Annotated in this window: 56 protein-coding genes, 3 tRNA genes and 1 riboswitch (1 of these 60 only partly in view); of the genes, 26 read left to right on the top strand and 33 right to left on the bottom strand. The window is 75.3% G+C overall.

Translation table 11 applies throughout. The features are described 5' to 3' along the window. Positions 1-190: 190 nt before the first annotated feature. The 3 genes from QSK03_RS14355 to QSK03_RS14345 all read right to left on the bottom strand — a co-directional run bounded on the left by QSK03_RS14355 (position 191) and on the right by QSK03_RS14345 (position 2,005). Positions 191-1,027: an anti-sigma factor domain-containing protein gene (locus QSK03_RS14355; protein ID WP_285653118.1), complete on the bottom strand. Its 837-nt coding sequence runs from the start codon at positions 1,025-1,027 to the stop codon at positions 191-193. After that, positions 1,024-1,686, bottom strand: coding sequence for an RNA polymerase sigma factor (locus QSK03_RS14350; protein ID WP_285653188.1), 663 nt, complete (start codon positions 1,684-1,686; stop codon positions 1,024-1,026). The genes QSK03_RS14355 and QSK03_RS14350 overlap by 4 nt, the downstream gene beginning before the upstream one ends. Before the next feature lie 91 nt (positions 1,687-1,777). Further along, the gene (locus QSK03_RS14345; protein ID WP_285653115.1) at positions 1,778-2,005 is read right to left on the bottom strand and encodes a hypothetical protein; all 228 of its coding nucleotides are present in this window, start codon (positions 2,003-2,005) and stop codon (positions 1,778-1,780) included. A gap of 148 nt (positions 2,006-2,153) precedes the next feature. Here QSK03_RS14345 and QSK03_RS14340 point away from each other — a divergent pair, with 148 nt between their 5' ends. Continuing rightward, complete coding sequence (locus QSK03_RS14340) at positions 2,154-3,236, top strand: LacI family DNA-binding transcriptional regulator (protein WP_285653113.1); 1,083 nt, start codon at positions 2,154-2,156, stop codon at positions 3,234-3,236. A gap of 102 nt (positions 3,237-3,338) precedes the next feature. Next, positions 3,339-4,517 (top strand): pre-mycofactocin synthase MftD, encoded by a 1,179-nt coding sequence (mftD, locus tag QSK03_RS14335; RefSeq protein ID WP_285653110.1) that lies wholly within the window; start codon positions 3,339-3,341, stop codon positions 4,515-4,517. A gap of 140 nt (positions 4,518-4,657) precedes the next feature. Here the strand turns inward: mftD and QSK03_RS14330 are convergent. From QSK03_RS14330 to QSK03_RS14320, 3 genes are all read right to left on the bottom strand, one after another. Then, positions 4,658-4,743: transfer RNA gene (locus tag QSK03_RS14330), tRNA-Ser, on the bottom strand. A 10-nt stretch (positions 4,744-4,753) separates the two neighbouring features. Beyond that, positions 4,754-5,215: a nucleoside deaminase gene (locus tag QSK03_RS14325; RefSeq protein WP_285653107.1), complete on the bottom strand. Its 462-nt coding sequence runs from the start codon at positions 5,213-5,215 to the stop codon at positions 4,754-4,756. A 10-nt stretch (positions 5,216-5,225) separates the two neighbouring features. Continuing rightward, positions 5,226-5,765 carry a tRNA adenosine deaminase-associated protein gene (locus QSK03_RS14320; RefSeq protein WP_285653104.1) on the bottom strand — a complete coding sequence of 180 codons (540 nt, stop codon included), beginning with the start codon at positions 5,763-5,765 and terminating at the stop codon, positions 5,226-5,228. 164 nt (positions 5,766-5,929) lie between these two features. Here QSK03_RS14320 and QSK03_RS14315 point away from each other — a divergent pair, with 164 nt between their 5' ends. Both QSK03_RS14315 and QSK03_RS14310 read left to right on the top strand, forming a co-directional pair. Beyond that, positions 5,930-7,183: a M20 metallopeptidase family protein gene (locus tag QSK03_RS14315; protein WP_502872170.1), complete on the top strand. Its 1,254-nt coding sequence runs from the start codon at positions 5,930-5,932 to the stop codon at positions 7,181-7,183. A gap of 68 nt (positions 7,184-7,251) precedes the next feature. Next, positions 7,252-8,292, top strand: coding sequence for a prephenate dehydrogenase (locus tag QSK03_RS14310; RefSeq protein WP_285653101.1), 1,041 nt, complete (start codon positions 7,252-7,254; stop codon positions 8,290-8,292). An 81-nt stretch (positions 8,293-8,373) separates the two neighbouring features. Here the strand turns inward: QSK03_RS14310 and QSK03_RS14305 are convergent, their stop codons facing one another. Beyond that, positions 8,374-9,303 carry an SDR family oxidoreductase gene (locus QSK03_RS14305; RefSeq protein ID WP_285653098.1) on the bottom strand — a complete coding sequence of 310 codons (930 nt, stop codon included), beginning with the start codon at positions 9,301-9,303 and terminating at the stop codon, positions 8,374-8,376. A 104-nt stretch (positions 9,304-9,407) separates the two neighbouring features. Between QSK03_RS14305 and QSK03_RS14300 the strand changes: the two genes are divergently transcribed. Both QSK03_RS14300 and QSK03_RS14295 read left to right on the top strand, forming a co-directional pair. After that, on the top strand, positions 9,408-10,067 hold the full coding sequence (locus tag QSK03_RS14300) for a TetR/AcrR family transcriptional regulator (RefSeq protein ID WP_285653095.1): 660 nt from the start codon (positions 9,408-9,410) through the stop codon (positions 10,065-10,067). A 56-nt stretch (positions 10,068-10,123) separates the two neighbouring features. Then, the gene (locus QSK03_RS14295) at positions 10,124-11,986 is read left to right on the top strand and encodes an HNH endonuclease signature motif containing protein (RefSeq protein ID WP_285653092.1); all 1,863 of its coding nucleotides are present in this window, start codon (positions 10,124-10,126) and stop codon (positions 11,984-11,986) included. Positions 11,987-12,062: 76 nt separating this feature from the next. Here the strand turns inward: QSK03_RS14295 and QSK03_RS14290 are convergent, their stop codons facing one another. Further along, the gene (locus tag QSK03_RS14290; RefSeq protein ID WP_285653182.1) at positions 12,063-12,857 is read right to left on the bottom strand and encodes an ATP-dependent DNA ligase; all 795 of its coding nucleotides are present in this window, start codon (positions 12,855-12,857) and stop codon (positions 12,063-12,065) included. Between the two features lie 158 nt (positions 12,858-13,015). Between QSK03_RS14290 and ku the strand changes: the two genes are divergently transcribed. Beyond that, on the top strand, positions 13,016-14,047 hold the full coding sequence (gene ku, locus QSK03_RS14285) for a non-homologous end joining protein Ku (protein WP_285653088.1): 1,032 nt from the start codon (positions 13,016-13,018) through the stop codon (positions 14,045-14,047). Between the two features lie 59 nt (positions 14,048-14,106). Here ku and QSK03_RS14280 read toward each other — a convergent pair whose 3' ends face one another. Then, a complete protein-coding gene (locus tag QSK03_RS14280; RefSeq protein ID WP_285653086.1) occupies positions 14,107-14,331 on the bottom strand; it encodes a copper ion binding protein in 225 nt (74 codons plus the stop codon). A 126-nt stretch (positions 14,332-14,457) separates the two neighbouring features. Here QSK03_RS14280 and QSK03_RS14275 point away from each other — a divergent pair, with 126 nt between their 5' ends. After that, positions 14,458-15,045, top strand: coding sequence for a type 1 glutamine amidotransferase domain-containing protein (locus tag QSK03_RS14275; RefSeq protein WP_285653085.1), 588 nt, complete (start codon positions 14,458-14,460; stop codon positions 15,043-15,045). Between the two features lie 88 nt (positions 15,046-15,133). Then, the gene (locus tag QSK03_RS14270) at positions 15,134-16,255 is read left to right on the top strand and encodes an NHL repeat-containing protein (protein WP_285653082.1); all 1,122 of its coding nucleotides are present in this window, start codon (positions 15,134-15,136) and stop codon (positions 16,253-16,255) included. 21 nt (positions 16,256-16,276) lie between these two features. Here the strand turns inward: QSK03_RS14270 and QSK03_RS14265 are convergent, their stop codons facing one another. Both QSK03_RS14265 and QSK03_RS14260 read right to left on the bottom strand, forming a co-directional pair. Then, on the bottom strand, positions 16,277-17,656 hold the full coding sequence (locus tag QSK03_RS14265) for an LCP family protein (RefSeq protein WP_285653080.1): 1,380 nt from the start codon (positions 17,654-17,656) through the stop codon (positions 16,277-16,279). 181 nt (positions 17,657-17,837) lie between these two features. Further along, the gene (locus QSK03_RS14260) at positions 17,838-18,512 is read right to left on the bottom strand and encodes a TetR/AcrR family transcriptional regulator (RefSeq protein WP_285653075.1); all 675 of its coding nucleotides are present in this window, start codon (positions 18,510-18,512) and stop codon (positions 17,838-17,840) included. Between the two features lie 115 nt (positions 18,513-18,627). On the opposite strand from QSK03_RS14260, the gene QSK03_RS14255 reads away from it, so the two are divergent. The 5 genes from QSK03_RS14255 (at position 18,628) to QSK03_RS14235 (ending at position 24,522) form a co-directional block, all read left to right on the top strand. Continuing rightward, positions 18,628-20,181, top strand: coding sequence for a flavin-containing monooxygenase (locus QSK03_RS14255; RefSeq protein ID WP_285653072.1), 1,554 nt, complete (start codon positions 18,628-18,630; stop codon positions 20,179-20,181). A gap of 43 nt (positions 20,182-20,224) precedes the next feature. Next, positions 20,225-21,121: an SDR family oxidoreductase gene (locus QSK03_RS14250; RefSeq protein WP_285653069.1), complete on the top strand. Its 897-nt coding sequence runs from the start codon at positions 20,225-20,227 to the stop codon at positions 21,119-21,121. Positions 21,122-21,210: 89 nt separating this feature from the next. Further along, entirely contained in the window at positions 21,211-22,428 is a 1,218-nt protein-coding gene (locus tag QSK03_RS14245) for a cytochrome P450 family protein (protein ID WP_285653067.1), read from the top strand. A 68-nt stretch (positions 22,429-22,496) separates the two neighbouring features. Next, positions 22,497-23,651, top strand: a complete 1,155-nt coding sequence (locus QSK03_RS14240; protein ID WP_285653064.1) for an Hsp70 family protein — start codon at positions 22,497-22,499, stop codon at positions 23,649-23,651. A 25-nt stretch (positions 23,652-23,676) separates the two neighbouring features. Then, the gene (locus tag QSK03_RS14235) at positions 23,677-24,522 is read left to right on the top strand and encodes a DNA-formamidopyrimidine glycosylase family protein (protein WP_285653061.1); all 846 of its coding nucleotides are present in this window, start codon (positions 23,677-23,679) and stop codon (positions 24,520-24,522) included. A gap of 26 nt (positions 24,523-24,548) precedes the next feature. On the opposite strand, the gene cobA is transcribed toward QSK03_RS14235, so the two are convergent. The 8 genes from cobA to QSK03_RS14195 all read right to left on the bottom strand — a co-directional run bounded on the left by cobA (position 24,549) and on the right by QSK03_RS14195 (position 33,083). Next, positions 24,549-25,757 carry a uroporphyrinogen-III C-methyltransferase gene (gene cobA / locus QSK03_RS14230; RefSeq protein ID WP_285653059.1) on the bottom strand — a complete coding sequence of 403 codons (1,209 nt, stop codon included), beginning with the start codon at positions 25,755-25,757 and terminating at the stop codon, positions 24,549-24,551. Continuing rightward, positions 25,754-27,502 carry a nicotinate-nucleotide--dimethylbenzimidazole phosphoribosyltransferase gene (gene cobT, locus QSK03_RS14225; protein WP_285653057.1) on the bottom strand — a complete coding sequence of 583 codons (1,749 nt, stop codon included), beginning with the start codon at positions 27,500-27,502 and terminating at the stop codon, positions 25,754-25,756. Before cobT ends, cobA begins: the two co-directional genes overlap by 4 nt. Continuing rightward, a complete protein-coding gene (cobC, locus tag QSK03_RS14220; RefSeq protein ID WP_285653054.1) occupies positions 27,499-28,539 on the bottom strand; it encodes an Rv2231c family histidinol phosphate aminotransferase CobC in 1,041 nt (346 codons plus the stop codon). Before cobC ends, cobT begins: the two co-directional genes overlap by 4 nt. Beyond that, on the bottom strand, positions 28,536-28,868 hold the full coding sequence (locus QSK03_RS14215; protein WP_285653052.1) for a hypothetical protein: 333 nt from the start codon (positions 28,866-28,868) through the stop codon (positions 28,536-28,538). The genes cobC and QSK03_RS14215 overlap by 4 nt, the downstream gene beginning before the upstream one ends. A gap of 58 nt (positions 28,869-28,926) precedes the next feature. Continuing rightward, positions 28,927-29,054, bottom strand: a riboswitch (cobalamin riboswitch). A gap of 150 nt (positions 29,055-29,204) precedes the next feature. Further along, positions 29,205-29,816: a response regulator transcription factor gene (locus QSK03_RS33140; protein WP_352232002.1), complete on the bottom strand. Its 612-nt coding sequence runs from the start codon at positions 29,814-29,816 to the stop codon at positions 29,205-29,207. Positions 29,817-29,846: 30 nt separating this feature from the next. After that, positions 29,847-30,788 (bottom strand): asparaginase, encoded by a 942-nt coding sequence (locus tag QSK03_RS14205; protein ID WP_285653049.1) that lies wholly within the window; start codon positions 30,786-30,788, stop codon positions 29,847-29,849. Further along, complete coding sequence (locus QSK03_RS14200; protein WP_285653047.1) at positions 30,785-31,324, bottom strand: cyclodeaminase/cyclohydrolase family protein; 540 nt, start codon at positions 31,322-31,324, stop codon at positions 30,785-30,787. The genes QSK03_RS14205 and QSK03_RS14200 overlap by 4 nt, the downstream gene beginning before the upstream one ends. A 61-nt stretch (positions 31,325-31,385) precedes the next feature. Continuing rightward, positions 31,386-33,083 carry a formate--tetrahydrofolate ligase gene (locus QSK03_RS14195; RefSeq protein WP_285653045.1) on the bottom strand — a complete coding sequence of 566 codons (1,698 nt, stop codon included), beginning with the start codon at positions 33,081-33,083 and terminating at the stop codon, positions 31,386-31,388. Positions 33,084-33,227: 144 nt separating this feature from the next. On the opposite strand from QSK03_RS14195, the gene QSK03_RS14190 reads away from it, so the two are divergent. Beyond that, entirely contained in the window at positions 33,228-34,061 is an 834-nt protein-coding gene (locus tag QSK03_RS14190; protein WP_285653042.1) for a cutinase family protein, read from the top strand. A 24-nt stretch (positions 34,062-34,085) separates the two neighbouring features. Here QSK03_RS14190 and QSK03_RS14185 read toward each other — a convergent pair whose 3' ends face one another. After that, positions 34,086-34,316, bottom strand: a complete 231-nt coding sequence (locus QSK03_RS14185) for a hypothetical protein (RefSeq protein WP_285653040.1) — start codon at positions 34,314-34,316, stop codon at positions 34,086-34,088. An 86-nt stretch (positions 34,317-34,402) separates the two neighbouring features. Between QSK03_RS14185 and QSK03_RS14180 the strand changes: the two genes are divergently transcribed. The 3 genes from QSK03_RS14180 to QSK03_RS14170 are packed head-to-tail and all read left to right on the top strand — an operon-like array spanning position 34,403 to position 35,940. Then, positions 34,403-35,050 carry an NTP transferase domain-containing protein gene (locus tag QSK03_RS14180; RefSeq protein ID WP_285653039.1) on the top strand — a complete coding sequence of 216 codons (648 nt, stop codon included), beginning with the start codon at positions 34,403-34,405 and terminating at the stop codon, positions 35,048-35,050. A gap of 24 nt (positions 35,051-35,074) precedes the next feature. Then, the gene (locus QSK03_RS14175; RefSeq protein WP_285653037.1) at positions 35,075-35,500 is read left to right on the top strand and encodes a PPOX class F420-dependent oxidoreductase; all 426 of its coding nucleotides are present in this window, start codon (positions 35,075-35,077) and stop codon (positions 35,498-35,500) included. Continuing rightward, a complete protein-coding gene (locus QSK03_RS14170) occupies positions 35,497-35,940 on the top strand; it encodes a cupin domain-containing protein (protein ID WP_285653034.1) in 444 nt (147 codons plus the stop codon). The genes QSK03_RS14175 and QSK03_RS14170 overlap by 4 nt, the downstream gene beginning before the upstream one ends. On the opposite strand, the gene QSK03_RS14165 is transcribed toward QSK03_RS14170, so the two are convergent. Further along, positions 35,937-38,564 carry a transglycosylase domain-containing protein gene (locus tag QSK03_RS14165; RefSeq protein ID WP_285653032.1) on the bottom strand — a complete coding sequence of 876 codons (2,628 nt, stop codon included), beginning with the start codon at positions 38,562-38,564 and terminating at the stop codon, positions 35,937-35,939. The two genes, QSK03_RS14170 and QSK03_RS14165, sit on opposite strands and share 4 nt — an antisense overlap. Before the next feature lie 913 nt (positions 38,565-39,477). Here QSK03_RS14165 and QSK03_RS14160 point away from each other — a divergent pair. Together QSK03_RS14160 and QSK03_RS14155 are read left to right on the top strand one after the other, a co-directional pair. Continuing rightward, positions 39,478-39,804: a hypothetical protein gene (locus tag QSK03_RS14160; RefSeq protein WP_285653030.1), complete on the top strand. Its 327-nt coding sequence runs from the start codon at positions 39,478-39,480 to the stop codon at positions 39,802-39,804. Positions 39,805-40,335: 531 nt separating this feature from the next. Then, positions 40,336-40,671: a hypothetical protein gene (locus tag QSK03_RS14155; RefSeq protein ID WP_285653028.1), complete on the top strand. Its 336-nt coding sequence runs from the start codon at positions 40,336-40,338 to the stop codon at positions 40,669-40,671. Here QSK03_RS14155 and QSK03_RS14150 read toward each other — a convergent pair. The 5 genes from QSK03_RS14150 to QSK03_RS14130 form a co-directional block, all read right to left on the bottom strand. Beyond that, positions 40,668-41,426 (bottom strand): SDR family NAD(P)-dependent oxidoreductase, encoded by a 759-nt coding sequence (locus QSK03_RS14150; RefSeq protein ID WP_285653025.1) that lies wholly within the window; start codon positions 41,424-41,426, stop codon positions 40,668-40,670. The two genes, QSK03_RS14155 and QSK03_RS14150, sit on opposite strands and share 4 nt — an antisense overlap. Positions 41,427-41,437: 11 nt before the next feature. Continuing rightward, positions 41,438-42,448, bottom strand: a complete 1,011-nt coding sequence (locus QSK03_RS14145; RefSeq protein WP_285653022.1) for an acetamidase/formamidase family protein — start codon at positions 42,446-42,448, stop codon at positions 41,438-41,440. Positions 42,449-42,463: 15 nt separating this feature from the next. Then, positions 42,464-42,853, bottom strand: coding sequence for a hypothetical protein (locus QSK03_RS14140; RefSeq protein WP_285653020.1), 390 nt, complete (start codon positions 42,851-42,853; stop codon positions 42,464-42,466). A 125-nt stretch (positions 42,854-42,978) separates the two neighbouring features. Next, positions 42,979-44,787 carry a serine/threonine-protein kinase gene (locus QSK03_RS14135; protein WP_285653017.1) on the bottom strand — a complete coding sequence of 603 codons (1,809 nt, stop codon included), beginning with the start codon at positions 44,785-44,787 and terminating at the stop codon, positions 42,979-42,981. A gap of 160 nt (positions 44,788-44,947) precedes the next feature. Beyond that, positions 44,948-45,571 carry a DUF1707 SHOCT-like domain-containing protein gene (locus QSK03_RS14130; RefSeq protein ID WP_285653014.1) on the bottom strand — a complete coding sequence of 208 codons (624 nt, stop codon included), beginning with the start codon at positions 45,569-45,571 and terminating at the stop codon, positions 44,948-44,950. Positions 45,572-45,629: 58 nt separating this feature from the next. Between QSK03_RS14130 and QSK03_RS14125 the strand changes: the two genes are divergently transcribed. Then, positions 45,630-46,583, top strand: coding sequence for a DUF3048 domain-containing protein (locus QSK03_RS14125; protein WP_285653012.1), 954 nt, complete (start codon positions 45,630-45,632; stop codon positions 46,581-46,583). Positions 46,584-46,613: 30 nt separating this feature from the next. Continuing rightward, on the top strand, positions 46,614-46,790 hold the full coding sequence (locus tag QSK03_RS14120; protein WP_285653008.1) for a CsbD family protein: 177 nt from the start codon (positions 46,614-46,616) through the stop codon (positions 46,788-46,790). Between the two features lie 46 nt (positions 46,791-46,836). Here the strand turns inward: QSK03_RS14120 and QSK03_RS14115 are convergent, their stop codons facing one another. Then, positions 46,837-47,082, bottom strand: coding sequence for a hypothetical protein (locus QSK03_RS14115; RefSeq protein ID WP_285653006.1), 246 nt, complete (start codon positions 47,080-47,082; stop codon positions 46,837-46,839). 296 nt (positions 47,083-47,378) lie between these two features. On the opposite strand from QSK03_RS14115, the gene QSK03_RS14110 reads away from it, so the two are divergent. Next, entirely contained in the window at positions 47,379-47,714 is a 336-nt protein-coding gene (locus QSK03_RS14110) for a hypothetical protein (RefSeq protein WP_285653003.1), read from the top strand. 3 nt (positions 47,715-47,717) lie between these two features. Here QSK03_RS14110 and QSK03_RS14105 read toward each other — a convergent pair whose 3' ends face one another. After that, entirely contained in the window at positions 47,718-48,068 is a 351-nt protein-coding gene (locus QSK03_RS14105) for a VOC family protein (protein WP_285653001.1), read from the bottom strand. A gap of 50 nt (positions 48,069-48,118) precedes the next feature. Further along, entirely contained in the window at positions 48,119-48,718 is a 600-nt protein-coding gene (locus QSK03_RS14100; protein ID WP_285652998.1) for a CGNR zinc finger domain-containing protein, read from the bottom strand. A 54-nt stretch (positions 48,719-48,772) separates the two neighbouring features. On the opposite strand from QSK03_RS14100, the gene QSK03_RS14095 reads away from it, so the two are divergent. Together QSK03_RS14095 and QSK03_RS14090 are read left to right on the top strand one after the other, a co-directional pair. Next, on the top strand, positions 48,773-49,663 hold the full coding sequence (locus QSK03_RS14095; RefSeq protein ID WP_285652995.1) for a pyridoxamine 5'-phosphate oxidase family protein: 891 nt from the start codon (positions 48,773-48,775) through the stop codon (positions 49,661-49,663). A gap of 14 nt (positions 49,664-49,677) precedes the next feature. After that, entirely contained in the window at positions 49,678-50,211 is a 534-nt protein-coding gene (locus tag QSK03_RS14090) for a hypothetical protein (RefSeq protein WP_285652992.1), read from the top strand. Positions 50,212-50,305: 94 nt separating this feature from the next. Here QSK03_RS14090 and QSK03_RS14085 read toward each other — a convergent pair. Both QSK03_RS14085 and QSK03_RS14080 read right to left on the bottom strand, forming a co-directional pair. Further along, a tRNA-Arg gene (locus QSK03_RS14085) sits at positions 50,306-50,378 on the bottom strand. Positions 50,379-50,421: 43 nt separating this feature from the next. Further along, positions 50,422-50,511, bottom strand: a tRNA-Ser gene (locus tag QSK03_RS14080). 155 nt (positions 50,512-50,666) lie between these two features. Between QSK03_RS14080 and QSK03_RS14075 the strand changes: the two genes are divergently transcribed. Then, on the top strand, positions 50,667-51,698 hold the full coding sequence (locus QSK03_RS14075) for a zinc-dependent alcohol dehydrogenase family protein (protein WP_285652989.1): 1,032 nt from the start codon (positions 50,667-50,669) through the stop codon (positions 51,696-51,698). A gap of 94 nt (positions 51,699-51,792) precedes the next feature. Here the strand turns inward: QSK03_RS14075 and QSK03_RS14070 are convergent, their stop codons facing one another. Then, positions 51,793-53,544 carry a phosphatidylglycerol lysyltransferase domain-containing protein gene (locus QSK03_RS14070; protein ID WP_285652988.1) on the bottom strand — a complete coding sequence of 584 codons (1,752 nt, stop codon included), beginning with the start codon at positions 53,542-53,544 and terminating at the stop codon, positions 51,793-51,795. A 47-nt stretch (positions 53,545-53,591) separates the two neighbouring features. Next, positions 53,592-53,993: the 3' portion of a dienelactone hydrolase family protein gene (locus QSK03_RS14065; RefSeq protein WP_285652985.1), read on the bottom strand. It continues 351 nt past the right edge of the window; only the last 402 of its 753 coding nucleotides appear in the window; the start codon falls outside the window, past its right edge; the stop codon is at positions 53,592-53,594.

Genomic DNA, 53,993 nt, shown 5'->3' with positions numbered 1-53,993 from the left:
GGCGCCACCTCCCGACCCGTTCGCGCCGCGGCCGGCGAGGTGATCGCCGGCACGTCCCACGGTATCCGCGCGCCCCGACGGCGGCACCGTCCTCGCGGACGCGACGCGCGCGGACTGCGACCGGGGACCAGTGAGCAGCGACGAACGGTGGAGCACCAGGTGGCGGCCGGGCGAGGCCGGGCCCGCCGGATCAGGTCGCCGCCAGACCCACCGCGACGACCGTCGACGGGCGGGCCGGCACGGACCCGCCGGGCTCGACCGACACGGCCCACCCGCGGGGTGCCGGAGCGGGCGGGCTCGCCGGTCCCGGGGTCGTCTCGACCGGGCGCGTCAGCCCGTCGTCGGGATCCAGCACCGCCACCGCCACGGGGACGTTGCCCGGCAGCCCGGTGGCCCAGAGGACGTAGTCGCCGGACGGTCCCGCGCCGGGCAGGGCCAGCGGCACCATGCGGATCGGGGCCGCGACGTCGCCCGGGTCGAGCACCACCGCCGCCGGCTCGCCGGTCTGCGTCCGCAGCACCGCGGAGCGCAGGCCGGGATCGCGGGACCGCGCGTCGTCCACGATCCGGTCGGCCTGCTGGCCGAGCACGGCGGTGGGGTCGTCGGAGCGACCCTCCTGGGTGGGGAGGACGGCGCCGGCGACCACCAGGCCGACCCCCAGCACGACCGCCGCGGCGAGGCCACCGACCACGGTCAGCAGACGCCGCCGCCGCACCGAGGGGGCGGGCGTCCCGTCGGCGTCGGGCGTCGCCGGGGCCGGCGCGCTCGCGGACCGGTGCGGGACGGGGCGCGCGGGCGGGCCGGGCTCGGCGCGCGCGGCCGCGAGGACCCGGCGGCCGAGGTCGGGCGGGGGATCGACCGCGGGCACCGCGGCGCCGAGCGCGGCCACCACCTCCCGCGCCTCGGCGAGGGCGCGCCGGCACACCGCGCAGTGCGGCAGGTGCGCCAGCAGCGCGCGGTCCTCGTCGGGCTCGAGGGCGGAGAAGGCGTGGCCGACCGCGTCGTCCCGGAGGTCGCAGGCGCTCACGCGAGGTCCCCGAGCACGTCCGCGGCGGACGCGCCGAGCACCGGGCCGAGCAGGACGCGCAGGCGGGCGACACCGGCGAACATCCGGGACTTGACGGTGCCGATCGGCACGCCGGTGAGGCTCGCGACCTCGCGCTGGGAGTACCCGCCGTAGTAGGCCAGGCCGAGCGCGGTGCGCTGCTCGGTCGGGAGACGGCGCAGGGCGGACCGGACCTGCTCCCCCAGCACCGCGCCGAGCGCCTGGCGCGCGGCGGACGGGTCGGCGGCGGTCCGCCCGGCCAGGCCCTCGTCGGGCTCGGCCGTGGTCGGGTGGTGACGGCGCCGGGTCGCCTCGCGCCGCACGGCGTCGACGGCCTTGTGGTGCACGAGCGTCATCAGCCAGCTCGCGACCGTGCCCCGTCCGGCGTCGAACCGCCGCGGATCGCGCCACAGGGCCAGGAAGACCTCCTGCACCACGTCCTCGGCCATCCCGTCGTCGGCGCAGATGCGGCGGGCGAGCGAGTAGGCCGGGCGCCCGTACCGGGCGTAGAGGGCATCGAGCGCCGTCGCGTCCGCCCGCGCCAGGCGCTCGAGCAGGGCGGCGTCGGCCGATGCCTCGCCCGCGACCGGCGTGGGGGCGTCCTCGTCGGGACCGTCCACGCGGGTCGGCGTCAGCGGCATGGCCACGCGGCCACCTCCTCGTCAGGTTCTGGGCATCGTTCGCCCAGGGGTCGCTGACGGTTCGGCCGATGAGGCGAACGATCACGCCTGCTCAGGAGGCGAGGACGGCCTCGAGGTCGTCGCGTGCCTGCTCGAGCGCGCGGAGCCGCCGGCCGCGGGCCGGCACGCGGTCGTCGGCGAGCAGCCGGGCGATCTCGGCCTCGACCACGCGCAGGCGGTCGCGGGCCGCCGCCCGGGCGACGACGCGCTCGGCCTCCCGCGCCACCTCGCGGGCCCGCTCGCCGCGCCAGCGCTCCCGCCAGTCCGTGAGGCGTCGCATGGGCCCTCCCCGCTGTCGTCTCCGCGCTACTGAACCGGTTCAAAGCAGAGACGCGCAAGGGGTGCCGGCGAGTCGGTCGACCGGTGGTTGAACCAGTTCACCGGCCCGCCCGCTCCCCGCCGCCGACCGGGCGCGGGACGATCAGGGGGTGGAGACCGAGGGACGCCCGGCCGGGCGGGTCACGCTCGCGACGGTGGCGGGCGCGCTGGGCGTCTCGCGGGCGACGGTGTCCAACGCCTACAACCACCCCGAGCGGCTCAGCGAGCGGCTGCGCCACCAGGTGCTCTCCACGGCGCGCGAGCTGGGGTACGCCGGCCCGCACCCGCTCGCGGCGACGCTCTCGCGCGGCCGGGTCAACGCGCTGGGCCTCGTCTACGAGGACCCAATGTCCTTCGCGTTCTCCGACCCCGCGGCGGTCCTGTTCCTGCAGGGCGTCAGCGAGGTCTGCGAGCGCGAGGACCTGGCGCTGGTCCTCATCAGCGGCGGGCCGAACAGCGCGGTCGCCCGCGTCGCCCTCGTCGACGCGGTGATCTGCTACTGCGACGTGCCGATCGAGGGCAGGCTCGCGGCGATCGTGGACCGGGGCCTGCCCTTCGTCGTCGTCGACGGGCCGCGGCTCCCGGGCGCCGGCCACGTCGGCATCGACGACCGGCGCGGGGCCGCCGCGGCCGCCCGCCACCTGCTCGACCTCGGGCACACCCGGCTCGGGGTGCTCGCCATGCCGCTCGTGGACGACGGGTGGGAGGGCACCGCGGACCCGGAGCGCCAGGACCGCGCGCGTTACCGCGCGTCCCGCGAGCGGCTCCTGGGATACCGCGAGGCGCTGGAGGCCGCCGGGCACCGCTGGTCGGGCGTGCCGGTCGAGGAGCGCTCGCCGTACGGGCGCGACGCGGGCCGGCGGGCGGCCGCGGCGCTGCTGGCCCACCGCCCGCGGCCGACCGCGCTGCTCGCGATGAGCGACGAGCTCGCCCTCGGCGCGACGGTCGCCGCCGCCGACGCGGGGCTCGCGGTGCCCGGCGACGTCTCGATCGTCGGGTTCGACGACGTCCCGGCCGCCGCCGACGCGCACCCGGCGCTGACCACGGTCCGTCAGCCCCACCAGGAGAAGGGCCGCCGGGCGGCGGCGCTGCTGCTGCGCGCGGACCCCGCCCGGGACGAGCACACGCTGCCCGTCGAGCTGGTCGTCCGTGCCTCGACGGGTCCACCGCCGAAGCGGTCAGAGGGCCCCTGACCTGTCCGAACGGAGGGTGACCGGACCGTCCGCGCAGACACCGTGCGGCAGCGCACACGCCGGTACGGTGCTGTGGAGCGAGACACGCGCGGAAGGGTGCCCATGGCTGGTCAGTGGTTCGAGTCGGTCGCAGAGGCGCAGCGGCGCGCCGAGAAGAGCCTGCCGAAGTCGGTGTACGGCGCCTTGGTGGCCGGCAGCGAGGCCGGCGCGACGCTCGAGGACAACATCAACGCCTTCCGCGAGCTGCAGTTCCTGCCGCACGTGTGCGACCTGCCCTACGAGAAGGACCTGTCCACCACGGTGATGGGCCAGGACGTCTCGATGCCGGTGATCGTCTCCCCCACCGGGGTGCAGGCGGTCAATCCGGAGGGCGAGGTCGCGGTCGCCCGCGCGGCCCAGAACGCGGGCACGGCGATGGGCCTGTCGTCGTTCGCCAGCCGCTCGATCGAGGACGTCGTCGAGGCGAACGACAAGACGTTCTTCCAGATGTACTGGGTCGGCGACCGCGAGACCCTCGCGGCGCGGGCCGAGCGCGCGAAGAAGGCCGGCGCCAAGGGCCTCATCGTCACCCTGGACTGGTCGTTCTCCCACGGCCGCGACTGGGGAAGCCCGTCCATCCCCGAGAAGATGGACTGGAAGACGATCCTCAAGTACATCCCCGAGGGCGCGTCGCGGCCGAAGTGGGGACTCGCGTTCCTGCGGTCCGGGAAGATCCCCGACCTGACGGTGCCGAACATCCCCACCCAGGGCGAGCAGCCGCCGACGTTCTTCGGCGCCTACGGGCAGTGGATGTTCACCCCGCCCCCCACCTGGGCCGACGTCGCCTGGCTGCGCGAGCAGTGGGGCTCGGACCTGCCGTTCTCGGTCAAGGGCATCACCCGCGTCGACGACGCCAAGCGCGCCGTCGACGCCGGCGCCACGGCGATCCAGGTCTCCAACCACGGCGGCAACAACCTCGACTCGACCCCGGCGCCCATCCGTGTGCTGCCCGGGATCGTCGACGCGGTCGGCCGCGACGTCGAGGTCATCCTCGACGGCGGCATCCGCCGCGGCAGCGACGTCGTCAAGGCCCTCGCGCTGGGCGCCAAGGCCGTCGCCATCGGCCGCGCCTACCTGTGGGGTCTCGCCGCCGCGGGGCAGCCCGGCGTCGAGAACGTCTTCGAGATCCTGCGCGGCGGCATCGGCTCGGGGCTCATGGGGCTGGGCAAGTCGTCGGTGCACGACCTCGTGCCCGAGGACCTGATCATCCCGCCGAACTTCACGCGCCAGGCCGTGCACTAGCCACACACGACGAAGGCCCCTCCCGGTTCCGGGAGGGGCCTTTCGTCGTCTTCTCGGGGTCTGGGGCGGAGCCCCAGTGCTACCCGAGCCGACCCCGCGGGCATTTCCGGGGGGTGTGGGGGGCGGAGCCCCTCACTGAGCGGTAGCGGTGGGATTCGAACCCACGGTGGGCAGAACCCACACGCGCTTTCGAGGCGCGCTCCTTTGGCCGCTCGGACACGCTACCGCCGACAAGGCTACGGGACGCTCCGGTGACGATCACGACCGGGCCAGAAGTCGACCATCAGCGCTGCGCACTCGGCCTCCCGCACGCCGCCGACGACCTCGGGGCGGTGGTTGAGCCTGCGGTCGCGCACGACATCCCAGAGCGAGCCCACGGCGCCGGTGCGCGGTTCCCAGGCCCCGAAGACGATCCGGTCGACGCGGGCGAGCACCGCCGCGCCGGCGCACATCGTGCAGGGCTCGAGGGTCACCACGAGGGTGCAGCCGCCCAGCCGCCAGCCCCTATCGGCGTGCTCCTCTTTCTGGTGCCGGGCGGCCTCACGGAGCGCGAGGATCTCGGCGTGGGCGGTGGGGTCGCCAATGGCCTCGCGGGCGTTGGCGGCGGCGGCCAGCTCGCGTCCGTCGGCGTCGAGCACGACCGCACCGACCGGCACGTCGTCGCCGGAGGTCCGGGCGATCTCGAGGGCCCGGGACATCGCGTCGTGATCAGGGAGCAGCGGTCTCCACGACCTTGGCCAGCTCGTCGGCGAACCCGCAGCGGCGGGCGATCGCGGTGAGCTGCTCGTCGGGGTAGAGGTCGATCTCCTCGACCAGCACGGCGAGCTCGTCGGAGGGCACGCCGAGGTCGGCGAGCATGCCGAGGTCGCCCTCGGGCCACGGGTCGTCGTCGGCCTCGTCCTCGTCGGGCACCTCGAGGCGCAGGAGGTCGAGCACGTCGGCGGCGACGTCGTAGTCGAGCGCCGCGACCGCGTCGGAGAGCAGCAGCGCCACCCCGCCGGGGGTCGGGCGGACCAGGACGAAGAACTCGTCGTCGACGTCGAGCAGACCCAGCACCGCGCCGGTGGAGCGCAGGGCACGCAGGGCACTGATGGCCGCGTCGAGGTCGGCCAGGCTGTCGCGGTCCATCGCGACGGCGCGCCAGCGTCCCTCCTCGCGCGTGACCGCCACCGCCCACCCGTCGAGGGGCGCGACGGTGCCCGCGCCGCCGCGTGTCGCGGTGGAGCCTCCGGGGCCCTGGCCTGCCATGCCACTACGGTAGGTGTGGGCGTGTCTACGTGGAAGTCCGGCGAGGTCACGGGCGCCGGACGGTCGACCGCGCACTCCTGCCGGGCGTCCCGGGCCCGCACGGGGTGGAACGATCGCCTTCGCGTACGCAACGACCTCACGAACGGGGTGCCAGGATCGGACGGGTGAGCGCTCCGGAGCGGCGAGCGGGCGGGCGACGCGCGGCGCATCGCGCCCCCGAGCGGGCGCTGCTGGCCGAGGCCCGGGCCCTGCAGCCGCGCACCCTCGCGCTGCGCCGCGTCCTGCACCGGCACCCGGAGATCGGACTCGACCTGCCCGTCACCCAGGCGGCGGTGATCTCGGCGCTGCACGAGCTGCCCCTCGAGGTCACCACGGGGCAGGGCTGCAGCTCCGTCGTCGCCGTCCTGCGCGGGGCGCGGCCGGGCGCGACGGTGCTCGTCCGCGCCGACATGGACGCGCTGCCGATGGACGAGGACAGCGGGGTGCCGTTCGCGTCCGAGGTCGACGGCGCCATGCACTCCTGCGGCCACGACCTGCACACCGCGATGCTCGCCTCGTCGGCCCGCCTGCTCGCGGGCCGTCGCGACCGTCTCGCCGGCACCGTCGTGTTCATGTTCCAGCCCGGTGAGGAGAGCGCGCACGGGGCGCGGACGATGCTCGACGAGGGACTGGTCGACGCCGACGGGCCCGGCGGGACGCCCGAGTCGGCGATGGCTCTGCACGTCACGTCGCGCCTCGCGGCCGGCACGCTCCAGACGCGACCCGACTCGATCATGGCGTCGTCCGACGACCTGCGCGTGCGCGTCACCGGCCGCGGCGGCCACGCCTCGGCACCGCACGACGCGCTCGACCCCGTGCCGGCGGCCGCGGCGATGGTCGGCGCGCTGCACACGATGATCACGCGGCGGGTCAGCGCGTTCGACCCCGCGGTGCTCACCGTGGCGCACATCAGCGCCGGCACGACGACGAACGTCATCCCGGAGACAGCCCTGCTCGAGGGCACCGTGCGCACGCTCTCGGAGGAGACGCGCTCCCGGCTGCTGGACGAGATCGGCCAGGTCTGCACCGGCGTCGCGAGCGCCTACGGGTGCACGTGCGAGGTCGAGATCGAGGCCGGCTACCCCGTGACGATCAACGACCCGGACGTCGCGGACCGCGTCGCCGACGTGGGCCGCTCGGTGCTCGGGTCGCGCTTCGTCGAGCCCATGCCCGACCCGATCATGGGCTCCGAGGACTTCTCCTACGTCCTCGGCCGCGTGCCCGGGGCACTCGCGTTCCTCGGCGCCTGCCCGACCGACGTCGACCCCACCGAGGCGCCGCCCAACCACTCCAACCGCGTCGTCTTCGACGAGGACGCGATGGTCGCGGGGGTCGCCCTGTACTCGGGGTACGTCATGGACGCTCTACGACCCGGCTGACGGCCGACCGAAGGGCCCGTTCGGGCGTATCTCCCTCACTCTCGCGGGTCGCCCTATCGTCCCTGCCCGTGGAGACTGCCGTGGAATCCGCCGGTGCCGTCCTCGCCGCCGCGCAGCACCGGCCCGTGTGCGTCGTCGGCCTCGGCCTCATCGGTGGCTCGCTGCTGCGCGCGGCCACCGACGCAGGCCGGCAGGCCTGGGGCGCGTCGGCGTCGACGACGACGGCCGAGAAGGCCGCCGCCGACGGCTACGACGTCGCCGCCTCGGTCGACGAGGCGCTCGCCCGCGCCGCCGCCGAGGACGCCCTCGTCGTGCTGGCCGTGCCCCTGACCGCTCTGGAGGACGTGCTGGCGGTCGTCGCCCGCGAGGCGCCCCACTGCCGTCTCACCGACGTCACGAGCGTCAAGCAACCCGTCGCCGAGGCCGTGCTGCGCCGCGCACCGGGCACCCGCTTCGTCGGCGGGCACCCGATGACCGGCACCGAGTTCTCCGGCTGGGACGCCGGCTCGCTCCAGCTCTTCCACGAGAAGGTCTGGGTGGTCGCGACCGAGGACGACGCCGACCTCGAGGTGTGGGTCGACGTCGCCGCCCTCGCGCTGGCGTGCGGCTCGGTCGTCGTCCCGGCGGCCGGTGACGAGCACGATCTCGCCGTCGCCCGCATCTCCCACCTGCCCCACCTGCTGGCCGCCGTCCTCGCGGCGGTGGGCGCGGACGGCGGGGAGCTCGCGCTCGCCCTGGCCGCGGGGTCGTTCACCGACGGCACGCGGGTGGCGGCGACCCGCCCCGAGCTCACGGCCGCCATGTGCGAGGGCAACCGCTCGGCGTTGCTGTCGTCTCTCGACGACGCCCTCGGCCGCCTCGGCGCGGCCCGCGGCTCGCTGGCGTCCACGGGCGGGCTGCTCTCGACGCTGACCGCCGGACACGAGGGCCGCGAGGCGCTCGACGGGGCCCGCCGCGCCCGCCGCGAGGTGCGGATCGACCTCGAGGGCACGCCCGGCGAGTTCCTCGAGAACATGCGCGAGCTCGGGCGCACCGGGGGACGCGTCATCGGCTGGACCTCGGAGGCCCTCGACGCCGCCGACGAGGCCTTGGGGGCACTCGAGGGGTAGCCGCGCTTGTTCGAGCGATGCGGCTTTCCTGGCGTGTGACGCCAGGATCGCCACACGCTCGCTCGCACGACACGCCGGTGCTCAGCCGACGGCCGTCGCGGGCACGGAGACGCCCGTGAGGTCCTCGCCCGCGCGCCAGAACCGCGCGGCGAGGTCCGCGTCGAGCGCCCGGCGCGGGAAGCGGGCGCGTGCCGTCTCGCCGGTGAGCCCGAGGAAACCGTCCGGGCCCCAGTAGCTCCCGTTCTCGGCGCCCGGGTCGGCGGCGGCGAAGAGCAGCGGCTCGGCGCCGGTGTCGACCTCCTGGGAGGGCATCAACCGCTCGAACCGCTGCCACGGCATGCGGCTCGGGGTGGCGCGGCCGAGGTTGGGCCCGCTCGTCTGCAGGTTGGTGTGCGTGTAGCCGGGGTGGGCGGCGGTGCTGCGCAGGTCCCAGCCGCGCTCGTCGGCGAGACGGGCGAGGTGGCGCGTGAGCAGCAGGTCCGCGAGCTTCGACGCGCCGTACGCGAGCCAGGGGTGGTAGCGCCGCGGCTCCTCCAGCTGCGCGGGGTCGACGCGGCCGAGGTAGGCGGCGCCGCTGCTCATGGTGGCGACGCGGGCGCCGGGCGCGCTGAGCAGCGCCGGGAGCAGCCGCACCGTCAGGGCCAGGTGCCCGAGCGCGTTGCTGCCCATCTGGAGCTCGATGCCGTCGACGGTGAGGCGCCGCTCGGGCACCGCCATGACCCCCGCGTTGTTGACGAGCACGTCGAGTCCGCGCCCGTCGGCGAGGAGCCCGTCTGCGAACTCCTGCACCGAGGACAGGTCGGCCAGGTCGAGGCGGCGGAGCTCGAGGTCGGCGCCGGGGACCCTCGCCCGCAGCTCCTCGAGTGCCGCCTCGCCGCGCTCGGGCGAGCGCACCGCGAGGACGACCCGGGCGCCGGCGGCCGCGAGCCGGGCTGCGGCCTCCTTGCCCGTCCCGCTGTTGGCGCCGGTGATGACGGCGGTCCGTCCGGTCTGGTCGGGCACGGCGTACACGGCCGCTCCTCTCGTCCTAACAGACCGACGGTCTGTTGATAGGGACGACGCTAACGAACCGCTGGTCTCTTCGCAACGGACCGCCGGTACGTAAACTGTGGCGCGTGACCTTCCGGCGGGCGCGCAGCGACGAGCAGCGCGAGGAGCGACGGCGGGCGATCCTGGCGACGACCGCGGCGATGCTCGCCGAGATGCCCGTCGCCGACGTGAGCCTGAACGAGATCAGCCGCCGCGTCGGGCTGGCGAAGTCGAACGTGCTGCGCTACGTGGAGTCCCGGGAGGCCGCCCTGCTCGACCTGCTCCACGCGGAGCTCGCGGAGTGGCTGGAGATCGTGCGGGCGTCGCCACCCGCCTCCGGCTCGGTGCGCGAACGCGTCGACGGCGCGGCCGACCTCGTGGCCCGCACCCTCGCCGAGCGGCCCGTCCTCTGCGACCTCCTCGGCGCCCAGGCCGCCGTCCTCGAGCGCAACGTGTCCACCGACCTCGCCGTCCGGCACAAGCGGGAGTCGATGGCCGCGGCGGGCGAGCTCGCCGCGGTCCTGCGCGGGCACGTCCCCGAGCTCTCCGAGGACGCCTCCGTCCGCGCCGCCGGCGCCGCCGCCCTGTGCGCCGGGGCTGCCTGGACGGCCACCCAGCCCTCGGCGGCGATGTGCGTCGCCTACGACGAGAACCCCGACCTCGCGGCGATGCGCCTCGACTTCGGCGGCGCGGTGCGCGAGCTCGTGGCGGTGCTGATCAGCGGCCTCCTCGCCCGCGAGAGCTGAGACCGTCTCAGCCGATCCGCCCCTCGGTGTCGGACGGAGCCGGTAGTCTCGAACACATGTTCGAAGGATTCGTGGACGAGACGCCTCCCGCGGCGTCCGCCGGGCGCGCCGCCGGCGTGGACGGCGTCGTTCCCGGTCCCGAGCTGGCCGACCGCCTGGTCACCGCCGACCTCGCCGCCGACCGGCCCGACGCCGCCGACCGCTCGCCCGCCGGAGAGGAGGCCTGGCAGGCCGCCACGGCGAGCGGGCTCGGCCGGGTCGAGGGGTGGTCCCGGATGGCGGGCTGGGTCCAGGCCCAGGAGATGCTCGCGGTCGAGGCGCTCGTGGCCCGCGCCGTCGAGCGCGCGCAGCAGCGACCGCCGGGCACGCTGCTCGACGAGCACAGGGGCGGGGTCGGCGCCGAGGTGGATTCCCTGGTCGCCGAGCTCGCCCTGAGCTGGCAGGTCACCCAGCGCACCGCCGCGCGTCGGGTCGACGAGGCGGTCAGCCTGGTCAACGGCGTGCCGCTGCTCATCGAGGCGATGCTCGACGGTCGCCTCGGCATCGCCCACGTCCGCGCCCTCGGCGGGGTGCTGCTCGACCTCGATCCCGCCCTCGCCGAGCACATCTCCCGTGATCTGCTCGAGGGCACCTCCTCCGGCGAGCCGATCGCCCGCACGCCCGTGCAGCTCGCCGGCTCCGCCCGCCGCGCCGCCATCCGCCTCGACCCCGGCAGCGCCCGCCGGCGGGAGCGACGTGCCAGGCGCGAACGCGAGGTGCACCTCGGGGCCGAGAGCGACGGCATGGCCACGCTCACCGCCTACCTGCCCGCGGCCGAGGCGCTGCTGCTCTACCGCACCATCGACGCCCACGCCCAGCGCAGTGCGCTCGCCGATCCCGGAGACGACGCCGCCGAGGGTGGCGAGCGATCGCCCGGCGCGCGGAGGGCCGACGCGCTGTGCGACCTCGTCGCCCTGGGCGCGCTCCTCGCCGGTGGTGCGGAACCGGCGACGGCGGCGGGCCCGGTCCCCGACGGTGTCGCGTGCACCGGCGACTGTCGGTGTGACGCGGCGGCCGACGGCGAGCCGACCGACGGCGAGATCCCAGCTGGCGACGACTCGCATGCCGTCGCTCCAGCCGAGGACGAGCTGAGCGAGGACGACATCGGTCTCGATCGGAACGAGGTCGCGTCGGACGATCCCGACAGTGCGTCCGACGCGAGGGTCGACCAGTGTCGAGACCCGGCTGATCCGTCGGGAGACGACCCGCCGGGCCGCCAGCCACCACCTCGCCCCCCGCGCCCACCCCGCAACGTCCAGGTCCGGGTCGTGGTCTCCGCCGACACGCTGCTCGGGCTCGACGACCCCCCGGCCGAGGTCACGGGCTACGGCCCGATCACCGCCGCCGAGGCGCGAGGTCTCGCGGCCGGGGCGGACGCGACGTGGCGCCGGGTGCTCACCGACCCGGTGTCGGGTGCCGTGCTCGACGTCGGTCACCGCCGGTACCGACCACCGGCAGCGATGGCCGAGCACGTCCGCAACCGCGACCTGACCTGCACGTTCCCGGGCTGTCGCGTGCCGTCCCAGGCCTGCGACCTCGACCACCTCGTGGTCTACGACCCGAACGATCCCGACGGGCGCACGGCGGCCGACAACCTCCATCCGCCCTGCCGCCACCACCACCGGATCAAGCACCTGCCGGGCTGGTCCGTGGCCCGGGGACCGGACGGCTCCGTGCTGTGGACCACCCCGACCGGACGGCGCTTCCGGACGATCCGCCCGGTCCTGGTGCCGGCGACGGTCGAGGACGTCCCGCCGCGCCCCGAGCCCGAAGACGAACCTCGGGGCGACCTCCCGGACGCCACCGATCTCGACGACCTGCTCCGTTCCCCGGCACCGACGTCGGCCGCCACGGGAGGCGACGATGCGCCGTCGTTCTGATCGCCGGGAGCAGCCCGTGGAACCACCGGGCTCAGGACACCAGCCCGCGGAACCACCGCTCTCAGAACACCAGCCCTCAGAACAGGGTGTCGTGCTGGGGCTGGCGCTCCCGGCGGGCGTGGCGCGGGCGGCGGGTGCTGGTGGAGGTCGAGGGTGCCGGTGCAGGAGCGGCCCCGTGCAGAGCGCCGAGCGACTCCGTGGGCGACGCCTCCGACGGCACCCTCTCGCCGAGCGATGCACCGTGAGCCTCGGTCGCGCCGAGCGACGGGTCCGGGCCCGTGGCCACGGCGCGCGCACCGGCGTGCGACCAGCGGGCGTCGATGCGGATCCAGTCGCCGCCCGATTCGCCGGAGCGGTAGGGCGTCCCCCGCCGCTTGGCGACGACGCCGGAGAGGCGCTGGGCGACGACGCCGGCGAGCAGCGCGGGGCCGTCGTCGTAGGCCGGCGAGACCTGGATGCGAGTCGAGCGCGAGAGGTCCAGCCGCGACAGCGTGGCCCGGCGCTCCTCGAGGGGCCGCGGGTCGAGCGGCACGCCGTAGAGGCGCATGACGTCGTAGACCATGAACACCGCGGGCCGCTCGCGGGCGAGGGCGCGGGCGCGCTGGGCGTCGGAGACCCCGAGCCGCTCGCCGAGGGCGTCGGCCGAGGGGCTGCCGCCGTCGAGCATCACCGCCTCGCCGTCGAGCATGCCGTCCGCGACGGCGTCGACGAGACCGGCGAACTCGGGGAACCGGGCGGTGACGTCCTCGCCGTCGGCGGTGTAGAGGGTCAGCTCGCCCTGGTCGACGTCCGCGAGCAGGCGCACGCCCGCCCAGTCGACCTCGTAGCTCCACGCACCCTCGACCGGCAGGTCGCCGGGAACGGGGAGCATCGGACGCACCGGACCATCGTGCCCCCGCGACCCGACACTCCCCGGGACCGGGGTCGGCGCGTCGTGCGCTGGGTTGGCTGGGACGAATGGGGCTGCTGCGGCATGCTGGAACGGACGCACGGTGACCGTCCACGCACCGTGCCCGCCGAGAGGGGCCGATGATGCGCGCGATCTGGAACGGCGCGGTGTCGTTCGGGCTCGTGAACGTGCCAGTGCGGCTGTACGCCGCCACGACGAACCACGACATCCGATTCCACCAGGTGCACGAGCGCGACGGCGGCCGGATCCGCCAGAAGCGGACGTGCTCGGTCTGCGGCGAGGAGGTCCAGTACTCCGAGATCGCCAAGGGGTACGAGACCGACGACGGCCAACTGATCATGCTGGACGACGACGACCTCGCGACGCTCCCTGTGGCGAGCGGGCACGAGATCGACGTCGTGCAGTTCGTGCCCTCGGACCAGATCGACGCCCTGCTGCTCGACAAGAGCTACTACCTCGAGCCCGAGAGCAAGGCGGTCAAGCCCTACGCGCTGTTGCGCGAGGCGCTCCGCGAGACCGACCGCATGGCCGTCGTCAAGGTGGCCCTGCGCCAGCGCGAGACCCTGGCGCTGCTGCGGGTGCGCGACGAGGCGATCGTGCTCCAGACGATGCTGTGGCCCGACGAGGTGCGCGAGCCGGAGTTCGAGACGCTGCGCACCGAGGTCGACCTGCGCCCGCAGGAGATGCAGATGGCGTCGTCGCTGGTCGAGAGCTTGTCGGGCGACTTCGAGTCCGACCAGTTCGAGGACGACTACCGGCAGGCCGTCGCCGACCTCATCGAGTACAAGCGCGAGCACGGCGGCGGGCGCCCGACCCCGGAGGCGGCTCCCGCCGACGAGGGCGACGACATGACCGACCTGCTCACCGCCCTGCGGCGCAGCGTCGAGGCGGCCGGCGGCAAGGCCCCCGCGGAGGAGCCGGCGGCGGCCTCGTCGAGCACGGAGACCGACGAGGCACCCGCCGAGGAGAAGCCCAAGCGGTCGCGCTCGCGGACGAAGAAGACCGCGGAGAAGAGCGAGGAGAAGGCCGAGGAGGCCGCCGCGGAGGAGACGCCGAAGAAGTCCACCGCGCGGCGGTCGTCGAAGAAGAAGTCCGAGGACGGCGACGAGGACGCGGCACCGGCGAAGGGGCGGCGCACCAAGACGGCGTGAGCGGCGGCCGGACCGGGCAGATCACGCGATGGCGGCGGGGTCGGCCCGGTCAGCCCTGCTCAGCCGGCCAGCGCCTCCTGGTCGGGGACGTCGTAGCCCTGGTCCTCGATCACGTCGACGAGGGCGTGCACCGTCATGGCGTCGTCGTGCTCGACGCGGACGCTCCGGGTGTCGACGTCGACCTCGACCGTCCGCACGCCGTCGATCGGGCCGACGGCGCCCTCGATGGCCGACTTGCAGTGCCCGCAGTGGATCTCGGGCACGGACAGGGTGGTGCTGGCCATCCTCTGGCCTCCGTTTCGTCGCGGCGGGGTCGGGGGAGCCCCCGGCGTCAACGACACCGTCCTCCGTCGAGGACGGCATCGATACCCCCCGAGGGTAACCACGACGCGAGGGAGCACTACCCGACCATGGCCGAGACCGGAGCGCTGCAGGGCAAGACCGTCATGTTCCTGTGCGCCAAGGAAGGCACCGAGCAGGTCGAGCTGACCGAGCCCTGGAAGGCGGTCGAGGAGGCAGGCGGCACCCCGGTGCTGGTCTCGGAGACGCCCGGGTCGATCCAGGCCTTCAACCACCTCGACAAGGGTGACCGCTTCGACGTCGACTCGGTGATCACGCAGGTCAAGATCGAGAACTACGACGCCCTCGTGCTGCCCGGCGGCGTCGCCAACCCCGACCTGCTGCGCACCATCCCCGACGTCGTCCAGGTGGTCGGGCAGTTCTTCGCGAACCGCAAGCCGGTCGCCGCGATCTGCCACGCGCCGTGGACCCTCGTCGAGGCCGACGTGCTGCGCGGCCGCCGCATGACCTCGTTCCCGAGCATCGCCACGGACCTCCGCAACGCCGGCGCCGAGTGGGTCGACGAGGAGGTCGTCGTCGACCAGGGCCTGATCACCAGCCGCAACCCCGACGACCTGCCGGCGTTCTGCCGCACGCTCGTCGAGGAGTTCGCCCACGCCCCGACCCCGGCCCACGCGCTGTCAAGCGACCAGGCCTGACGCTCGGGAGACGCCGACCGGCCGCCTGAGCTGCGCCGGTCGGCGTCATCGCGCGGAGCCCACGTGGTCGGCGACATACTCCCGCCCCATGCGCAGACGCTCCGCCCGCACCGTGGCCGCCGCCGGCCTGATCGCGGGCCTCGCGCTCGCCGGCTGCAGCAACGAGCCACCGACACCCCCAGCCGCACCCGCGAGCCCCGCGGCACCCGTCCCGACGACCACCGGGGCGCTCATCCCCGGCGTGCCCACCGAGGGCACCCGCCCGCCGACGGACAACCTGCCGCTCGCCGCCGAGCCCCAGGGCGCGCCGGCGCCGACGACCACCCCGCCGGGCCGCCAGGTCCAGGTCGGCTCGGCGCCCGAGGGCGTCGTCGTCGACCCCGTGACCCGCACCGTCGCGGTCGCCAAGCGCAACCCCAACGAGCTCGTGCTCCTCGACGCCGACACCGGCGTGGTCCGCAGCCGGACCCCGCTGCCCGGCTTCGTCCGCCACCTCCAGCTCGCCGCCCCCGGCGGCCCCGTGCTCGTGCCGGTCGAGAGCGCCAACGCCGTGGTCCGGGTCGCGCTGCCCGGTGGGCAGGCCGACCCGCCGCTGGTCGTCGGCACCGTGCCCCACGACGTCACGCAGGCCCCGAACGGCACGATCATCGCCGCCGACGAGCTCGGCGGGACGGTCTCGGCCGTGCGCGGCGACCGGGTCGTCAAGATGTTCACCGACGCGGTCCAGCCCGCCGGCGTCGCGCCGGTCGGCGACGTCGTCGGGATGGTCGACGTCCGCAAGAACACGCTGACCACCTACAACGTGGCCACGCTCAACATCGTCGGCGAGGCGCCGTCCGGGGCCGGTCCGACCCACCTCGTCGCCGACAGGCACGGCCGCATGATCGCCACGGACACCCGCGGCAACGAGGTCATCGTGTTCGAGCCGACCACCGGGCCGAACGGCGGCCCCCGCGAGGTCGCCCGCGTCCCCCAGCCGGGCGGGCCCTACGGCATCACCTACGACGCGACCCGCGACCGGGTCTGGGTCGCCTCCTCGGGCACCAACGAGGTCGTCGGGTACGACATGACCGCGCCGCAGCCCCGCGAGGTGGCCCGGGTCGCGACCGTCCAGAACCCGTACACCGTCGGCGTCGACCCGCAGACGGGCCGACTGTTCGTCGCCGGCGTCTCCACCGGCGTCGTCCAGATCGTCGACCCGCCCGCCTGAGCGCCCGCCCCTCGGACCGGGTCAGCCGCCGCTGATCAGGTCCGAGGGGATGTCCTTGTCGTCGCGGATCGCGTCGAAGAACTGGGCGGACTTCTGCTTGTTCCAGACCACGCCGCCGGAGACGCTGCTCGACAGGTCGACCGGGACGGTGGTGGTGACGCCGCTGCCGCCCGAGAGCGAGCGCATGGCGATGCCCAGGCTGGCCAGGTTCCAGATGTGGGTGCTGTTGTCCACCGTGAGCGTGCCGATCGCCGAGTTCGCGAAGGGCACGATCCGGAACGGGTTGAGCAGCACCGTCGGGCTCGACGCCTCCGAGATCAGCGCCGAGAGGAACTTGCGCTGGTTCTGGATGCGCTGCAGATCGGCGTTCGGGAAGGCGCGCGTGCGCACGAAGCCCAGGGCGTTCGGGCCGTCGAGGTCCTGGCACCCGGCCGGCAGGTCGATGCCGGCCTTCGGGTCGTCGATCGGCTCGTCGAGGCACATGTTCACCCCGCCGATCGCGTCGACCATGCCCGCGAAGCCCTCGAAGCCGATCTCGGCGTAGTGGTCGATCTCGATGTCCGCGTTGGCCTCGACGGTCTGCACGAGCAGCTGCGGCCCGCCGATCCCGTACGCGGAGTTCAGGCGGCCGCGGCCGTGCCCGGGGATGTTGAGGATCGAGTCACGCGGCAGGCTCGTCAACGACGTCTGCCCGCCGAAGCCGCCGACGTGGACGAGCATCATCGTGTCGGTGCGGCTGCCGTCCACCTCGCCGGTGGAGAGCTGCTGGGCGGCCGCGTCGTCGATGCCGGCGCGGCTGTCGGAGCCGATGATCAGCCAGTTGGTGCCCGAGCTCGCGGAGCCCTCGTACTCGGGCAGCGCGTCCACGCGGGTCATGTGCACGTCGAGGTAGATCCCGAACCCGACGACGAGCAGCAGGATCACCGCGAGCACGGCGCCGATCCGCTTGGGCCAGCTCCACCGCGAGAACCGGCCGCCGCCACGGCCGGGCCCCGAACGCGACCACGCCGGCCGCTCGGGCAGCCGCTCGCGCCAGGACGGTCGTGGCTCCTCCCGCGCCGCGCGGGCGACGTCGGGGTCGTAGCCGACCTGCGGGTCACGGCTCCAGTCGGGGGCGCCGACGCGGGTCGCCTGCGGTCGCGGGCCGCCCTGACCGTTGCCACCGCCGTCGCCGGCGCCGTTCCCACCGCGGCCGCGCGAGCCGCGGCCCGGCATCGAGAAGCCGCCGGGACGGCCCGGGGGCGGGCCACCGGGCGGCGGGCCCTGCGGCGGCGGGGCCTGGCGTCCGGGCGGCGGCCCGGCGGGAGGACGGCCGGGCGGCGGGCCGCCGGGGCCGGGAGGGGGGCCGCCGGGGCCTGCGGGGGGCCGTCCCCGTCCGGGGGGACCACCGGGTCGGTTCATCGCCGCCTCACCTCGCGCCTCGCCTCGACGGGACGCCACCGGGCGGGGAGCGCCGGCCGGCTCTCGGGTGCCGGCCGCGGGGCCGTCGTGAGCGGTGAGGATACGCAGGCCACGGGCCCGCCCTGCGCCCCCCGCAGCCCAGGGCGTCTCGAGCCTGCTCCGACCGACGTCGGGTCCGCGTTCACACGTCCGGACGAGCGGCCCGGTCGAGGACCGCGAGGACGAGATCGGTGACGGTGGGAGCGAGCTCGAGCAGGCGCTCGCCCCGGCCGTCCTCGACCGCGTCGAGCACCAGCTCGTTGATGCCGCCCACGAGCGCCACGGCGGTCGGGCGCGGGATCCCGTTGAGGCCGACCAGCTCCGGGACGGACGCACCCGCGGCCCAGCGCGCGGCGCCGAGGGCGACGAGCGCGGAGAGCTGGTCGGCGAAGCGGTTGAGCACCTCGCGGCGGACCTGCCAGCCGCGCGGCCCGAGGCCGCTGATCTCGGTGAGCAGCGTGCGGGTGAGCGCGGGCTTCTCGGCCAGCGCGGCCAGGTAGGCGCGCGTGGCCGCCGCGACCTCGTCCCCCAGGTCCGGGGTCGGCGCCCCGGGTCCGGCGTCGACCGCCGGGGCCACCGCCTCGGCGATCCGCGTCAGGGGCTGCTCGGCCGCCGCGACGTACGCGGCAAGGAAGCAGTCCTCCCGATCGGCGAAGTGCTGGTAGAAGGTGCGCTTCGAGACGCGGGCGGAGGCGACGACGTCGGCGACGGTGACCGCCGCGTACCCCCGGTCCGCGACCAGCCCGATCATCGCCTCGACGAGACGGTCGCGGTGGGCGGCACCGGACGGGGTGACGGGGGACGCCGGAACGGGCACTGGACAACGGTACCACCGCGTACCACGATGGGGTCCGCATCCGGTACGGTCGCGTACCAACGCGGCGACGGGCCCGCCCCGTCCCCGGAGGCGACGACGTCACGAGGAGGACCCGATGACGGAGGCCACCCCGGCCGCCACCCCACCCGGCGAGGACCAGGGTGCGCCCGTGCCCCACCTGGCCGTGGCCATCGTCGGCAACGGCTTCTCCGGGCTCGGCACAGCGATCCGGCTGCGGCAGGCCGGCGAGGACGACTTCCTGATCTTCGAGCGGCACGACGACGTGGGCGGCACCTGGCGGGACAACTCGTACCCCGGCTGCGCCTGCGACGTGCCCAGCCACCTCTACTCGTTCTCGTTCGCGCCGAACCCGGACTGGAGCCGGTCCTTCTCCGCGCAGCCGGAGATCCACGCGTACCTGCAGCGGGTGTCGGCGGAGTACGACATCGACCGCTTCACCCGGCACCGCCACGAGGTGCTCGACGCGACGTGGGACGACACCGCGCAGCACTGGGTGGTCAACACCGGCCAGGGCGTCTGGACCGCCGACGCCCTCGTGCTGGGCTCGGGCGCGCTGTCGGACCCCTCGTTCCCGGACGTCCCCGGCCTCGAGGACTTCGAGGGCCCGGTGTTCCACTCCGCGACCTGGCGCCACGACCTCGACCTGCGCGGGCGCAGGGTCGCCGTCATCGGCACCGGGGCCTCGGCGATCCAGTTCGTGCCCGAGATCGCGCCCGTCGTCGGCGACCTGAAGGTCTTCCAGCGGACGCCGCCGTGGATCATGCCGCGCCGCGACCGCGCCATCACCGGGATCGAGAAGCTGCTCTTCCGCTGGTTCCCGCCGGCCCAGCGCCTGGTCCGCGAGGCGATCTACTGGGGCCGCGAGACGTTCGTGTTCGGCTTCCGCGACCCGCGGCGCATGGCGAAGGCCGCCGCGCTCGCCGAGGCCCACATGCGCCGCCAGGTCGACGACCCGGCGCTGCGGGAGAAGATCACCCCGGACTACGCGATGGGCTGCAAGCGCATCCTGCTGTCCAACGACTACCTGCCCGCGCTCGACCGCGACAACGTCGAGGTGATCACCGAGAAGATCGTCGAGATCCGCCCGAACGCCGTGGTGACCGCCGACGGCATCGAGCACGAGGTCGACACGATCATCGCGGGCACCGGCTTCGCGATCAGCGACCTGCCGATCAGCCACCGCGTCCACGGGCGCGACGGGCGCAGCCTCGCCGACCACTGGGGCGGCACGATGTTCGCCCACAACGGCACGATGATCACGGGCTTCCCGAACGTGTTCACCCTGCTCGGCCCGAACACCGGGCTGGGGCACAACTCGGTCGTGTTCATGATCGAGTCCCAGATCGCGCTGGTGCTCGACACCCTGCGCCACATGCGCGCCCACGGCGTCGGCGCCGTCGAGCCCACCCAGGCCGCCCAGGACGCGTTCGTCGCCGAGATGCAGCGCAAGACCGAGGGCACGGTCTGGGTCGACGGCGGGTGCTCGTCCTGGTACCTCGACGCGCAGGGCAACAACTCGGCACTCTGGCCGACCTTCACGATGCCCTTCCGCCGGCGGGTGCGGCGCTTCCGGCCCGAGGAGCACCACCTCACCCCGAGCGGGAGACGTAGCAGGGGGAGCACGCCGATAGGGGAGCTCGACCCGTAGACACCGTCGTTCCTGACCGACCCGCACCCCGAGGAGACACACCATGGCCGCCGACCTGGCCGGCAGTCTGAAGGACAAGGTCCTGTTCATCACCGGCGCCGCCCGCGGCATCGGCGAGGAGACCGCGCGGCGCGCCGCCGCCCTCGGCGCCCGCGTCGCCGCGGTCGGGATGGAGCCCGAGCGGCTCGAGAAGCTCGTCGCCGAGCTCGGGCCCGGTCACTGCTGGGCCGAGTGCGACGTCACCGACCAGTCCTCGCTCGACGCCGCCGTCGCCACGACGGTCGCGCAGCTCGGCGGGATCGACGTCGTGATCGCCAACGCGGGCATCGCGAACCACGGCACCGTGGCCGAGAGCCCCGCCGACGTCATCGCGCGGGTCATGGAGGTCAACCTCATCGGCGTCTCGCGCACGGTGTCGGCGACGGTGGCGGAGGTCGAGAAGCGCGGCGGCTACCTGCTGCTCGTGTCGTCGCTGGCCGCGTTCACCGCGCTGCCCGGCATGGCCGCCTACTGCGGCGCCAAGGCCGGCGTCGAGAACTACGGCAACGCCCTGCGCTTCGAGCTCGCCCACCGCGGCGTCGGCGTCGCCACCGCCCACATGGGCTGGATCGACACCGACCTCGTCCGCGACGTCAAGGCCGACTCGTCGACGTTCGAGGACACCCTGAAGAAGCTCCCGTACCCCCTGGGCGCGCTGACCTCCGTGGAGGACTGCGCGAACGCCTTCCTCGAGGGCATCGTCAGGCGCAAGCGCCGGATCTTCGTGCCGAAGGCGGTCGGGATCGTCGCCGCGATGCGCCCGATCACCTTCTCCTGGCTCGGCGACCTGCCCATCATGGCGCAGGCGAAGCAGATGGTGCCCCGTCTGGAGGAGCAGTTCCGGAAGACCGGACGCACCTTCGGTGCGACGAGTGCGGGGATGGGCAAAGGCCGGCCGTAGCGTCGCGGCGGGCGCCCCTCGGGGCGCGTAGCGTCGTCGGTGAATCAAGATTCATCGAGACCCCACCACCACCCGAGAGGGGCCCGCCCGTGACCGACCTCGCCACCGGCCCGGTCTTCACCGACGACTACTGGCGCGCGCCGTTCGCGGTGCTCGGCGAGGTGCGCGAGCAGGCGCCGGTCCGCGAGGTCGACCTACCCGACGGCGGCACCACCTGGCTGGTCACCCGCTACGCCGACGCGCGCGCGGTGATGGCCGACCCGCGCTTCGTCAAGGACTTCCGCAACTCGCTGCCCGAGGACCAGCGCGCGTCGTTCGCCGGCATCCCCTCCCCGGGCGGCGACATGATGCTGCTCAACGACCCGCCGGTGCACACGCGGCTGCGCAAGCTCGTCGTCAAGGCGTTCACCGTGCGGCGGGTCGCGGCGCTGCGTCCGGGGATCGAGGCCATCGCGACCTCGCTGCTGACCGGGCTGCCCGGCGACGCCCCGGTCGACCTCGTCGAGGCCTACGCGGTGCCGCTGCCGACGGCGGTGATCTGCGAGCTGCTCGGCGTGCCGGTGGAGGACCAGGACGCGTTCGGCGCGTGGTCGCGGACCCTCATCGACGACTCCGGTGAGGCCGCCTCGATGCAGGCCAACGCGAGCCTCGCCGCGTACCTCGCCGAGCTCGTGGAGCGCAAGCGCACCGAGCCCGACGAGGCCCTGATCTCGGCGCTCATCGAGGTGTCCGAGGAGGGCGAGCAGCTGTCGACGAGCGAGATCGTCGCGATGGGGATGCTGCTGCTCATCGCGGGCCACGAGACCACGGCGACCCTCATCACCACCGCGGTCGAGGCGATGCTGCGCGACCCCGGGCTGCGCGACCGGCTCGCGGCCGCCGACGCCGACGAGCTGAAGGCGGCGATCGAGGAGTTCCTGCGCTGGGGGTCGCCGATCGCCCAGGCGCCCCTGCGCTTCGCCGCGGAGGACGTCGAGCTCTCCGGGGTGACCGTGCCGCGCGGCGCGATGGTCATGGTGTCGCTGGCGGCGGCCAACCACGACCCGGCGCGGTTCGAGCGCCCGGACGACTACATCGAGGGGCGGGACACCACCGGGCACCTCGCGTTCGGCCACGGCCTGCACTTCTGCCTCGGCGCGTCCCTGGCCCGGCTCGAGGCGGAGGTCGCGCTGCGGACGCTGCTCGACCGCTTCCCGGCGTTCACCGCCGGCACGGACCTGCCCGTGGACCGCCGCCGCAGCGTGCTCGTCAACGCCTGGGCGCGCCTGCCGGTCGTGCTCGACGGCCACGCGACCGCGTCGGCGTGACCGCACGGCGGCGCGCCCGGACCCTGTGACACCCTGCCCCGGGTGACCCGCGGTTCGAGATCCCCGGCATGACCGGCGCCGTCGGAACGGACGCCCGCTGGACCCTCGCGATCGACCACGGCACCACCGCGACGGTCGGCGCGTGGGCCGACGTCGACCCGCGCGACGGCTGGGTTCGGGTGGGCCCGGTCGCCGTCGACGGGTCCACCTCCATGCCCTCGGCCGTGCTCTCGCGCCCGGACGGCGCGGTGCTCGCCGGGCGTCCCGCGCTCGAGGCCGGCGCGCAGGACCCGGCCGCGGCGCTCCTGCGCACGCGCCCCCACCTGGCCGCGAGCACCGGGGGTCCGCCCGAGCTGCTGACCCAGTGGCCGCGCCCGACCACCGCGGTGGACGTCGCGACCGCGCTCATCGCGAAGGTCGTCCGCGCCGAGGCGGAACGCCGGCGGACCCTGCCGTCGGTGGTGGTGCTGCTGCACCCGGCGTGGTGGTCGACGCCGGCCCGCGAGGCCCTGCGCACGGCGGGTCAGGCGGCGCTCTCGGCGATCCCGCTGACCACGCCCGACCAGCTCGAGCTGCTCGACTCCCCGCGCGCGGCCGCGCACCGGCTCGGCGGCCACGGACGGCTGCTCGTGGTCGACATCGGCGGCGCCGCCACCGAGCTCGCGGTGGTCGACCGCGCCGGCGACGGCACCGGCTCGGTGGCCGCGGTGCGCTCGGTCAACGTCGGCGCGGAGGTCCTGGACGACGCCCTGGCCCAGCTCGTGCTCGACCGGGCCCCGCCGATGCTGGCCGCACGCGTCCGGTTCGGCGGCGACCTGGAGGCCCACCGCGCCTGGTACCGGCTGCGCGCCGCGGTCCGCGAGGCCAAGGAGGGCCTCGGGGCGGCCGGCCAGGTGACCGTCGCGCTGCCGGTGCTGCCGCCGGAGAACCCGGGGTACGGGGTCGTCGCCCTCGACCACACGGACCTCGGCGGCATGCTCGGGCCGGGGCTCGAGGAGATCGCGCAGGGCATCGACGCGCTCGTGAGCACGCTGACCGGGCCACGGCCCGCCATGCTCGCGCGGGGCGGTCTGGCCGAGATGCCGCGCATCCGCGAGTGGCTGGCCGAGCGCACCGGGTTCGGGCTCGCCCACGGCGGGGACCCCGGCGCGGTGTCGGCGTTCGGCCCGGCGTCGGGGGCGGCGGCGTGGGCCGCCGAACGGCTGGGGCTCGGCCGACGGTGAGCGAGGGCTGCGTGGAGGGTGAGGCGTGGAGGGTGACGCCGTCCACCGCTGCGCCGCCCGCCTCGATGCCCTGTCCGGCGCGACCGTCGCGCGCAGCGACTTCCGGACCCCGTCGCTCGCCACCGCCGACCTCGCGGGACGCACGCTCGTCGCCACCCGCGCGCACGGCAAGCACCTGCTGACCCGGTTCGACGGGGACCTGACGCTGCACAGCCACCTGCGGATGAGCGGCGCGTGGACGGTGGTCCGCCAGCACGGCAGCACCGGCCGCCCGCTGCTGCCCCGCCGTCTCGCGGTCCGCGCCGCCCTGACCCTCGACTCCGGCGTCTCGCTCGTGGGGGTCGACGTCCCGGTGCTGGAGCTGCTGCGCACCCGCGACGAGCACCGCGTCGTCGGCCACCTCGGGCCGGACGTGCTCGCGGGCGTGCCGACGGCGACGCAGGAGGAGTTCGACCAGGGCGACGCCCTCGCCCGCCTGCGCCGCGACCCGGCCCGACCGGTCGTCGAGACCCTCCTCGACCAGCGCGGGGTGTCCGGGCTCGGCAACCTGTGGGCGGTCGAGGTGTGCTTCCTGCGCGGGCTCTGGCCGTGGACCCCCATCGGTGACGTCGACCTCGAGCCGCTGCTCGCGCTGGCGCGGCGGATGATCCGGCACAGCCTCGACCACGGCACCGGCATGACGACCACCGGCGTGCGCCGCCGCGGGGAGAACCACTGGGTCACCGGCCGGTCGAACCGGCCGTGCCGGCGCTGCGGCACGCTCGTGCGCTTCCGGCCCGCCGTCGGGTCGGGCGCGCCGTACGCCCGCGAGGTCTGGTGGTGCCCGTCGTGCCAGCCCGCGCCTGCATGTGAGCGAAATTCCCGGCCGTAGCCGGGAACTTCGCTCACATAGACCGGTCAGCCCAGATCGGCCACCGCCCCGACGACGATCACCGCGGGCGGGCGGACCCCGGCCTCGGCGATGGCGTCGGGCAGCTTGACCAGCGTCGACCGCGTCGTCACCTCGCCGGGCAGGCCGCCCTCCTGGACGGCCAGGGCGGGCGTCTCCGGGTCGCGGCCCGCGGCGAGCAGGGCGTCGGCGATCGCGCCGATGTTCTCGACGGCCATGAGCAGCACGACGGTGCCGCGGAGCCGGCCCAGCGCGTCCCAGTCGACCAGCGACTGCTCGTGTCCCGGCGGCAGGTGGCCCGAGACCACGGTGAACTCGTGGGTCACGCCACGGTGGGTCACCGGCACGCCTGCCAGCGCCGGCACCGCGATCGCGCTGGTGATGCCCGGCACCACCTCGACCTCGACACCCGCCGCGGCGCAGGCCTGGATCTCCTCCATGCCGCGCCCGAAGACGAACGGGTCGCCGCCCTTGAGGCGCACCACCCGGTGACCGGCCAGCGCCTCGTCGACGAGCACCTGGTTGATCGTGTCCTGGCTCATGTAGCGCCCGCGGGGCAGTTTCGAGGCGTCGATGACGGTGACGTCCGGCGGCAGCTCGTCGAGCAGCGGCTGCGGTGCGAGCCGGTCGGTGACGACGACGTCGGCCTGCGCCAGCGCCTGGCGCCCGCGCACCGTGATCAGCCCCGGGTCGCCCGGGCCGCCGCCGACGAGCGTGACGCCCGGGCGCACGGCGCGGTGCCGGCGATCGGCCAGGGTCCCGCTGCGCAGGGCCTCCACGGCGCCGTCGCGCACACCGGTTGCGCGGCGCGGGTCGCCGCCGCCGTGCACCGCGACGGTGATGTCGTCGTAGCGCCCGACCGCCGGGGTCACCGCGGTGCCCGCGTCGGCCTCGTCGGCGCGCACGCAGAACACCCGCGACCGCTCGGCCTCGGCGGCGACCGCGGCGTTGACCGCGGCGTCGTCGGTGGCCGCGACCGCGTACCAGGCGCCGTCGAGGTCGCCGTCGGCGTACCGACGGGTCACCCAGGTGATCTCGCGGGAGTCGGCGAGGGCATCGAGCGCGGTGGTGAGCGCCGGGCTCACGACCACCGTGTCGGCGCCGACCTCGTGCAGTCCGGCCACGCGGCGCTGGGCGACCGAGCCGCCGCCGACCACGACCACCCGCCGGCCGCGCAGGTGCAGCCCGACGGGGTAGACGCGTGCCGTGTCGTTCACGGGCCCTCCTGCTCGATGTCCTTCTCCGTCACCCCGGCCGCGTCGAACGTGGCGACGTCGGCGAGCGCGCGGGCCGCGGCGGTGACCACCGGCACCGCGAGCAGGGCACCGGTGCCCTCGCCGACCCGCAGCCCGAGGTCGAGCGCGGGCTCGAGACCGAGGTGCTGCAGCGCCAGGGTATGGGCCGGTTCGACCGAGCGGTGACCCGCGAACCAGGCGTGTGACGCGGTCGGCGCGAGCGCCGCGGCCGCGAGCGCCGCCGCGCCGGAGACGACACCGTCGAGCAGCACCGGCGTGCGCAGCGCGGCCGCGCCGAGCAGGAACCCGGCGAGCCCGGCGTGCTCCAGGCCGCCGACCGCCGCCAGGACCTCGAGCGGCCGGTCGTGGGCGTCATGGTCGATGTCGTGGCGGGCGAGCGCCTCGGCGACGACCGCGACCTTGCGGGCGTGGGTGACGTCGTCGATGCCGGTGCCGCGGCCGGTCACGGCGACGGGGTCGGCGCCGGTGAACGCGGCGACGAGCGCGGCCGAGGCCGTCGTGTTGGCGATGCCCATGTCGCCGGTGACGAGCAGGCGGTTGCCGGCGGTGACCAGGTCGCGGGCGGTGTCGATGCCCGCGGTGACCGCGGCGCGGACCTCCTCGCCGGTCATCGCCGGCTCGACGGTCATGTCGCGCGTGCCGGCGCGGACCTTGCGCGGCAGCAGCCCGGGCGCGGGCGCGAGGTCGGCGGCGACCCCGACGTCGACGACCTGGACCTCGGCGCCCACCGTCGCCGCGAACGCGTTGACCGCGGCGCCGCCGGCCAGGAAGTTCGCGACCATCTGCGTCGTCACCTCCTGCGGCCAGGGGGTCACTCCGCGGGCGTGCACGCCGTGGTCGCCCGCGAAGATCGCGACGACGGCCGGCTCCGGCACCGGCGGCGGGCAGGTCCCCGCCAGCCCGGCCAGTCGCACGCCCAGCTCCGCGACACCGCCGAGCGCCCCCGGCGGGACGGTCATGCAGGTGAGGTGCTCGCGGGCCGCGGCGGCGCCGGGTCCGGGGTCGATGTCCGCGATCGCGGCGAGCGTCTCGTCGAGCGGGTCCATGTGGTGGCGCCCCCAGGTCTCCTCGTGCACGGCCCACGCCAGCGGTCGGCGCCGGGCCCATCCGGCGGTGGCGAGCTCGGGCTCGTCGGCGAAGTCGCTGACGTGCCCGACACAGAGGTAGGCGACGATCTCGAGGTGCTCGGGCATCCCGACCCGCTCGCGCAGGACCCTCGCCAGGGCGCGCTCGTCGAAGAAGCTCACCCAGCCGACCCCGAGGTCCTCGGCGCGCGCCGCGAGCCAGAGGTTCTGCACCGCCCCGGCCACCGAGTGCGCCGCCATCCGGGGCTGCGTGTGGCGCCCGAGCACGTGCCGGCCGCCCCGGGTGGGGTCGCAGGTGACGACGATCCCCAGCGGCGCCTCCCGGATCGCCTCGACGCGCAGGCCCGCGAACGCCCGCGCGCGCGCCGCGGGGAGGGAACGGGCGAACTCGTTGCGCTGGTGCTGCGCCAGGCCCGCCAGCTCGTCGCGGAGCTCCGGGCTGCGCAGCACGAGGAAGTCCCAGGGCTGGGAGAACCCGACGCTCGGGGCGGCGTGCGCGGCCTCGAGCACCCGGAGCAGGCGGTCGTCGTCCACCGGCGTGTCGACGAATCCCGTGCGCACGTCGCGGCGGGCGCGCAGCACGCGGTGGAGGGCATCGCGGTCGCCGGGGTGCAGGCTCACGCGAGCACCGTGCGCAGCGCGTCGACGAACCGGTCGGTGATCTCGGGGGCGCGGACGGCGATCCGCACGTGCTCGGCGTCGAGGCCCGGGAACGTGTCGCCGCGCCGGACCGCCCAGCCGAGCGCGCGCAGGCGTGCGCGGACGTCGGTCCGGCCCGGAGTGCGGGCGAGGACGAAGCTGGCGGCGGGGGTGGCGCGGACCTCGATGCCGTCGAGACCGTCCAGGGCCGTGCGCAGGTGCTCGCGGTCGCCGGCGAGCGCCCGGGCCGCGTCGTCGGCCTCGGCGAGGGCGGCGGGGGTGCTGCAGGCGGCGAGGGCGACGAGCGCGGGGGTCGAGACGGACCAGGGCGGGGCGGCGGCGCGGAGCCGGTGGGCCAGGTCCTCCGGCGCGAGCGCGTAGCCGACGCGCAGCCCGGCGAGGCCCCAGGTCTTGGTCAGGCTGCGCAGAACGACGAGGCCGGGGAGGTCGCGGCGGTCCGCGAGCGACTCCGGCTCCCCGGGCGCGGTGTCGATGAAGGCCTCGTCGACCACCAGCGTGCGGCCGGGCTTCGTCAGCGCGGCGACGACGTCGGCCGGGTGGCGCACCGAGGTCGGGTTGGTGGGGTTGCCGACGACCACGAGGTCGGCGCCCTCCGGCACCGCCGCGGGGTCGAGGGTGAGGTCGCCGTCCAGGACTACCCGGTCGACCTCGTGACCTGCCGCCCGCAGCGCCGCCTCGGGCTCGGTGAACTGGGGGTGGACGACGACCGCGTGGCGGGGCCGCAGGGCGCGGGCGAGCAGCACGAACCCCTCGGCGCCGCCCGCGGTGGGCACCACCTCGTCCTCTCCACGGGCGTGGCGCGCGGCCACCGCCGCGACCGCGTCGCGCGGATCCGGGTAGGCGGCGAGGTCGGCGAGGCTCGCGGTCAGGCGGTCGCGCAACCAGGCCGGCGGGGTGCCGGCGCGCACGTTGACCGCGAGGTCGACCAGGCCCGGTCCGACCTCGGTGTCGCCGTGGTGGTGGAGGTCGTGGACGACCTCGCGGGTCGACAGCGTCACCGGCGTCCGCGGGCGACCCGCCGCAGGACCGCCTCGGCCTCGGGGACGGACGCGGCGAGCACCGACGTCACCACCCGCGGCGCGGCGCCCTCGTCCCAGCCCGCGTCCTGCATGCGGGCGACGAGCTCGCGGGCGAGCGTGTCGACCCGGGCGGCGGCCTCGACCCGGTCACGCACCGGTCCCTCGCCGAGCAGGTCGAGCGGGAGCTGCCCGGCGCCGGCGAGCACCCGGCGCAGATCGGGGAGCAGGCGGTCGGCGCGGCGGGGTGCGGTCCGGGTGCGCGTCACCGGCGGGTGGGCGCGGGCGTGCGGGGTCACGGGTGCGTGCATGTCGTCGCCGGCCTTCCTCGGGTTCCTCGCCCGATGTCGCTGCCTCGTCGACGGCCGGAGTCTCCTGGCTCCCGGATCGCTGCTCGCCCCGGCCTTCCCGCCGGCGTGGTGCCGGTAGTGGCCTTCTCGTGGGGTCCGCTCCCCGGTGACAGTGGCGGGACCGCGCCGGATTCGCACCGGCTTCCTCCGTGTCCGTCGATCGGCAAGCCGACCACGACCGCGGGGCCCGGTCAACGCGTCCGGCGGAGTCGAGCGTGTGGCCCTATCGGTGTGCTCCACCACAATGACGTCGAAAGCGTCAGCGGTGGCCCACCGCTGACACCGAGACTCGTCCGTTCAGCGCAGCAGGCCCTGGCGGAACCCGCGGGCGACGGCGTCGGCGCGGTCGCCCGCGCCGAGCTTGCGGAACAGGCGCCGGGCGTGGGTCTTCACCGTGTCCTCGGCGAGCACGAGCTCGGCGGCGATCTCGGCGTTGGAGAGGCCCTCGGTCATGCCGAGCAGCACGTCCATCTCGCGCTCGGAGAGCTCGCTGACGGCGGGGCGGGCGCCCGGCAGGACACCGGGGTCGGCGAGCTCGCCGGCGCGCAGGAAGCCGCGGGCGCCGAGGCGCAGGGCCCAGGCGGCGCGCTCGTCCTCGGAGGCGGGGTCGGCGGCGGGGGCCCGCTCGACGACGTCCAGCCCGGTCGCCGGGGGTTCGCCGACGACGAGCACCGGGGTCTCGGGTGCGTGGCGGCGGACCTGGCGGACCGCCTCCATCCAGGCGCTGCCCTCGTCGGCGCCGACCAGCACGACGTCGGGCCCGTCCTCGCGGGCCGCGGTGCCGGTGAGCCGGACGACCAGGTCCGGCACGTTGTCGATGCACGGGAGGTCGTCGAAGACGGACGAGAGGTGGCCGACCAGGCGCTCCCGGCCGGGAGTCGCTCCGGCGAACACGAGACACGATCCCATTTCACGCGCTCCTCACCCCGATGAGTGCTCTCACAATCGCACACGGTGAGCGCCGATCGGGTGACCCCCTCCCCGGACGGGCGGGGCGGCCACGGTGTGGAGGGCCTCCGGCGGGGTGACGCCGCGCCGGCGGAGGACCTCGAGCAGCACCGGACCGACCGCCCGGGCGCCGCCGTCGACCACCGCGAGCGCCAGCGACGCGCCGTCGGGCAGCACCGCGAGGAGCACGCCCTCGGCACCCACCTTCGACAGCGACCCGGGCAGCAGGGTCATGAGCACGGTGTCGAGCCGGTCGGGCCCCGCGACGAGGTCGGGGTGGGCGCGCATCGCGGCCGCGACCCGGTGCGCCGGCGTCCCGGGCGCCGCGTCGGCAAGCCGGCGGCCGAGGCGCGCGACGGCGACGAGGTCGGTCGCGAAGGCCGGCGCGCCGCACCCGTCGACCGTCGAGGCGTGCACGGGGCCGGCCACCCGCTCGAGGGTCGCCCGGACGTGCTGCTGCAGGGGGTGGGCGGGGTCGAGGTGGTCCTCGAGCGACCAGCCCCGGGCGCGGCAGGCCGCGAGGAACGCCGCGTGCTTGCCCGAGCAGTTCATGGCGAGGCGCGTGGGCGCGCGCTCGCCCCAGGCGTGGTCGGCGGCGAGGCCCAGCGGGCGCGCCGGCGGGCACCGCAGCGCGTCCTCGTCCAGCCCGTGGCGGGCGAGCAGCCCGGCCGCCAGTGCGAGATGGCCCGGCTCGCCCGAGTGCGACCCGGCGGCGAGCGCGAGCTCCCGGTCGTCGAGCTCCGCACCGGCGTCGAGCACGGCCATCGCCTGCGCGGGCTTGATCGCCGAGCGCGGCAGCATCGGCGCCTCCACCGGCCCCGCGCGCAGCTCCTCGGACCCGTCGGGCCCCAGCACGACGAGCCGCACCCGGTGCTCGGACTCGACGAGGTCGCCGCGAGTGACCTCGACGACCCACGGCTCCGGAGAGGTCACACCAGACGCTCGGCCAGCGTGCGGGCGCGCCCGGCCCGTTCCTCGGCGTCCTCGACGCGCGGGTCGGCGAGCTCGCCGGCGTCCGCGATGTTCGCGCCCACGAGCGCCGCCGCCGACTCGGCGGCCGCGGCCGCGAGGAACACGGCGGTGACCGCGTCGCCCGCGAGCGCGTCGGGACCGCTCTCGGCGAGCAGGGCCGCGAGCTCGGCCACACGGACCGCCAGCGTCACGACGTCGGCGGGCACCTGCACGATCGCCTCCGCCGCCGCCGGTCCGCCGCCAGGCTTGCGGCGCGCCTCGAGGAACCCGCTGTAGGCCTCGACGTCGTCGTCCGCGAGTCGCAGGGCCCGCGTCCGCAGGCGGTCGAGCTCCTCGACGGCCTCCCGGTCGGCGGCGCCCTTGGCGACCTTGGTGGCGAGACCCGCGGCCAGGGACGCGGTCACCGCGGCCGTCGACCCCGCCGCCGGGCCGGGCCCCCGGGCGGCGAGGACCTCCCCGAACCGCCCGACCGACAGCTCCCCCAGCGGCCGGTTCACCGCGCATTCCCATGTGAGCAGGTGGCGCCCCGATAGGGGCGCCAACTGCTCACATGGGACGTCAGAAGAGCCCCACGATCGTGCCGTCGGGCTTGACGTCGATGTGGTGGGCGGCGGGGTTCTTGCCCAGGCCCGGCATGGTCCGCATGTCGCCGCAGATCGGGTAGATGAAGCCGGCACCGACCGAGGCGCGGACCTCGCGCACCGGCATCCGCCAGCCCGTCGGCGCGCCCAGCAGCTTGGGGTCCGACGAGATCGACAGGTGGGTCTTCGCGATGCACACGGGGAGGTTCCCGAAACCGTTGCGCTCGTAGAGGTCGATCGAGGTGTTCGCGGCCGGGGCGTAGTCGACGCCGTCGGCGCCGTAGACCTTCGTCGCGACCGTCTCGATCTTCTCGCGCAGCGGGGCGTCGTCAGGGTAGAGCAGCTGGAAGTGGCTCTCCTCGTTCGCGGCCTCGGCGACGGCCTCGGCGAGCTCCGCGGCGCCGCGACCGCCGTCGCTGAAGTGCGTCGACACCGCGACCCGCGCTCCCAGCGACTCGGCGATCTCGCGGATCGCCCGGTGCTCGCTCTCGTGGTCGGTGGGGAACGCGTTGATGCAGACCACCGGCGACACACCGTGCAGACGCATGTTCTCGATCTGCTTGCGCAGGTTGGCCCCGCCGGCGTGCACCTCCTCGGGGTTCTCCTCGAGCAGCGCCGGCGGCAGGTCCTTGCCCGCGACGATCTTGTGGTTGCCGGAGTGCGCCTTGAGCGCCCGCACCGTCGCCACGACCACCGCGGCGTCCGGCGTCATCCCCGACGCCCGGCACTTGATGTTGAAGAAGCGCTCGGCGCCCATGTCGGCGCCGAAGCCGGCCTCGGTCACGAGGAAGTCGCCGCCGTGGATGCCGATGCGGTCGGCGACGATCGAGGAGTTCCCGTGCGCGATGTTGCCGAAGGGCCCGGCGTGCACGAGCACCGGCGTGTTCTCCAGCGTCTGCATGAGGTTGGGCTTGAGCGCGTCGCGCATCAGCGCGGCCATCGCCCCGGCACCGTGGATGTCCTCGGCGGTCACCGCGTCGCCGTCGCGCGTGTAGCCGACGACGATGCGCCCGAGGCGCTGGCGCAGCTCGGCGAGGTCGTTGGACAGCGCGAGCACCGCCATGACCTCGGACGCAGAGGTGATGTCGAACCCGGACTCGCGCGGCACGCCGTCCATGCGCCCGCCGAGGCCGGTCACGACGTTGCGCAGCGCGCGCTCGTTGACGTCGAGCACGCGGCGCCAGGTGACCCGGTACGGGTCCAGGCCGGCCTCGTTCCCCTGGTAGAGGTGGTTGTCGAGCACCGCCGAGAGCATGTTGTGGGCGCTCGTGACGGCGTGGAAGTCGCCGGTGAGGTGGAGGTTGAACTTCTCCATCGGCACGACCTGCGAGTAGCCCCCGCCGGCCGCGCCGCCCTTGATGCCGAACGTCGGCCCCATGCTCGGCTGGCGGATCGCGACGACCCCGCGCTTGCCGATGTGCGAGAAGGCCTGCCCGAGCCCGACCGTCGTGGTCGTCTTGCCCTCACCCAACGGAGTCGGGGTGATCGCTGTCACGACGACGTACTTGGCCCGCGGGCGGTCCGTCATCGCCTCGATCGCGTCCAGTTCGATCTTGGCGACGTCGGTGCCGTGGCGCTCCAGGAGCTCGGGCGGCAGGTCCATCTGCCGGGCCACGTCGTCCATGGGCTGCAGCGTCGCGGCCTGCGCGATGTCGAGGTCCGACGGGATGCTCACGGGTCCTCCTGAGTTCACGCCACCCCGGCTCCGGCCTCGCCGCCGGGGGACTCGGTGACGGGGAACGCTCGCAGACCGGAGACGTTCTGTCAGCCCGACGTGTCACGCTCCGTGGACCGTGCGGATCTCCCGCGCGGTGTCCGGATGCGCGAGGATGGGCCCGTGGCGGGCGCGGCGGGACGACGGCGGCTGCTGGTGGCCCTGCTCGCCCTCGGCGCCGCGCTGACCCTCGTCCCGAGCGCCTCGGCGGAGGCGGCGGAGGCGGCCGCGCCGGGCTGCCCCGCGGTCGCGCTGTTCGCCGTCCCCGGCACCCGCGAGACCTCCGAGGCCGCCGACCCCGCCCGGTCGATCGGGATGCTCTCGGGACTCACCGACCCGCTCGCCGCGCGCTGGGGCGGCGACCCCGCAGCGCTGTCGGTGCGCTACGTGCCCTACCCGGCATCGCTCGACCGCCCGTTCTACCTCGTCAGCGAGCAGCGCGGCGCCGACCGCCTGACCCGCGACGCCGTCGACGTCGCCACCCGCTGCCCCGCGACGACGATCACCCTCGTCGGCTACAGCCAGGGCGCCGACGTCGTCTCGGACGTGCTGCACCGTGTGGCGAACGGCACGGTCGCGCTGGCACCGGAGCGGATCGGCGGCGCGGTGATGCTCGGCAGCCCGCGGCGCGACCCCCTCTCGCCCAACCTGATCGAGACGCCGGGCCGCGGCCTGCTCGGGCCCCGGCCGACCCGCGAGCTCGACGTCTACGACGGCCGGGTCTACGAGGTCTGCGCGCCGGGCGACCCGATCTGCGCGACCGAGAACCTCGACGTCCGCGCGTTCCGCGAGGGCTGGTTCTCCGGCGCCCACCGCTCCTACCCCACGCTCGCGGTCGGGCCGGCGGGGACGCCGCTGTTCACGGTGCTCGAGCGGGGGGTCGACGCCCTCGTGACCGGCACCTCCGCGAGCACCGTCGGCACCGCCGCGAGCGGCTGAGGGTGTCCGGCGGTGGGCAGGGGTTCAGTCGCGGAAAGCGGCCCGCCGCTGCTCGTGGGTCCGCGCGTCGCCCATGCGGCGGACACGGTCCCGCTGCTCGTCGGTCGCGGTGCCCTCTGCCACCGCGCGCTCGGCCTCGGCCATGGCGCGGTCGATCGCGGCCTCGTCGGCGTCCGCCGGCGTCGGGGCCACCCACCCGCGGCGGGCGTCCTCGGGCTCCGGGCGGCGCTCGGTGCTGCCGATCACTGTGGTCACCTCCGGTCACACATCAGCGTGTCGTCCCTCGGGTGTCCGGGCCCCGAGGCGCCCAACCGGTCGCGTACCTCACGTGGGCACGTCCGGTGAGCGCCGCGGCCGGTGTCGTGCTCGCGGGGGGGCGGTCCCGCCGGATGGGCCGCGACAAGGCCCTGCTGCCGCTCGGCGGGACGACGCTGCTCGGCCACGTCCTCGACGTCCTCGCCGAGGCCGTCGACGGGCCGCTGCTCGTGGTGGGCGCCGCCGAGGGCTCGCGGGCGTTGCCGCCGGACACCGCCGGACGGCGGTGGCACGGGCGGTGCCGTGTCGTCCACGATCCGGTGCCCGACGACGGCCCCCTGCGCGGGCTCGCCACCGGACTCGCGGCGGCCGCCGGCACCGGCGCGGCGACGGCGTTCGTCGCCGCGGTCGACCTGCCCCACCTGCACGCCGCCGTGGTCCGCGCGGTGCTCGCCCACCGCGTGCCCCCGGTCGAGGTCGCCGTGCCGGTGCTGGACGGGCACCGCCAGCCCCTCCTCGCGGCGTACGCCACCACCCTGGCCGCCCGCGCCGAGGACCTCCTCGCCCGCGGCGAGCGCCGGACCGGCGCGCTGGTGGCCGCGAGCAGGGTCCGCGAGATCCTCCCCGCCGACCTCCTCGCCGACCCGGACGTCGCCGCCGCCGACCAGGACCTGCGCGCCGGACGGGGCGTCAACACCCCCGAGGAGTGGGACGCGGAACGCGGCGACCGGTGAGGCGCCGCGCCTAGGCTCGCGGCCATGGCGGACCTCAGCGACCCCGACATCGTCGCATTCCTGACCGACGGCACCCGCACCGGCAAGATCGGGTGGACCGCCCGCGACGGCCGCCCGCTGGTGGCCCCGATCTGGTTCCTCGTCGAGAACGGCACGATCGTCTTCAACACCGGTTCCGACACCGCGAAGGGCAAGGCGTTCGCCCGCGACCCGCGCGTCGTGCTCTGTGTCGACCTCCAGGAACCGCCGTACGCCTTCGTCCAGGTGCAGGGCTCGGTGACGCTCTCGGAGGACCCCGACGAGCTGCTCCGCACCGCCACCGACCTGGGCGCGCGCTACATGGGCGCCGACCGGGCCGAGGAGTACGGGCGCCGCAACGCCGTGCCCGGCGAGCTCGTGGTGCGCCTGCACCCGTCCAAGGTCGTCTCGTCCCTGAACGTGGCGGGATGACCCCGCCGCCGCTGGCTCGGACGCTCGGCCTCGCGCCGCACCCCGAGGGCGGCTGGTTCCGCCGCACCTGGACGGCGGCGCCGACGCTGCAGCCGGCCGGTTACCCCGGTCCGCGGGCGAGCGCCACCGCGATCCACTACGTCCTCGCCCCCGGCGAGGAGTCCCGCTGGCACCGGGTGCGCTCCGATGAGCTGTGGTGCTGGCACCGGGGCCCGGCGCTGTCGCTGTGGCTGGGCGGCGACGGCGAGCGCCCGGTGCCCGACGCGGAGGCCGAGGAGATCGTCCTGGGCGACCGCGTCGAGGACGGCCACGCCGCCCACGCCCTCGTCGCCGGCGGCGTGTGGCAGCGCGCCGCGCCCGCACCGGACGCCGGCGTCGAGGTGCTGGTGACCTGCGTCGTGAGCCCGGGCTTCGACGACGCGGACTTCACGCTCGGCTAGTTCCCGGGCGGATCGGCGCCCGCCGGGGCGTCGCCCTCGGCCGCGTTGCCGGGCGCCCCCGCGGCCGCCGGGTCGCCCGCGGCGGGCGCGTCGGCCGGTGCCTCCCCGGGCTGCTGGGCCGGAGCGTTCGTATCGGCCGGCGGGGTGGTCGTCGACGTGGGCGTCGAGGACGACCGCGGCGCCGCGCTGGTCGACGGTGACGGCGACGACGAGTCCGCGTGGCTCGCCGTGTCGCCCGGGTCGGAGCCCGCGACCGGGGTGAACGGCCCGAACGTCTGGCGCGGCGTGTCGTCCAGCGCGTCGTCCATGAAGGACTTCCAGATCTCGCTGGGCAGCCCGTGGCCGTAGACCGGGCGACCGTCGGAGGTCTTGATCGGCGTGTTGTCGTCGGTGCCGACCCAGACGGCCGTCGAGGCTCCCGGCGTGAAGCCCGCCATCCACGCGTCGTTGTTCTGGTCCGCGACGTGCGACTGCACGGTGCCGGTCTTCGCCGCCGACTGCCGGCCGCCCTGCAGCGACACCCCGTCGTACTCGGGGACGTCCCGCATGGCCTCGGTGACGTTGCGCGCCACCCGCGGGTCGATGCGCTGCTCGCCCTGGTCGGTCGACTGGTCGAACAGCACCTCGCCGTTGGCCGTCGTGACGCGCTGGACGAGGTGCGGGCGGTGGTAGACGCCCTCGTTGGAGAACGTCGCGTACGCCGACGCGAGGTCGACCGCCGTCGTCTCCTGGTTGCCCAGCGCGATGCCCGAGTTCGGGTTGTCCATCGGCTGGGAGATGCCCGCCTGCCGCGCGGCGGCCGCGACGGCCTGCGGCCCCACCTTGTTGCCCAGCGCGTTGTAGACGACGTTGTTCGACAGCGTCATCGCGCGCTTGAGGCTGCAGTTGGCGCAGTCGGCGCCGTCCACGTTGCGCGGGGTCTGGCCGGGGATCGAGCGGCCGTCGAACTCCGTCGAGATCCCGATCGGCGGGTCGTGCTGGAGGGCCGCGAGCAGCACGAACGGCTTGAACGTCGAGCCGGCCTGCTTCTCCACGCGGGCGTAGTCGAGGCCCGAGCCGTTGGCGCCGCCGTAGTACGCCAGGATGCCGCCGGTCCGCGGGTCGACCGACACCGTCGCGCTGCGCAGGTTGTCCGGCTGGCCGCGCATCTGCCGTTGGTTCGCCTCGGCCGCCTCGCGCTGCGCCTGGGGCTGGATCGTCGTCTGGATCTGCAGGCCCTGCGTCACCAGCGCGTCCTCGTCGATGCCGAGCGTGCGCAGTTCGTCGCGGACGGCGCTGTAGATGTGGCCGCGGTCGTCGTCGGGCACGCCGCCGGTGACGCGACGGGGCGGCACCGTGGCCGGGAACTGCGCCGCCGCGCGCTCCGGCGCCGGCAGCCAGCCCTGGGCGACCATGCCGTCCATGACGTAGTTCCAGCGGCGCACGGACTCGTCGAGGTTCTGGGCCGGATCCCACTTCGACGGCGCCTGGATGACCCCCGCCAGGAGCGCGCCCTCGGCCGGGTTCAGCGTCTCGACCGGCTTGCCGAAGTACGCCTGCGACGCCGCCTGGATGCCGTAGGCGCCGCGGCCGAAGTAGATGCTGTTGAGGTAGTCCCCCAGGATCTCGTCCTTCGAGCGCTCCTGGGAGATCTTCAAGGAGATGATGAGCTCCTTGTACTTGCGTGTCAGCGAGTACTCGTCGCCCACCATCGCGTTCTTGACGTACTGCTGCGTGATCGTCGATCCGCCGCCGCTGCCGCCGGTGAGGTTCTTGTAGACCGCGCGGCCGAAGCCGGTGATGTCGAAGCCGCTGTTGGAGAAGAAGCTGCGGTCCTCGGCCGAGAGCACGGCGAAGCGCACCGGCGGCGGCACCTGGTCGAGGTTGACCTTCTGCCGGTTGCCCTGCTCGCCGGGCGCGATGCGCGCGAGCACGGAGCCGTCGGCGAACGAGACGGTGTTGAGCTGGCTCTCGACGGCGTCGTCGGCGTTGGGCACCGGGATGAAGATGAAGCCCAGCACCATCGACAGCACGGGTGCGGCGACCATCGCGGCGAGGCCGGCGTAGACGCTGCGCCGCACCCGGCGCCAGCGCAGGGCGGTCGCCGTGAGCGCCTCGGGGTGCGGGCCGTCGAGGTAGAGCACGGCCCGGTCGCGCATCCGGCGGCCGAACGCGACGACCCGCTCCCCGCCGGGCAGGCCGACGATCCGCGCGGCGACGGCCGACAGCACCGTCGCGACGAGGACGGCGAACCGTCCCCGGGGGACCGTGCTGACCGGCGCGCGGGAGCCCGCCGTGTTCCGGGCGGCCATGGTGCGGCTCGTGCCGGCCCGGCCGCCGCTGCGGGTGGCGGGGCGCTTCGCGGGGTTGCGCGGGCGCGTCGTGGAGCGGGACGAGGTGCGCGACGTCGCGCGGGCGGCCGCACCGTGGCGGGCGGTCGCGCGCCCGCTGCGCGGGGCGGCGCGGGTGGCGTCGTCGTCCTCGTCGTCCTCCTGGTCGAGATCGTCGAGGTCGTCCTCCTCGGGGAGGTCCTCGAGGTCCTGCTCGTCGAGCGCGTCGTCGTCGCGGTCGCGGCGGCCCTTGCGGTCGCGCGGCAGCGGACCCGACCCCGGCCCGCGGGGCGACGGCGCGTCGACGGCGGGCATCGCGGCCGTGCCGGTGGGGCGCGCCGGGCGCTGCGGGGCCGACGTCGTGTCGGTGCTCGTGGGCGGCGCGGCGAGAGCGGTGCTCGTCGCCGTCGCGGCAGTCGTCGGCTGCGCGGGGCGTCCGGGCGCGTCACGGCCGGGCGCGACGGGGCTCGCGGTGCCGCCGGGAGGCGGGCCTCCGGGGCGGCCGGGCGCCGCGGCCGGGCGCGCTCCGGAACCGGCCGGAGGTGCCGGCGCGCCGACAGGGCGTGCCGGCCCGGCCGGCGGGCGGGGTCCGGCGGTGCCGGTCGTCGCCGGTGGCGCCGCGGGCGCGCCGGGCGCGGCGGGCGGGCGCGCGGGCGGACCGGCGGGGCGGCCGGGGCCGGCAGGACCGGCCGGCGGAGGCGTGGCCGGAGCGGCCGGGCCGGCGGGACGGTTCCCCTGCGGCGCTCCGGCGCCGGGTGCACCGCTCGGCGGTGCGGCGGGGGTGGCGGGGGCGGCACCCGCACCACGGGGACCGGGGCCCTGAGGCGTGGCGCGACCAGGAGCAGCGCCACCAGGAGCAGCGCCACCAGGAGCAGCGCCACCAGGAGCAGCGCCACCAGGAGCAGCGCCACCAGGAGCGGGGCCACCAGGAGCGGGGCCGGCCGGCGCCGGGCCGCCATCGGGTGCACGACCCGCCGCGGGCCCGCCCGCGGCCGCACCGCGCGGCGGCGCGCCGGCAGGCGGCTTCGGGGCCTGGCCCTGCGGCGGCCGGCCGTTCGGGGCGGGCGTCGCGGGCGGCGGTGCGGGGGTCTGCGTCGGCGCCTGCGTCGGGGCCTGCGTCGAGTTCTGGCCCCGGCCCGCGCCCTGCGGCCGCGCGCCCGGCGCCCCAGCTCCCGGGCGGCGTCCGGTCGGCGGCGCGGCGGTGCCCTTCGGCGGAGGCGGCGGGACGGTGGGTGGCACAGCGGGGGCGCGCCCCGCCGGAGCCGACGCGGAGGAGGCCGGCGGGCGGGACGAGGTCGCCGCGCTCGACGGGGCCGACGGGCCGGACGAGGACGCCGGTCGCGACGAGGCCGCCGCGTCGGTCCTCGTGCTCGCCGCGCCTCGGCCGGTGGACGTGGCCCCGCGGTCGGCACGGGCGCCGGATCGCGCGCCGGCGAACGTGCCGGTGCTCGTACGGGAGCGGAAGGAGCCGGTGGAGAGGGCGGAGGGGAAGCCGACGGGGGGCGAGGACGGGGCCGGCTCGCCGGTGATCCGCGCGCGGACGACGTCGCCGTAGTCGTCGTCCCGGCTGTGCCGCTCGGAACGCGACGGCTGCTCGGACCGGCCGCGGTCGTCCGCGGCGCGGGAGCGCCGGCCGCCGGAGGCGCCGTGCGCGCCCCGGTCGGCGTCGTCGCCCGGGTCGACAGGGTCGACAGGGTCGACGGCGTCAGCGGCATGGCGCCGCCCCGACGAGCGCGCGTGCGTGCCCGCCACCGAGCAACCACCTCCCCGTGTCGCTCGACGTCACTGCCCGTACACACGACCGAGTCGGCGTGTCGGCTCGGCCGCGGAATCCGACGCAGGATGTTCGGACCCGCACGAAGGCAACGCGCCAGCACGGGCCGCGTCGCGGCCAGATCGGGGTGCCGTCCACGACCGGGGCGCAAGATGCGGTGAGTGGTGCTTTGATGTCACTCCGTCGTGAGGTCCGTCCGCTGGTCTCGGACCGTCGCGCTGAGTGGCGACGGCTGCCACCCACTGCTAACGGCGGAGCGCCGGCGACCGATGACCGGTTCGACGATGCCCCGGGCGAGAGGACACACGCGGCATGGACCCCGACCAGGACCGGCCCTGGGTCCCGCGGCCCCGCGCGGGCGGCGAGGACACCGGTGACGCGTGGTTCCCCGTCGTCCCGGCCCCGCGTGCCGCGCCCACCCTCGAGCAGATGCCCGGCCGGGTGGCCACGCTGACGGAACGCCCGGCCGCCCCGACCGCGGCCGTCGTCCCCGTCGCGCCGCGGTCCGCCGCCCTGGCCGTGCGCGACGCCGGCCTCCCCGGTCTGTTGAGCTCGTGGCGCCGCGCCGTGGTGCGCCTCGTGGGCGCGGCCGTCGACGGATTCCGCTCGGTGATCGGCCTGCTGGTGGCCGCGCCGGCCTCGCGCTAGAGCTGCACGCCGCGCGTCAGCGCGCCGTCGACCACGAGGTTCGTGCCGCTGATGAAGGTCGCCGCGGGGCTGGCCAGGAACGTCACCGCCCGCGCGATCTCCTCCGGCCGCGCCATCCGGCCGGTCGGGTTGAGGCCGAGGGCGTGGTCGTAGAGGTCGCGGTTGTTCTGCTCGATCGACTCCCACACGCCGCCGGGGAAGTAGACGTTGCCCGGCGAGACGGTGTTGGCCCGGACCTTGCCGGCGAGCTGGTAGGCGAGACCCTGTGTGTAGTGCACGATCGCGCCCTTGAACGTCCCGTAGGGACCGGCGGCGAAGTCGATCTCGCGGCCGGAGACGCTGGAGATCGTCACGATCGCCCCGGCGTCGCTGGCCTCGAGCGACGGGAGCGCCGCCTCGACCAGCCGCACCGTGCCGAGCATGTCGGTGGTGAAGCTCGCCGCCCAGTTCTCCTCGCTGGAGGGGATCGCGAGCGCCGAGACGTTGGCGACCACGACGTCGATGCCGCCGTGCGTCGCCGCGCTGTCGGCCACCCACGCGCCGAGGGCGTCGCCGTCTGCGACGTCGACCGTCGTGCCGTGGACGTCGTGGCCGGCTCCGCGCATCTCCTCCTCGGCGGCCCGGACGCCGTCGGCGGAGCGCGCGCAGAACGCGACCGTCGCGCCCTCCGCGGCGAGCGCCTCCACCACCGCCCGCCCGATGCCGCGGCTGCCTCCGGTGACCAGCGCGGTGCGGCCGGTCAGCTGCAGGTCCATCGTGGGCTCCTCTAGATCACCGACGCCGCGCGGGCGCGCAGGTCCGCGTGCAGGCCGTCGAACGGGCGCAGTCCGGGCACGAGCGCCTTGGACACCTTCGTCACCGCGCTGTAGTTGGTGTCGACCACGTTGGCGAGCGGCGCCAGCGCGGTCTGCGTCAGCAGCTGGTAGGCGTCGAGACGGTCGAGGCCGAGCAGCCCGCTCAGCCAGGTGATCATCTCGACCTGGCTGATCCGCCAGGCGTCCTCCAGGGGCCGCGACGAGCCGACGACGAGGATCTCGTCGTCGTTCTCGAGCCGCGGCCACGCCGGTGCCGTCGCCGCCGACGCCTTGACCAGGTCGACGAGGAGCGTGACGTCCATGGCGCCCTCGACCGCGGTGCCGCAGGCCTCGCCCTCGCCCTGCCGGTAGTGCCCGTCGCCGACCGAGAAGATCGCGCCGGGCGTGTTCACCGGCAGGTAGCAGGTGGCGCCCGCGCGCATCTCGGGCGTGTCCATGTTCCCGCCGAAGGCGTCCGGCGTGAGCGAGGAGCGCACCTCGCCGAGGGCGGGGGCGACGCCGACCGTGCCCAGCATCGGGGCGAGCGGCAGGTCGATCGCGAGGTCTGCCCGCTGGGCGGAGAACGTGACCGTGCTCCGCGCGCGGTCGACCTCGTAGATCCAGGTGCGCTCCTCGAGCGGCTCGTTCAGCAGGGCCGTGCGGTCGGTCCCGGTGAGCCCGCCGAAGAACGGGACGAGCGTCGAGGCGCCCCAGTCACGGGCCGGCGTGAGGTCGACGAGGTGCAGCACGAGCGTGTCGCCGGGCTCGGCACCGCGCACGGAGAAGGGGCCGGTCTGCGGGTTGAGGAAACCCATTCGCAGGTTCGCGCTCGCGAGGTCGGACGTCGAGCTGATCGTCCCGCCGAACGCGTCGTCGCACCACAGGCGCATGACGCTGCCGGGGTCGACCTCGCGGACCGGGGCGGCGCCGCCGAACGTGTACACGTACTGCGACGGCTCGGGCCGGAACTCCACGACGTCCACGACGACCTCCCGCGATCAGTACTCGTCGGATCCCGTCAGGGTGTGCTCGAGCTGGTCGGCGATGCGGGTGACCAGCCGGAACGGGCCGTCGAACTCGGCGAACGAGAGGTCCTCGATCGGCGTGGCGTGCCGGAACACCGCGACCCCGCCCACAGCTGCGGCGCCGCCGACCACGGCGTCCTCGGCGAGCTCGAGCAGGCGGCGGGCGTCGATGTCGTCGAGGCGCCCGATCGGCGACTCGATCTGGAGCCAGTCGTGGCCGTCGACCTCGCCCTTGTGGTGCACGTAGACCAGCTGCGTGCGGTCCTCGGACGTCGGGAGCCGGAACGTGAGGCTGTGCCGGTCCTGGGCCATGACCTCGTAGCGCACGCGGACCCACATCACGAGGTCGTCCCACGAGGCCACCGACCACTCACCGTCCTCACGCCGGCCCTCGGAGCCGGAGCCGTCAGACCCGCCCGGACGGCGCTCCGGGCGGCGAGATCGCACCGTAGCAGCGCGCGCCGTCGTCGATCGTCGTCCGCGCTCGGTCACCGGACGCCCCCGCCCACCAGGCGATCCCACCCGGCCGGGTTGACGGCGGCGGTCGCGCCGCTGCGGTCGAGCAGGCGCAGGAGCGCGGCCCCGTCCCGGGGTCGGTCGCCGACCTCCTGGGCCGTGGCCCGGCGCAGCACCGGCACCAGACGCGGGGAGAGGCGGTGCACCGCGGCGAACGCCTCCGGGCCCGGCCCGTCGAGGATGCGCCGGGCGATGTCGAGGATGTTGTCGCCGTCGAACAGGTGGTCGCCGCGGGCGGCGAACACGACGCAGCAGGCCCACGCCCACACGTCCGTGGCCGGCCCCGCGCCGTTGCCCGTGACCTGCTCGGGCGCCATGTAGCCGGGCGTGCCGACCATGTTGCCCGCCGGCGTGTGATGCGTCTGCCCGACGACGCGGGCGATGCCGAAGTCGACGACCTTGGGGCCGGCGGAGGTCAGGAGCACGTTGCCGGGCTTGAGGTCCCGGTGGGTGATGCCGTCGGCGTGCAGCGCGGCGAGCGCGCGGGCGAGCGCGATGGCGGTGCGGGTGAGCATCTCGCCGTCGGTGACCGCGCCCGAGGCCGCCACGAACGCGTGCAGCGACGGGCCGTCGAGGCGCTCCATGACGATGTAGGGCATCGAGCCGTCGAAGCCGACGCCGAGCACGCGGGCGGTGTAGTCGCCGGTGACCTTCTGCAGCGTCTGACCCTCCCGCAGGAAGCGCGTGCGGGCGTCGACGTCGTCGAGCAGGTGCGGGGCGAGCACCTTGATGGCCACGACACCGTGGGTGCCGGCGCGGTGCCCGAGGTAGACGGTGCCCATGCCGCCGGAGCCGAGACGTCCGGTCAGCGTGTACTCGCCGACCGTGCGGGGGTCGTGCGGCGTGAGCGGCTGCTCGGGGGCGGCCAGGTCGACCAGGCGGGTCGACGGGCCGATCGACGGCCCCATGGACGGTGCCGGCGCCGCCCGCGGCGTGGGGGGCGGCGGCACCGAGGGCCGGCCCGGGCCGGGTGCTACTGCGGCGGGCAGGGCCGGGTGCTCCGGCGGTGCCTCGGACTGCGCCGACTTCCGGGCGCGCAGCAGGCGGCGCTCCTTGACCGCCGGCAGCCGGGCCGCGCGCAGGGCCTCGGGCACCACCGGCGCCTCGCGGCACGCGCGGGGCCGTCCGCCCCGCGCCACGATCTGCTGGGCGAGCAGGAACAGGGCCGCCCCGACGCCGATGCCCGGCGCCGCGAGCGTGCCGCCGACGGCGACGAGGACGCCGAAGACCACGACGGCGAGCAGCACCGTCGCCTTGCCGCGGCTGGTCGGCCACGGGCGCGTCACCGGCATGGCCCGGCGCCGCTCGAGGTCGAGCCCGCCGACGTAGAGCCCCGCCACCGCGAGCGACAGCAGCGCGAGCATCACCAGGCCGGAGATCGTGACGGTCGGGCCGCTGGTGGTCGGCGCCGGGAGGCCGGCGTCCTCCAGCCGGCGGACCAGCGCACGCAGCGCGGTGCGGCGGCCGTCGGCGAGCTGCCCCGCGACGAGCGAGACCGTGAGCGTGCCGACGAGCGCCGTCACCGCGGCCGTCAGGACCGTGAGGCCGAGCGCCCGCGGGATGGGCAGGTCGGCCGCGCGGTGCAGGTGGCGGCGGGCCCGGCGCCGCTCGGCGCCGGAGAGCCGCGACACGCGGTCGGTCACGACGCGGTCCACGAGCATCGCCGTGCGTCGGTGCGCGGCGGCGCGCCGGTGCAGCGGCGCCATGGCGAAGCCCGTCAGCACCCCCGCCGCGATCACGACGAGAACGGGCAGTCCCGGGCCCAGCTCGGCCAGCCCCACCGCACGTCCTCCTCTCGTCGATCCCGACACCGACTTCATGCGCGACGGTACCGGGGGTCCGGATCATCCCTGAGCGCGTCGTCCCGGCGTGGCGTCACCCTCACGCGTCACGGTGGTTTTCTCGCGTCACGGGCCCGGCGCCGCGCGCTCGACGCCCGCCTCATGTATCCGGCCCCGTTCCGCTGCGCGTCCGGCGCCCCGGGCGCCACCGCGACCTGCGGGGATGCCGGAGCACCACGTCGCCGAGGCTGTGGCGGCCGCGGACGACGACGTGCGGCACCCCGCGCTCGCGCCGGTGCGCGGTGTCGTCCTTGACCTTGCCGGCCGCGATCCGCAGGTCGTCGACGTCGGCGGTCGCGTGGTCCGGCAGCACGAGCAGGGGCGAGCACAGTCCGGTCGCGAGCTCGACGATCACGACCGGCGCCGTGAACTCGGCGCCGGTGAAGTCGAGCGTCACCCCGCCCACCCAGCTGTGGACGCGCACCAGCGGCGGGACGCGCCAGTAGCCCCGGCGCGTGATCGCCCCGGCGAGCCCGGCCTGCAGGTCGAGGACGTCGATCGGGCGGGAGGCCTGCAGCGAGGCGCCCGGCAGGTCGTCGAGCAGGCCGTCGAGATCGCCGCGCACCCGGGCGGCGAGCGCCGTCGCGCTGCGGTCGGAGTACTCCGCGGGCGTGATCTGCCCGGCCACCATCGCCCGCGCGAGGAACTGCTGCACCTGCTCGCGCTCCACGTCGGAGACACGCAAGGACGCGGGGTCCCCCGGCTCCGGACTCGCGGACGTCACAGTCGCGATGATAGGGCGCCGCCGGTGAGGGTCCGGTGGTCGTGAGGGAGGTGAGCGGGTGCCGCGGGGCCTGCGTGTCGTCCTCGCGGTGGTCGCGGCCGCCGTCGTCGCCGCCCCGCTCGCGGGGTGCGGGAGCGCCGGGCGCGCGTCCCCGCTCACCGGGCTGCCCGTGACGTCCGACCGGCCGGTGCTCGCCGTGAAGGTCGACAACTCGCCCGCCGGGCGGCCGTGGACCGGGGTCGAGGACGCCGACGTCGTCTACGTCGAGCCCGTCGAGGGCGGCACGACCCGGCTCCTCGCCGTGTTCTCGTCGCGCCTGCCGGCGTCGGTCGGGCCGGTCCGCAGCGCGCGGGAGTCGGACGTCACCGTGCTCGCGGCCTACGGCCACCCGGCGCTGGCGTTCTCCGGCTCCGCTCCCGAGCTCGCCCCGACACTCGCCGGCGCACCGATCGCGGCGGTGACCCCCGAGACCGCGGCCCCGGCCTTCCACCGCGATCCCGCGCGGCGGGCCCCGTCCAACCTCTACGCCGACCCCGCCGCACTGCTGTCCGCGGCGGGCTCGGCCGGCGGTGCGTCGCCGCCGCGCGACGTCGGCTTCCGCTTCGGGGCGCTCCCGCCGGGCGGGGACGTCGTCCGCCGGCGGGACGTCGCCTTCGGCACCGCCGAACTGGTGCTCACGTGGGACGCCGTGCGGGGGCGGTGGATCGTCGAGCCCGGCGCGGCGGGCCCCGTCGTCCCGGCCACCGGAGGCGACCCGGTCGGCGCCGCGACGGTGCTGGTCCAGCACGTCACGACCCGGCCCTCGGCGATCCGCGACGCTGCCGGGGCCGTCTCGCCCTACGCCGTGACCGTCGGCGAGGGCGCCGCCGAGGTCCTGCGCGACGGCCGGTCGTTCCCCGCCCGGTGGTCCCGCCCGACACCCACCGACCCGACCGCGGTGCTGGGCGCCGACCGGCTCCCCGTGCCCTTCGCGGCCGGCCCGGTCTGGGTGCTGCTCGTCCCGGACGGTTGAGGACCCCCTCCGATCGGGTAGGCCCTCGGCATGGGTGCTGACGACAAGTTCGACAACCAGGCCGACAAGCTCAAGGGCAAGGTCAAGGAGACCGCCGGCACGCTCAACGGTGACGAGGAGCTGCGCACCGAGGGCAAGGCCGACCAGACCAAGGGCGACATCAAGCAGGCCGGCGAGAAGATCAAGGACGCCTTCAAGTCCAACTGACGCGTCACGGCCCCGGGCACCGATCGGTCCCGGGGCCGACGTGTGTCTAGTAGCCGCGCGACTCCCGGCGCCCGGCGAACGCGTAGACCGGCGTGCCGTCCCCGTCCCGCCGTGCCAGGCGGTGCACCGCGAAGACGTTGATACCGGGGATCGAGCCGCCGAACATGTCGCTGACCTTCTGGCGCGGCCCCTGCTCGACCAGCACCAGGAACTCCTCGGGGAGGTTCGCCCCCTCGGCGATGGTGAGGTCGTGGTCGCCCTGGCACGGGCCGTCGTCGAGTCGGATGCGCATGCGGCCCTCCCCTCGCACTCGTCGGCTGACCGGCGTCATGGTGACACGGCCGGAGGGGCCGGTCAGATCGTCCGGGCCCGCTCTTTGCAGCTGTACTTGCACATGCAAGGATGATCGCCGCCGGTCATGCCCCCCGTGATCGGCAATGGACCCGGTCGGTGTCCCCCCGCCGGCCGGGTCCCCCCTTCACCGTCGGGCGAGCCCGATCTCACGCCCGACGAGCATCCGGGCTGGATTGGACCGGGCCGCGAGCGGACACTCTCACCCCGTTCCCCGAGTGATGGGTGAGAGCGGACGTGCAGAAGGACGAGGTGGCGGCGAGGCTCGCGCAGCAGGCATCGGATGCGCTCCTCGAACTGCTCGAGCACGTCCGCACCCGCCCGCCCTCGGACGACCGCTTCGACTCCTCCTCGGACTCCCTCGACACGCTCGCCCGCGCGGTCGTCGCCATCGGTGACGTCGTCGACGGGTGCACCGCACCCTCGGGTGCCGACGAAGACCCCGACGGCGTCGCCCAGCGCACCCGCGAGCTCGCCACGGCCATCGTGCGCCGCCGCAACTCCCTGCTCGCCGAGAACGCCGCGGTCCGGATGCGTCGCGCGGCGGTGGTGTCCGTCCGTCGAGCCGGCTGAGCCCTACGTCGCCGGTGCGCCGCCGAACCCGATCTCGTTGCCGTCGGCGTCCCGATAAACGATCTTGCGGACGCCGCCGGGATAGTCCTCGTGCCGCGCGGGCTCCAGGCCCCGGCCTCGTGCTGCGTCGACCCTCGCGTCCAGATCCCCCGGGAAGATCGTCAGCTCGCCGTGCCCCGCGTGCGCGGCGTTCTCCTTGATGTAGAGCCACCGGTGCTCGGCGAGCTCCCAGACGGCCTCGGTGTCGGAGGGGAGGAAGCTCGGCTCCCCTCCCAGGAGCCGCTCGTACCAGGCCTTCGACACCCCGTAGTCGCTCACGAAGAGGCCCGCGAACAGGTCGACCTCGGTGCTCATGACACCCGCTCCCGCGTCTAGTCCTGATTCAGGACTAGACGGTAGCAGGTTCATTCGGCCGAGGAGCGTCGCCGCCGCGCCTCGTGCGCCGCGACCTTGCTGCGGTTGCCGCAGACCTCCATGGAGCACCACCGCCGCGCGCGGTTGCGCGAGGTGTCGAGGAAGATGAGCACGCAGGTGTCGTGGTTGGCGCAGCGCCGCAGCCGGTCGAGCCGGTCGCCGGCGAACAGACGCGCGCCCGCGTCGGCGAGGAGCCACGGCAGCACGGCGGGATCGGCGTCGAGGTCGGCCCGCAGTCCGTAGCGCAGCGCGCCGTCCGGGCCGCGGGTCAGCGCGGCGCCCGGCCCGGTGGCCAGGACCGCGTTGAGGGTCGCGATCGTCGTGTCGGGCACCGGCCCGCCCTCGACGACCGCATCGACGCCGGCCCGCACCGCCTGGCGCATCGCCAGCGTCCGCGCGTGGACGGCCGGCGGGATCGCGGACGGGGCACCGTCCAGCGGGGAGGCGGCGACCCAGTCGGCGAGCCCCTCCGGCGTCGCCACGGTGTCGACGAGAGCACCTCCGTCGACGAGCACGGTGTTGACGAGGTCGAGCGCGAGGTCTCCCGCGAGGAACACGAAGCGCTCCTCGTGGCGTTCCTCCTGCGACATGGCTAACCTTCGTAAGTCGTCGATGGTGGTTAGCACGATACGACGGGAGAAATCATGGCGCACCGCGGGCTCGTCGACACCGGGTTCCACGAGGGCGAGCTCCGCGTCCAGCAGCGGGCCGGGGTCGCGGACGACGCCCACCGTCTCGCCGGGATGCTCACCACGCCGCACCTCGGCGAGGGCATGAGCCGGTTCGTCGCCGAGCGGGAGCTGGCCTTCATCACCGCCGAGGACGATCACGGGCGCCTGTGGACCTCCCCGGTGTTCGGCCCGCGGGGGTTCGCACAGGGCGACGGCCGGACGCTGACGCTCGCGAGCGCCGTGCCCGCGGGCGACCCGCTGGAGGGGCTCCCGGCCGGGCGGCAGGTGGGCGTCCTGCTGATCGACTTCGCGCGGCGACGGCGGCTGCGGGTCAACGGCGTCGTGAGCTCGGTCGACTCCGGGGCGCTCACGGTCGCCGTCGAGCAGGCGTACGGGAACTGTCCCCGCTACATCCATCCGCTCGACGACCGCGCGCTGGCCGGCGCCCACCCGGCCGGTCGCGGTGACGGTCTCCGGAGCGAGGACCTCGCGCAGATCACCGCCGCCGACACGTTCATCCTCGGCACGCGGCATCCCGACCGCGGCGCGGACACGTCCCACCGCGGCGGCGATCCCGGGTTCGTCCACCACGCGGGCGCTCGCCTGTGGTGGCCCGACCATCCCGGCAACAACCTGTTCAACACGCTGGGGAACCTCGACGTGGACCCGGCCGCGTCGCTGCTGTTCCTCGACCCGGGCCGCGGCGCGATCCTCCAGCTCTCCGGCACCGGCGTCGTCGAGTGGACCGACGAGGAGGAGACCGGACGGCGGGTGTGGTTCACGCCCGAGCGGGTCGTGACCTCCGCGGCAGGACAGGGGCCCTCGCGACAGCGCCTCAGTCTTCCGGCCGCGGAGCTCCGCTGACAGGATCACCGGCGATGCCAGCGAACCCGGATCCCGACCAGCTCCGCCAGCTCCTCCATGCGTTGTCCTCGGAGGACCGCGACGACCGCCGGCCCTGGGCGGATGCGCTGGGCGAGTGGTGGCGCGGTGGCCGGCTCGATCCGCAGACGGCGAGCACCCTCGGTACGGTGGTGACCTGGTGCGCGATGGTCGACGACGACGCCGGTGGCATCCGGGCCAAGGTCCTCGACTCCCTCGCCGCCCTCGCCGAGGACGGCCGCCTGCCCGAGGCCAGCCTCGACCGGCTCACGCGGGGCGCCGACGCGCAGTGGGTCCCCGACAACGAGCAGGCCGCCACCAAGACCCTGCGCGCCGCCCTCGGTCGGTCGCCGGGTGGTCGCAAGGACCCCAAGGGCTACCTCTGGACGCTGGTCGACCACGTCCACGCCCTCACGTCCCCCGACCAGGCCCAGCGCGAAGCCGCCGTGGGGCCGGCCGCCGCCGAGGTCGGCATCGGCACCGCGGATGCCCAGACGCTCGCCGTCGTGTCCGGGTGGGCGACCGCCTGAGGGTCTGACGGGCGACGACGACGCCGGGACCCCGAACGCAAGACAGCGGGGGCATCGCTGACGCGATACCCCCGCTGAGCTGCCTCGACCGGCGCGCGCCCGAAGGGATTCGAACCCCTAACCTTCTGATCCGTAGTCAGATGCTCTATCCGTTGAGCTACGGGCGCAGTGTGCGGTTGTGAAGCCCCGACCATGTCCGGACCGCGGCCGCGGAGGCTCCGGGATTTGAACCCGGGAGGGAGCCGAACTCCCAACCGCATTAGCAGTGCGGCGCCATAGACCAGACTAGGCGAAGCCTCCCGAGGACCCCTGGGGCCTCCGTCGGGAACAGTACACACCGCCGTCCACCCGCCCGGCCGCCACCCCCCGTCGGGCGTGACGTGTGCACGGTCCTGCATGCCGCCTCGCCGGGTTCGGGTAGCCCACGACCGAATCGATCCCGAAGGAAGGACCGCATGAAGGCGACGCTGATCTACGGAGCGGGCGACATCCGGGTGGAGGACGTGCCCGACCCGACGCTGCAGTGCTCCACCGACGCGATCGTGCGGATCACGCACTCGTGCATCTGCGGCAGCGACCTGTGGCCGTACAAGAGCCGCGAGCAGACCGAGCAGGGCGACCGGATCGGCCACGAGTTCATCGGGGTGGTCGAGGAGACCGGCTCGGACGTGAGCCGCATCCAGCGGGGCGACCTCGTGGTCGCGCCCTTCTACTACGGCGACGGCACCTGCGAGTACTGCCGTCTGGGCCTCACCAGCGCCTGCCCGAACGGCAACGCCTGGGGCGCCGAGACCGACGGCGGCCAGGGCGAGGCCGCCCGGGTGCCGTACGCGGACGCCGTGCTGATGAAGCTGACCGTGCCGCACGACTCGGAGCTCATGCCGAGCCTGCTCACGCTCTCCGACGTCTTCGGGACCGGGCACCACGCCGCCGTGTCCGCGAAGGTCGGCCCGGGCAAGGACGTCGCGGTGATCGGTGACGGCGCCGTGGGCCTGCTCGCGGTGCTGGCCGCGAAGCGTCTCGGCGCCGAGCGCATCGTGCTGATGGGCCGCCACCAGGACCGCACCGACCTCGGCCGCGAGTTCGGCGCCACCGACGTCGTCGCGGAGCGCGGCGAGGAGGGCGAGCAGAAGGTCCGCGACCTGCTCGGCAGCGACGGGGTGCACTCGGCGATCGAGGCCGTGGGCTACGAGCAGTCGCTCACGTCGGCGATCAACCTCACCAAGCCCGGCGGGCACGTCGGCATCGTGGGCGTGCCGCAGAGTGGCGAGCTGCCCAACCTGGCGCAGAAGTTCTTCAAGAACGTCACCGTCGCCGGCGGCATCGCCCCGACCCAGGCGAACATGTACGAGCTGCTGCCCGACGTGCTCGACGGGCAGATCGAGCCGGGCAAGGTGTTCAACCGGACGATCAAACTCGACGAGACCCCGGACGGGTACCGCGCCATGAACGACCGCGAGGCCCTCAAGGTGCTCGTCCGGCCCTGAGGCAGGCGAACGAACGGGGACTTTGCGCGCCTAGAAGCAGCGAACATCCAGTTGAGCACGCCGATAGGGCGTTCGCTGCAAACAACAGGCGCGCTCAGGTCCGGCGCAGGAGGCGGAGCAGGGTCGGCGGGCGCCCGCCGTACCCCTCCGCCTCGAACGCCGCGACGGCGATGCGCGGCAGGTCGCGGACGGCGTCGAAGACGAGGAACCGCGGCAGCCATTCGGGACCGAAGCGGGCGTTGAAGCGGTAGAGCGTGTCGATCTGCCACCAGCGCGAGGCGATGCGCAGCAGCCGCGCCCAGAGGCGCGCGACCGGGCCGGCCCCGATCTTCTCGCCGCGTTCGAGGGCCGAGCGGAACACCGCGAAGTTCAGCGACACCCGGTCGACGCCCAGGCCCCGGCAGGCTGCGAGCAGGTCGGCGATAAGCAGTTCGTTGAGGCCGTTGTCGGGCACCGCGGGGTCGCGGATCATGAGGTCGAGCGAGAGCCCCTCGGTGCCCCAGGGCACGAACTGGAGCAGCCCCCGGGTCGCTCCCTCGGCGGTCGCGACGACCACCACGGCCTCGGGGTCGGCCTCGCGGTCGGCGACCCGGGAGAGCGCCATCGAGAACCCGCGCTCCGCCGGCCCGCCCCGCCACTGCGCCACGAGCTCCCGCAGGGCGGCGAGCTCGTCGTCGTCGATGTCGTGCAGCCGGCGCACCGTGGTCTCGTAGCCCGCGCGCCGGACCCGCGAGACGGCCTGCCGCACGGTGCGCATCGACCGGCCCTGCAGCGAGAACGTGGTGACGTCGACGACGGCCTCGTCCCCGAGCTCGAGGGCGTCGAGCCCGCCCTCGCGTGCCCAGACCCGCGCGCCGGACTCGGAGCAGCCGAGCACGGCAGGCACCCAGCCGTAGCGGCGGCAGACGTCGAGGAACTCGGTGATCGCGCCCGGCCAGGCCTCGAGGTCGCCCAGCGGGTCGCCCGACGCCAGCGCGACCCCGGCGACCACCCGGTATCCGACGGCCGCCTTGCCCGACGGCGAGAACACCACCGCCTTGTCGCGGCGCAGGGCGAAGTACCCGAGCGAGTCGGCCCGGCCGTGGCGGGCGAGCAGCGCCCGGATGCCCTCCGCGTCCTCACCCGTCAGTGCGGGGCGCGGCTCGGCCGAGCGCAGCAGGAAGTAGCCCCCGAGCACGAGGGCGGCGATCCCGAAGGTCAGCCCGATGGCCGCGGTGAGGTCGTCGAACCAGAGCGCCTTGAACTCCACCGGCCCGCTGACCCCGACCAGCGAGAGCCCGGCCTGGGCGAGCTTGTCCCCGACGTCCGGCCGGCCCGCGAGCAGCGACGGGCGCACGAACAGCAGCAGGGCGACCACCACGAACCCGCCCAGCAGCATCTGCACGACGACGCGCACCGCGGCCAGCCGGCCCACGGGGTCGGGCAGGGCGGTGAACTCGCGGCGGGTGAGCAGGAGCCCGACCAGCAGCAGGAGGGTGATCACGGTCGGGACGACGGCGTGGCGCCCCACGACGTGGGAGACGATCAGCAGGACGCACGCCACCACCGCCAGCTGCCACGCCCGTCGTTTCCGGCGCCGCAGCCCCGTGGCCAGCATCATCAGCCCGACGCCGAGCGTCGCCACGACGGCCGTCCCGACCAGGGTCGCCTCGGGCGGGAGCCCGAACCACGTCGCGGGCTGCAGCCGCCGGCGCAGCAGGGGCGTCACCAGCGAGAGGACCGTGAGCAGCCCGGCGACCCGGGCCGCCCACACCACGACGCGCGCGACCCGCCGTCCGCGCCAGCGGGCGAAGCGGCCCTCGACGGCGGCCGCGGTGGGGCGGTCCGTCGGCACCCCCGACGCCATGTGTCCTCCGGTCGGTGTGGGCCCCGGACGGAGCCCACGACGGCGAGCTAGCGCAGATGCGCGTCCAGCCAGTTCAGTACCCGGCTGCGGGCCTCCATCTTGGTCGCCTCCTCGGAGTTCCCCTCGTCCAGGGGATCCGGCTGCACGGCGGCGTGCTCGTCGACGTCGAAGCGGTGCTCCCGCGACGGGTAGACGACGACGTCGACGACCCGGCCGGACGAGTGCGCGGCCTCGCGGAGACGGTCGACCTCGGAGGGGTCGACGGGGTCGCCGCGCTCGCCGTAGAGCCCCAGCCACGGGCAGGTCAGCTCGCCCACCACGTCCACGAGGGCCGGGAGGCCCGCCGAGAGCGGCGTGGCGACGCCGCCGGCGGAGACCGTGATGACCGCGCCGAGCGAGCGCTGCGCGGCGACCACGAGCGCGGCCGTGGCGCCGAGGTCGAAGCCGAG

Source organism: Actinomycetospora sp. NBRC 106375 (assembly GCF_030269665.1).
GTDB lineage: Bacteria > Actinomycetota > Actinomycetes > Mycobacteriales > Pseudonocardiaceae > Actinomycetospora.
This window is presented reverse-complemented; position numbering and strand designations above follow the sequence as displayed.

What these genes read in the sequence shown, in the direction of transcription:
- QSK03_RS14325 (WP_285653107.1), bottom strand. Translation starts at nt 5,215, where the DNA reads ATGTCCCGGGCCCTCGAGATCGCCCGGACCTCCGGCGACGACGTGCCG.
- QSK03_RS14295 (WP_285653092.1), top strand. Translation starts at nt 10,124, where the DNA reads ATGTTCGAAGGATTCGTGGACGAGACGCCTCCCGCGGCGTCCGCCGGG.
- QSK03_RS14165 (WP_285653032.1), bottom strand. Translation starts at nt 38,564, where the DNA reads ATGCCCGCCGTCGACGCGCCGTCGCCCCGCGGGCCGGGGTCGGGTCCG.
- QSK03_RS14190 (WP_285653042.1), top strand. Translation starts at nt 33,228, where the DNA reads ATGCGCGAGGATGGGCCCGTGGCGGGCGCGGCGGGACGACGGCGGCTG.
- QSK03_RS14290 (WP_285653182.1), bottom strand. Translation starts at nt 12,857, where the DNA reads ATGCTCCCCGTTCCCGGCGACCTGCCGGTCGAGGGTGCGTGGAGCTAC.
- QSK03_RS14155 (WP_285653028.1), top strand. Translation starts at nt 40,336, where the DNA reads ATGGACCCCGACCAGGACCGGCCCTGGGTCCCGCGGCCCCGCGCGGGC.
- QSK03_RS14320 (WP_285653104.1), bottom strand. Translation starts at nt 5,765, where the DNA reads ATGGCAGGCCAGGGCCCCGGAGGCTCCACCGCGACACGCGGCGGCGCG.
- QSK03_RS14345 (WP_285653115.1), bottom strand. Translation starts at nt 2,005, where the DNA reads ATGCGACGCCTCACGGACTGGCGGGAGCGCTGGCGCGGCGAGCGGGCC.
- mftD (WP_285653110.1), top strand. Translation starts at nt 3,339, where the DNA reads ATGGCTGGTCAGTGGTTCGAGTCGGTCGCAGAGGCGCAGCGGCGCGCC.
- QSK03_RS14095 (WP_285652995.1), top strand. Translation starts at nt 48,773, where the DNA reads ATGGCGCACCGCGGGCTCGTCGACACCGGGTTCCACGAGGGCGAGCTC.
- QSK03_RS33140 (WP_352232002.1), bottom strand. Translation starts at nt 29,816, where the DNA reads ATGGGATCGTGTCTCGTGTTCGCCGGAGCGACTCCCGGCCGGGAGCGC.
- QSK03_RS14075 (WP_285652989.1), top strand. Translation starts at nt 50,667, where the DNA reads ATGAAGGCGACGCTGATCTACGGAGCGGGCGACATCCGGGTGGAGGAC.
- QSK03_RS14120 (WP_285653008.1), top strand. Translation starts at nt 46,614, where the DNA reads ATGGGTGCTGACGACAAGTTCGACAACCAGGCCGACAAGCTCAAGGGC.
- QSK03_RS14070 (WP_285652988.1), bottom strand. Translation starts at nt 53,544, where the DNA reads ATGGCGTCGGGGGTGCCGACGGACCGCCCCACCGCGGCCGCCGTCGAG.
- ku (WP_285653088.1), top strand. Translation starts at nt 13,016, where the DNA reads ATGATGCGCGCGATCTGGAACGGCGCGGTGTCGTTCGGGCTCGTGAAC.
- QSK03_RS14350 (WP_285653188.1), bottom strand. Translation starts at nt 1,686, where the DNA reads ATGCCGCTGACGCCGACCCGCGTGGACGGTCCCGACGAGGACGCCCCC.
- QSK03_RS14240 (WP_285653064.1), top strand. Translation starts at nt 22,497, where the DNA reads ATGACCGGCGCCGTCGGAACGGACGCCCGCTGGACCCTCGCGATCGAC.
- QSK03_RS14250 (WP_285653069.1), top strand. Translation starts at nt 20,225, where the DNA reads ATGGCCGCCGACCTGGCCGGCAGTCTGAAGGACAAGGTCCTGTTCATC.
- QSK03_RS14270 (WP_285653082.1), top strand. Translation starts at nt 15,134, where the DNA reads ATGCGCAGACGCTCCGCCCGCACCGTGGCCGCCGCCGGCCTGATCGCG.
- QSK03_RS14090 (WP_285652992.1), top strand. Translation starts at nt 49,678, where the DNA reads ATGCCAGCGAACCCGGATCCCGACCAGCTCCGCCAGCTCCTCCATGCG.
- QSK03_RS14255 (WP_285653072.1), top strand. Translation starts at nt 18,628, where the DNA reads ATGACGGAGGCCACCCCGGCCGCCACCCCACCCGGCGAGGACCAGGGT.
- QSK03_RS14275 (WP_285653085.1), top strand. Translation starts at nt 14,458, where the DNA reads ATGGCCGAGACCGGAGCGCTGCAGGGCAAGACCGTCATGTTCCTGTGC.
- QSK03_RS14150 (WP_285653025.1), bottom strand. Translation starts at nt 41,426, where the DNA reads ATGGACCTGCAGCTGACCGGCCGCACCGCGCTGGTCACCGGAGGCAGC.
- QSK03_RS14100 (WP_285652998.1), bottom strand. Translation starts at nt 48,718, where the DNA reads ATGTCGCAGGAGGAACGCCACGAGGAGCGCTTCGTGTTCCTCGCGGGA.
- QSK03_RS14265 (WP_285653080.1), bottom strand. Translation starts at nt 17,656, where the DNA reads ATGAACCGACCCGGTGGTCCCCCCGGACGGGGACGGCCCCCCGCAGGC.
- QSK03_RS14105 (WP_285653001.1), bottom strand. Translation starts at nt 48,068, where the DNA reads ATGAGCACCGAGGTCGACCTGTTCGCGGGCCTCTTCGTGAGCGACTAC.
- QSK03_RS14280 (WP_285653086.1), bottom strand. Translation starts at nt 14,331, where the DNA reads ATGGCCAGCACCACCCTGTCCGTGCCCGAGATCCACTGCGGGCACTGC.
- QSK03_RS14170 (WP_285653034.1), top strand. Translation starts at nt 35,497, where the DNA reads ATGACCCCGCCGCCGCTGGCTCGGACGCTCGGCCTCGCGCCGCACCCC.
- QSK03_RS14175 (WP_285653037.1), top strand. Translation starts at nt 35,075, where the DNA reads ATGGCGGACCTCAGCGACCCCGACATCGTCGCATTCCTGACCGACGGC.
- QSK03_RS14115 (WP_285653006.1), bottom strand. Translation starts at nt 47,082, where the DNA reads ATGCGCATCCGACTCGACGACGGCCCGTGCCAGGGCGACCACGACCTC.
- QSK03_RS14215 (WP_285653052.1), bottom strand. Translation starts at nt 28,868, where the DNA reads ATGCACGCACCCGTGACCCCGCACGCCCGCGCCCACCCGCCGGTGACG.